Origin of the sequence: Paraburkholderia sp. CHISQ3 (assembly GCF_030464945.1) — a bacterium.
GTDB lineage: Bacteria > Pseudomonadota > Gammaproteobacteria > Burkholderiales > Burkholderiaceae > Paraburkholderia > Paraburkholderia megapolitana.
On the sequence record NZ_JALPRG010000002.1, the window covers coordinates 229,155 to 285,310 of the forward strand.

Consider the following 56,156-nt stretch of genomic DNA (forward strand, 5'->3'; position numbering starts at 1 on the left):
CGCGTCGCTCAATTCGAGCGGCATCGGCGATATCAACTTCGGGATCTACTACCAGTTCCTGAAAGAGACCAACAGCATGCCCGATGTGGTCGGCAGCCTGCGTATCAAGGCGCCGACCGGCAGCTCGCCGTTCGGCGTCAAGGTCGTCCAGCTGACACCCGACAACACCAACCTCGTCGCGCCTTCCAAGCTGCCCACGGGCACGGGCTTCTGGAACATCACGGCGGGCGTCTCGTTGCTGAAGACCTACGACCCGGTCGTGCTGTTCGGCAGCCTCTCGTACACGTACAACATCGCGCGCTCGTTCGCGGATATCTCGTCGGTGGTGGGACAGACGCAACCGGCCACGGTGAAGCTCGGCGACATCATCCAGTTCGGCGGCGGGGTTGCGCTCGCGTTCTCGGACAAGGATTCGGCAAGCATTTCGTACACGATGGCGCTCGAACCGGCCTCGAAGACGCGCGCGCCCGGCGAAAGTTACAGCAAGGTGCCGGGTAGCGAAACCACCGCGTCGGCGCTGAATTTCGGGCTAAACCACGTAGTGAACAAGCACCTGACGATCAACGGTTCGGTTTCTGTCGGCCTTACGCCCGATGCGCCGAACTTCGTGGTCGGCGTGCGCTTCCCGTACACTTTCTGACGATTCACCGATATGAGGCTGATCGTGCGCGACTCATCCCAACTAACCAGCATCATGCCGTTCGCGGGCGCGGGCAGTCGCCTGACGATCGCAAGTTCGAACGATGCCCCCACAGGGCGGCCGACGGACACCAACGACACCGACGCCGCCGCGCGTACCGACGAACGCGCCAGCGGTACGGCGAACGACACGACCCGCGACAACGCCAACGGCGCCGCCACAGCCGAGCCCGAACGCGCCCTGCTCTACCTGACACGCAAGCCCGACGAAGCGCTCGCCGCGCATCTGCGCAGCCGCGGCTGGGTCGTATCGGTGGCGCGCTCTTCGTATGAGATCGGGCGGCTGCTCAAGCCCGAAGTGGCCTGTGCCGGCATCGTCGATCTCGCGAGCTTTCCGGCTCGCGAGCTGGCCGGGCTCGAAGCGAGCCTGCAACAGCAGCAGGTCGGCTGGATCGCGCTCGCCACCGAAGAGCGGCTCATCGAACCCGACACGCGACGCCTGATCCGTCAGTACTGTTTCGACTACGTGAAGCTGCCGGTGGCCAATGCGACCGTCGACTATCTCGTCGGCCACGCGTTCGGCATGATCACGCTGTGCGATCTCGATCTTGCGGCCGGCGCCGCATGCGCCGGCGACGACGAAATGGTCGGCACCTGCGAAGCGATGCAACAGTTGTTCCGCACGATCCGCAAGGTCGCGAACACCGACGCGAGCGTCTTTATCTCCGGCGAATCGGGGACCGGCAAGGAACTGACCGCGCTCGCGATTCACGAACGCTCGCCGCGCCGCAAGGCACCGTTCGTGGCGATCAACTGCGGCGCGATTCCGCACCATCTGCTGCAGTCGGAGCTGTTCGGCTACGAGCGCGGGGCGTTCACCGGCGCGAACCAGCGCAAGATCGGCCGGGTCGAAGCGGCCGATGGCGGCACGTTGCTACTTGACGAAATCGGCGATCTGCCGATGGAAAGCCAGGCGAGCCTGCTGCGCTTCCTGCAGGAAGGCCGGATCGAACGGCTGGGCGGACATGAATCGATTGCGGTCGACGTGCGGATCATCTCGGCGACCCACATCGATCTGGAAGGCGCGATACGCGACGGCCGGTTTCGCACCGACCTGTTTCACCGGCTGTGCGTGCTGCGCGTCGACGAACCGCCGCTGCGTGCGCGCGGCAAGGACATCGAAATTCTCGCGCATCACATCCTGCATCGTTTCAAGGTGGACAGCGCGCGCAAGATTCGCGGCTTCACGCCGTCCGCCATCGAGGCGATGTACAACTACAACTGGCCCGGCAATGTGCGCGAGCTGATCAACCGCGTGCGGCGCGCCATCGTGATGGCCGAAGGCAAACTGATTTCCGCCGACGACCTCGACCTCGCGCACTTCACCGCTCAGCAAACGATGAGCCTCGCGCAGGCGCGCGAAGCCGCGGAAAAACGCGCAATCGAAACCGCTTTGCTGCGCCACCGCCACAGGCTCAACGAAGCCGCCGCCGATCTCGGCATTTCGCGGGTCACGCTATACCGGCTGATGGGTTCGCACGGTTTGCGTGAAATCAGCGAGCACGACGACAAGCCGCCGTTCGGCGCCGAAGGCGACAACGCCGATACCCATGACACACCGGGAGCACAAAGCGCGCACGACTAGCGCACGACAGACGCGCGAGACCGCTCGGGTACAATCGCCCGATGACTACTCCCGCCTTTTCGATGACAACGCTTACCCTGATCGTTGCGCGCGCACGTAACGGCGTGATCGGCCGCGATAACCAGCTGCCCTGGCGGCTGCCCGAAGATCTCGCGTTCTTCAAGCGCACCACCATGGGTGCGCCGATCATCATGGGCCGCAAGACGCACGAATCGATCGGTCGGGCGCTGCCGGGACGACGCAACATCGTCGTCACGCGCGACGCCGCGCGGCGCTTTAACGGTTGCGATACGGCAACGACGCTCGCCGACGCGCTCGCACTCGCGGCAACCGATCACGCGCCCGAAGCGTTTCTGATCGGCGGCGCGCAACTGTATGCACAGGGCCTGCAACAGGCCGACAAGCTGATCATCACCGAAATCTCCGCCGACTTCGACGGCGACGCAACGTTTCCTGCTCCCGATCCGCAAGACTGGGAAGAAGTCGCGCACGAAACGCATCGTGCACACGCACCGAACGACTTCGACTACGCGTTCGTCACTTATCGCCGCAAGGTCTGGCAATAAAAAACGCCGCGAAACCTGCGTTTCGCGGCGTTTTTGTTAGTAGCGACGCAGCCTATTGCCCAGCGATCGTCATCCGCTCGATCAGCACCGAACCGATCTGCTTGGTACCGCGCACAAGCGTATCGGAACCGATCGCGACGATGTGCCGGAACATCTCCTGCAGCGTGCTCGCCACTGTGATTTCTTCGACCGGATACTGGATCTTGCCGTTCTCGACCCAGAACCCCGACGCGCCGCGCGAGTAGTCGCCAGTCACGTAGTTGACGCCCTGCCCCATCAGTTCGGTCAGCAACAGACCCGTGCCGAGCTTTTTCAGCATCGCTTCGAAGTCGTCTTCGGGACGCGTCTGCGTGCTCGCCATCGACAGGTTGTGCGAGCCGCCTGCATTGCCGGTGGTTTGCATGCCGAGCTTGCGCGCCGAGTAGGTCGACAGGAAATAGCCTTCGACGACGCCATCCTTCACGACCGAACGCTGCTTCGTGCGCACGCCTTCTTCGTCGAACGGTGCGCTGCCCATCGCGCGCGCGACATGCGGATCTTCGACGATCTGGATGTGCGGCGCGAACACCGGTGTGCCGAGGCTGTCGACGAGAAACGAGGTCTTGCGATACAGCGCGCCGCCGCTCGTCGCCTGCACGAACGCACCGAGCAGGCCGGCCGCGAGCGGTGCTTCGAACAGCACCGGCACCTTGCGCGTATCGAGACCGCGGGCACCGATCCGCGCGAGCGCGCGTTGCGCTGCATAACGGCCGATCGCTTCGGGATCGGCGAGTTCGGACGCGCTGCGCTTCGACGTGTACCAGTCGTCGCGCTGCATGTTGCGGCCGCTACCGGCGATCGGCGCGCACGCGACGTAGTGGCGCGAAAACGGATAGCCCGACAGGAAACCGCGTGAAGTGGCGAGGACGAATTGCGAATGCTGCGCCGACACGCTCGCGCCTTCCGTGTTGCGGATCTGCGGGCTGGTAGCGAAGGCGGCATCTTCAGAGCGGCGGGCGATCTCGACAGCTTCGTCGGCAGTGAGATTCCACGGGTGATACAGGTCGAGATCGCGCGGCGCCGTTTCCAGCAGTTCGGCTTCGGCGAGACCTGCGCAGTCGTCTTCGGCAGTGAAGCGCGCGATGTTGTACGCGGCCGCGACCGTGTCCTTCAGTGCCGCCGACGAGAAGTCCGACGTGCTCGCATTGCCGCGCTTGTTACCGATGAAAACGGTCACGCCGACCATCTTGTCGCGGTTGTGTTCGATCGTCTCGACTTCGCCGCGCCGCACGGACACGGACAGGCCATCGCCTTCCGAAATTTCCGTGGCGGAGTCGCTCGCACCGAGCGACTTCGCGTGGCGAAGGATGTCGGAAGCGATCTGCTTCAATTCGTCTTGCGTATGCGGGAAAAAACGCTGTCTGGCGTCCATGTCTGCTGCCATTGTCGTTGCCGTCCTGTATTGCCGTTCGGTCAGGGACCGGCGCGGGAGCCGGTCGGTCGGGAAGTCCGTCTGCAGGCGCTGCCTCAAGTAACCGGGCCGCCGCGCTGCGCATCCCGCGATCATAGCAAGGTCCGCGCACGCGCACCTGCGATTCGTTCGGCCGCCCGGCGTACGCGGGATGCCTCCGCAGCCGGTTTGCACGGCCCGGCACGCTACAATACGGCCTATGACACGCAAAACCCGCATTCAACCGATGGAAACCGCTGTCGTCGTGGACGACAACGGCTATGATCGCCCCAGCAAATCGCAGCTGAAGCGCGACATGCACGCGCTGCAGGAACTGGGCGAAACGCTCGTCGCCCTGCCCAAAGATGCGCTCAAGCGCATGCCAATGCCCGAAAAGCTCGACGAAGCGGTCCGCGAAGCGCGCCGCATCACCGATCACGAGGGCAAGCGTCGCCAGATCCAGTATGTCGGCCGCGTGATGCGCTCGCTATTCGAAGACGAGGTCGCCGCGCTGCGCACGGCGCTGGATTCCTACAACGGCATCAACAAGGCCGAAACGGCCCGCATGCACTGGATCGAACGCACGCGCGAGAAGCTGCTTGCCGACGATGCCGCGCTCACCGAATTCATCCGCCTGCATCCAGCCGCCGATCCGCAGGAAGGCCGCATGCTGATCCGCAACGCCCGCAAGGAAGCGCAGCAGGCACGACCGCCGCGTTACTTCCGCGAGTTGTTCCGGTGGATCAAGACCGCGAGCGGCTCCGATCAGGACGAAGACGACGAAACCGCTGCCGATCGCAAGGAAGACGACCATGACGACGACCGCGCCTGACGACGACCGCGCATTGATCGTCGGGCTGGTCTCGATCAGCGACCGGGCGAGTACCGGCGTCTACGAGGACAAGGGGATCCCGTCGTTGCAGACGTGGCTGGAATCGGCACTCGCATCGCCGTGGCGCGCCGAAACGCGGCTGATCCAGGACGACGCGGCCACCATCACGGCTACGCTGATTGAACTCGTCGATGAGGCGGGTTGCGATCTCGTGCTGACCACCGGCGGTACTGGCCCGTCGCGCCGCGACGTGACACCCGAGGCGACGCTGGCAGCCGGTACGAAGGAAATGCCGGGTTTCGGCGAGCAGATGCGGCAGATCAGTCTGCATTTCGTGCCCACCGCTATTCTGTCGCGGCAGGTCGCCGTGATCCGCGAGACGCCGGGTCGCGCCGCGCTGATCGTCAACCTGCCCGGCCAGCCGAAGTCGATTCGCGAAACGCTGGAAGGTTTACGCGACGAAACCGGCGCGGTGAAAGTGCCGGGCATCTTCGCGGCGGTGCCTTACTGCATCGATCTGATCGGCGGTCCGTATGTGGAAACCCATAGCGCCGTCGTCACCGCGTTCCGGCCGAAGAGTGCCCAGCGGCCGACACGCTAACCGTTACGGCTACGGCTACGTTGCTGATGTATCGGCGATTGGTACGCTCGCCGCCGGCACCAGAAAATGCTCGCGGTAGTAGCGCAGTTCGTCGATCGATTCGTGGATGTCGGCGAGCGCCGTGTGCATCGCGCGTTTCTGGAAGCCCTTGTAGGTGGCCGGTTGCCAGCGGCGGCACAGTTCCTTCAGGGTGCTGACGTCGAGATTGCGGTAATGAAAAAACCGCTCGAGGTCCGGCATCCAGCGGGCCATGAAGCGGCGGTCCTGGCAGATCGAGTTGCCGCACATCGGCGATTTGCCCGGCGGCACATGGGCGCCGAGAAACGTGCGGATCTGCTCGACGGCGTCCGCCTCCGTCACCGTCGACGCGCGCACCCGGTCGATCAACCCTGAGCGGCCATGCGTGTTCTGGTTCCACTGGTCCATTTTGGCAAGCGTTTCGTCGCTCTGGTGAATGGCCAGCACCGGCCCCTCGATGAGCTTGTCCAGGTGCGAATTCGTCACCACGACGGCGATCTCGATGATGCGATCGGTGTCGGGTTCGAGCCCCGTCATTTCCATGTCGAGCCAGACGAGATTCATGTCGCTGCGCACGAGCGCGGGAGCGTCGGGAGCGTTGGAAGTGCCGGCAGGATCGAGGGTGTCAGTCATGAGAGGCAGCCTTGGTTGGCCGGACCGGACGGATATGACGCACGCGGCGGCCGGCGCCAGCCCGGCGCGGTTCGCCTGAACGCTCCCGCCCGGCTGGCAGGAAGAAACATATAATTCTCGCATAGTTACCACGGATCCCCCGGATGCCTACCCTGTACTTCACTGCCCTGTTCGCGATCGCCGTCCTGCTGATGGTCGGCACCAAGCTATGGCTCGCGACGCGGCAGATCCGCTTTGTCGCCGCGCACCGCGCCCAGGTGCCCGCGCAGTTCTCCACCACGATTACGCTGACCGCGCACCAGCGCGCCGCCGACTACACGGTCGAGCGCGCGCGTCTCGGCATGCTCGAGATCGTCGTAGGCGCCGCGGTACTGGTCGCATTGACGCTGCTCGGCGGCATCCAGGCGCTCGATGTGGCGCTGTCCGGCTGGCTCGGGCACGGCTATGGCGGGCAAATCGCCCTCGTGGCGGCGGTGCTCGCGATCACCGGCGTGATCGACCTGCCATTCGACTACTACCGGCAGTTCGTGATCGAAGAGCGCTTCGGCTTCAACCGGATGGGCAAAGGTCTTTTCTTATTCGATCGCATCAAGGGCGTGCTGCTCGGCGCTGCCGTCGGACTTCCGCTGCTGTTCGTCGTGCTCTGGCTCATGAACCAGGCGGGCGGCCTGTGGTGGCTCTGGGCGTGGGTGGTCTGGGTCGCGTTCCAGATGCTGGCGCTCGTGCTCTATCCGACCTTTATCGCGCCGATCTTCAACAAGTTCGAGCCGCTGAAAGACGAAGCGCTGCGCTCGCGCATCGAAGCGCTGATGAAGCGCTGCGGATTTGCCGCGAAAGGACTGTTCGTGATGGACGGCAGCCGGCGTTCGGCGCACGGCAATGCGTATTTCACCGGCTTCGGCGCGTCGAAACGGATTGTCTTCTTCGATACGCTGATCGCGCGTCTGTCGGGTAGCGAGATCGAAGCCGTGCTCGCGCACGAGCTCGGTCATTTCAAGCGGCGCCATGTGCTCAAGCGGATGATCGTCACGTTCGTCATCAGTCTCGCGATGCTGGCGCTGCTCGGCTGGTTGTCGCAGCGCCTGTGGTTCTTCGAAGGGCTTGGCGTGCGGCCATCGCTGACGAGCGGCGACAGCGGGCTCGCGCTCGTGTTGTTCTTCCTCGCTGTGCCGGTGTTTCTGTTCTTCGTGACGCCGCTCGGTAGTCTCAGTTCGCGCAAGCACGAATTCGAAGCGGATGCGTTCGCGGCGACGCAGACGGACGCGAAGGATCTCGTCAACGCGCTCGTCAAGCTGTATGAGGACAACGCATCGACGCTGACACCCGACCCGCTCTACACCGCGTTCTACTACTCGCATCCGCCGGCGTCGCAGCGTATCGATCGCCTGTTGCGGCACGCATGAAGCACCGCTCGGCGAAGCCCGCCCGGGCAGCAACCGGTGCTCGCGCACACGGCCTCGTGGTCGCCGCGCACGGGCGCCACTACCTCGTCGCCCCCGACGACGGCGGCCCCTCAATGCAGTGCTTTCCGCGCGGCAAACGCAGCGAGGTCGCGGTCGGCGATCGCGTGCTGTACGAATGGACTTCGGCGGATCAGGGCGTGATCGTCGAGATCGGCGAACGGCGCAACCTGCTCTACCGTTCGGACCAGTACAAATCGAAGCTCTTCGCCGCCAATCTCGACCAGTTGCTGATCGTCCTTGCCACCGAGCCGCATTTCAGCGAAGACCTGCTCGGTCGCGCACTGGTCGCCGCTGAGGCGCATGAACTGAAGCCGCTGATCGTTCTGAACAAGATCGATGTCGAAACCGAACTGGCCGGCGCGCGCGCACGCCTCGAACGCTACCGGGCGCTCGGCTACACGGTGCTCGAGGTATCGATCAAGGCGCAGCCGGAAGCGGCGCACGCAATCCTCACCGAGCATCTGCATGGCCATGCGACGCTGTTGCTCGGCCAGTCCGGGATGGGCAAGTCGACGCTCGTGAACCTGCTGATCCCCAACGCCGAAGTCGCCACGCGTGAGATCTCCACGGCGCTGAACAGCGGTCGCCATACGACCACGTTCACGCGGCTCTATCCGCTGCCGGAAGGCGGCGCGTTGATCGACTCGCCGGGGTTCCAGGAGTTCGGCCTGCATCATCTGACCGAGGGGCGGCTCGAGCGCGCGTTCCCCGAGTTCCGTCCGTTGCTCGCGCATTGCCGCTTCTATAACTGCCATCATCTGCAGGAACCGGGCTGCGCGATACTCGAAGCGGTCGCCGACGGCAGGATCGCGCGCACGCGGCATGCGCTGTATGCGCAGCTCGTGCACGAGGCTAGTCAGATCGTTCGTTGAGCATTGATCTGAGCAACTCCCGTTTTCTTTACGGTCCTTCCTTTCCATGCTGAAGCTGATGCGCGCACCGAATCTGCTGATCGGCCAGCACTGGGTCAATGTGCTGGCGACGGCCGGTATCGGCTGCGAGTTGCACAATCGTTATCTGAACGGGGCGCTCGGCGAGATTCCCGCGGATCAATGCGCGCCGGAACTGTGGCTCGTCGACGAACGCGATGAAATGATGGCGCGCAGATTGATCGACGTGGCGTTGCACGGACCGGCAGCGGGCACGCCGTCGTGGCGCTGTGGACAGTGCAGCGAAACGCTGGAGGCGCAGTTTACGGTGTGCTGGCAATGCGGGACGGCGCGCGATCCGCTCGGCGACTGAGCGGCAACGTTAGCGCAGTATTGAAGCCGATATCGGGCGCTGAAAAGAATCGAGGCCGGTCTGGCCGGCCTCGCTCTCACTGCTTTTTTGTGTCCGCTAGTGCGGGCACTACCCTACTACGCTACGCGAGCCATACGGCGATCGTCAGCATCAGCAGCAGGATCATCCACAGGATCACCGCGCGCCACACCAGCCCAACCGCCGATTGCAGCGTGCGCGGCGTGCAGTCGTCACCGACCGACAGCGGGCCACCATCGCCGGTTGCGAGCGCATCGAGACTGGACGGCTCCGCGAGCGGACCCGCCAGCCGTGCACCCAGCGCACCGCTGCCCGCGGCGAGCAGCACGCCGTCGTTGGGATCGGGCCACTGGCGCGCATGATTGCGCCACGCATAGATCGCATCCTCGAAATTGCCGACGATCGCAAAGCCCAGCGAGGTGAGCCGCGCCGGCACCCAGTCGATCACGAAAAACGCGCGCTGCGCGAAGGTCGAAAACGCCGCGGTGCGATCGACCGCGGGCTGCGACCAGGTGCGCGCCAGATACTCGGCGATCCGGTACAACACGGCGCCGGCCGGACCGATCGGCACGAGAAACCAGAAGAACACGCCGAACACATGCCGATGCGACGCAACGACCGCGTGGATCAGCGTGTGCCGGACGATCTCGCTGACCGGCATATCGACTGTATCCATTCCAGTCCATTCGGCGAGAATCTCCCGCGCGCGCGGGACGTCGTCGTTATTCAGCGCGAGATGAATGTCGGTGAAGTAATGGCTGAACTGCCGGAAGCCGAGCGTGAAATAGACGATCACCGCGTTCCACATGAACGCCAGCACGAAATTGATCCGGTACAGCACGTAGTAGACGAGGCCGACCGCGAGCGTCCATGGCAGGACGACCACGAGCCACGCGAGGATGCCGTGCTTCGGCTTGCCGGCATCGAATCCGCGCGCCGCCGATTCCGCGTGATATTGCAGCAGCGCCGACACCGGATTGTTCGGCGACAGCGCGCGCATCTGTTCGACGATGAGAGCGAGCAATACGGAGAAAAAAGTCATGCGATGCGCCGTGCCATTCGAGTTTTTACAGTTGTGTTGTAACGATAGCACAGGGTCGGATGCCGCTGAACGGCGGCTTTACAAACGCACAACGTCCGTCCCGGCCACGCGCGAGCTACGCCATGACATTACGCCATCAGAAAACGATAAAAATTGCGCAGCATGCCCGCCGTCGCGCCCCAGATGAAATAGTCCGCGCCCCCGTTGGGGCGCGGATACGGCATCGCGAAGAAACGGCGTTCGTTGCCTTCCCAACGGAACAGACGCACCTCGTGATGCGCGGGGTCCATCAGGAAAGCGAGCGGTACTTCGAAGATTTCGGCGACCTCGAGCGTATCGGCTTCGACGGTAAACGGCGGATGCACGAGGCCGACCACGGGCGTCACGCGAAAGCCGGTGCCGGTCATGTAATCGGGCAGCGTACCGAGAATTTCCACGCGCGCCGGATCGAGTCCGACCTCTTCCTGCGCTTCGCGCAACGCGGTCGCGGTGGCATCGGTATCGTGCGGCTCTTCGCGGCCACCGGGGAAACTGACCTGGCCTGCGTGATCGTTCAGATGATCGGCACGCTGCGTCAGCAAAACGGTCAGCCCGCCCTCGCGGACCACGAGCGGCACCAGCACGGCCGCCACACGCGGATCGGTACCTTCGACCCAGTGCACCTCGGCCTGCTCGGGGTCCCAAGCGAGCCGCTGTTCGAAACGGGCCCGCAGGGCGTCGGGCGTCAGACGCGCGGGCGCCACGGCGGGCAGATCGCCACCGGTGGCCACGACAGGCAGGGTTTCGGGTTCGAAAACTGGACGGATCAACGGGATTCTCGGCGCAGGCAAATGTGGGACATCGACGGGATAACCGACATTTTGCCTCGCCAAACAAAAAAGCACCCGTAACGGGTGCTTTTTCTTACAGCTTTTACTCCTGGGAAGCCGCGCGGTCTTTCGACACGAGCTTTTCCTTGATCCGGGCCGACTTGCCCGAACGGTCGCGCAGATAGTACAGCTTTGCACGACGCACATCGCCGCGACGCTTCACGACGATGCTCGCCAGCAGCGGCGAGTAAGTCTGGAACGTACGCTCGACGCCTTCGCCCGACGAAATCTTGCGGACGATGAACGACGAGTTGAGGCCACGATTACGCTTCGCAATGACAACGCCTTCGTAAGCCTGAACGCGCTTGCGGGTACCTTCGACCACGTTCACGCTGACGATTACCGTATCGCCGGGGGCGAATGCGGGAATGGTCTTGCCTGCGAGCGCGCGCTCGATTTCTTCCTGCTCGAGTTTTTCAATCAGATTCATCACTGACTCCTAATGCCATCTTGTCGGCGTTCGTACCTGCCTTGCGTGGGTTTGCCCAGAGGACTACCTGTTACGCGCGGCTACGGCCCCGATAGAGGATGGGTTCACATCTGGCGCCGTCCACGCATGAACGACACCGCCTGGTTCCCGCCCGGAACGCCAGGGCCTCAGGCCTTTGGCGCTTCCTTCGCGAGACTTGCAAGCCACGCCTCATCGGCACGGCTCAACAACTTGTTCTTTCTGGCCCGCTCGATCAGATCGGGCCGTTTGTGCCACGTATTGCGCAGCGATTCGCGACGACGCCACAGCATGATTTCCGCGTGATGGCCACCGAGCAGCACATCCGGCACGCGCACACCGTCATATTCTTCCGGCCGCGTGTAATGCGGACAATCGAGCAGGCCATCGACAAAACTGTCCTGCACCGCCGACTGCGCATCGTTCAGCACGCCCGGCAACTGACGCACGATCGCGTCCATCATCGCCATGGCCGGTAACTCTCCGCCCGACAGCACGAAATCGCCGAGGCTGATTTCTTCGTCGACATACCGGTCGATCAAACGCTGGTCGATGGCTTCGTAGCGACCGCACAGCACGATCAACCCCGGTTCGCCAGCGAGTCGCATCACGCCTTCGTGATTCAGCGTCGCGCCTTGCGGCGACATCATCACGACCCGCGAACCTGCAATGCCCTGCTCCGCCTGTGCGGCGCGTGCCGCGCCGAGCGAATCTTCCAGCGGCTTGGCCAGCATCACCATGCCGGGGCCGCCGCCATACGGCCGGTCGTCGATCGTACGGTAGTTGTCGGTGGTGAAATCGCGTGGATTCCAGGTCCGCAACCCGTAACGCGCCTGCTTCGCCGCACGGCTTGTAATGCCCCAGTCGGTCAGCGCGCGGAACATTTCGGGGAAGAGCGTCACGACATCGAACTGCATCGCTCTCTCCGTTTCAGCGAACGCTTGCTAATGGGTTCAGTAATCGGCTTCCCAGTCGACTGTGATCTGCTTCGCCGCCTGGTCCACATGCTTGACGTACACACCGACGAACGGAATGAGCCGTTCGCCGTTGACCGGCTTGCCATCCTTGCCGGTTGCCGGGTACTCGACACGCAGCACCGAATGGGCGCCGTTGTCGATCATGTCGGCGACCTTGCCGAGTGCAACCCCGGCAACGTTGACCACATCCAGACCGAGCAGGTCGACCCAGTAAAACTCGTCGGTTTCGAGCGAGGGAAACTCGCTGCGGCTCACATAAACACGACAGCCGCGCATGGCGGCTGCAGCGTCGCGACCATCTACACCGGCCAGATGCGCAACGATACTGTCGGAATGGATCTTCGCCTGCAGTACCGGCGTCGACTTGCGTTCCGGATTCGCATCGCGGCCCTTGAGCAGCCACCAGCGCTTCGCGCTCAGCAGCGCGTCGCCGCCGTGCCCGGCGTCCGCATGTGCGGCCACCTTGACCCAACCTTTGAGACCGTAAGCATCGACGATCGCGCCTACTTCAACGGCGTCGGCCGGCCAGCTTTCCGGCGATTCGACACGCATAGGCTGCGTATCGGGACTGGCGTTCGGTGCGGCGGGTGCAGCGGCTTTCGACGGCTTGCGGACAAACGCGCCAAACGGAGCCTCGGATGCCGATGCAGGCGCTTTCGCGCGACCGGAGCCGCTGGAATCAGGCGCTGACATGGACCGACCTCAAAAACTTATTGCGCGAAGGCAGGCGTGCCACGAAACCGTAGCCGCGCTTGCTTTCGCGCATCACCGAGTACATCGCACCGCCGGACCATGCCGCCGATGCAATTACCTGCCGCCATCACGCAGCCGGTTGTGCCTGTTGCGCTTGCTTCACGAGACGCTCGACCGTCGGCGACAGCTGGGCGCCAACGCCTTGCCAGTACGTCAGGCGATCTTGAGCGATACGCAGCGATTCGCCCTTCGTAGCGACCGGGTTGTAGAAACCAACGCGTTCGATGAAGCGGCCGTCACGACGGTTACGCGAATCGGTTGCGACGATGTTGTAGAACGGGCGCTTCTTCGAGCCGCCACGAGCCAAGCGGATGATGACCATACTGGAATCCTTGAAAACCGGGGTTCAGAACCACGAAACGCGAGATTATAGCCCGAAACCAACGCCATAACAAACACTTACGGGGATAAACTGGCGCGCCCAGTCGCACGGACCACACAGTCGCGGCATTCCGGTGCCACAAGATCTTCCGATGAAAGGTTGCCTGGACGCGAAACCCGCGTCGAACCTGGTGCCTGTGCGGCACAGCGCCGCGTGACCGCCGGTGCTCACGCAGCGTAGAATGCGCGTCGGCCCGCGCGCAAGCGCGCCGCATCTTTCCGCAGCCTGTCGCCCTTCCCATGTCCACCGCCGCTTCGACTTCCCCGCGCTTTCGCTCCAAAACGGCCACCGCCGCGCTTGCCTTCTTCTTCGGCACGATCGGTGCGCATCGCTTCTATCTGTATAGCCCGCGCGATCCGTATGGCTGGCTGCACGTGGTCGGCACGCTGCTCGGCATTCCGGGTGTCCTGCTGCTGGTGGCGACCGAGCGGGCCTCGATGCTGGGCTGGTTTCTCGCCGTACCTGGCGCGATATCGCTGCTGTCCGCGTTTCTCGCGGCGATCGTCTATGGCCTGCGCCCGGATGACAAATGGGATGCGCAGTTCAATGCAAACACCGGGCGACACAGCCGCTCAGGCTGGACGGTCATCTTCATCGTGATCTTTTCGCTGCTGATCGGCGCCTTCCTGCTGATGACCGGGCTGGCTCTATCGTTCCAGACTTACTTCGAATCGCAGGTTGAAGCGGCCAAGTCCCTCTCGCAGTAAGGCAGCGCGGCTAGAACAGATCCAGTTGCGGGCTCGCGGGTTTGTCCGGTGCGGCCCGCGGTGCCGGCTTTTGCTCGACGTGCTGGAAATGCGACATGTCGAGAATGCCGCGATCCCGCCGGTTCAACCCAAGACGACGCGCCGCGTTGTAAAAGCGCTGCCGCAGCAGATCGGCCCACAGGCCCTCGCCTTTCATCCGGCTCGCGAACGACGAGTCATAGTCCTTGCCGCCCCGCATGTCGCGCACCCGGCTCATCACACGGTCGGCTCGATCCGGAAAGTGCGCTGTCAACCAGTCCTTGAACAGCGGTGCGACCTCCCACGGCAGCCGCAGCACGATATAGCTGGCGTTCGTCGCACCTGCTTCGGCACAGGCTTCGAGCACGCGCTCCATGTCGGGCTCCGTCACGAACGGAATGACCGGCGCAACGCTCACCCCGACCGGCACCCCCGCTTCGCTCAACGTCCGGATCGTACGCAACCGACGTGCCGGCGTTGCCGCGCGCGGTTCGAGCGTGCGCGCGATATCGGCATCGAGCGTCGTGATCGTGATGGCCGCCATCACCTGCCCGCGCGCGGCCATCGGTGCGAGCAGATCGAGGTCACGTTCGATCAACGATGACTTCGTAATCGCGGCGAACGGCTGGCCGCGGTCGTGCAGCACCTGGATAATGCGACGCGTCAGTCGCAAGTCGCGTTCGACCGGTTGCCACGCGTCGGTATTGACGCCAAGCGCAATCGGCTCCGGCACATAGGACTTCTTCGACATCTCGCGCTCGAGCAGTTCGGGCGCATTGATCTTCGCGTAGATCCGGCTTTCGAAATCGAGCCCCGGCGACAGTCCGAGATAACTGTGTGTCGGCCGCGCAAAGCAGTAGATGCAGCCGTGTTCGCAGCCGCGATACGGGTTCAGCGAGACGTTGAACGGGATATCCGGCGATGCATTGCGCGTGAGGATGCTTTTCGCCTTTTCCTCGAACACCTGCGTGCGCAACGCTGACGGCTCGCCGTCTTCGTCGGGGTTTGGCGCCCAGCCGTCGTCGACGGTTTCGCGCTGGTCGACTTCGTAGCGGCCCTGCAGGTTCGTCACCGCGCCGCGGCCCTTGCGGGGCGCAGGCAGCGCGATCGGAAATTCTCGGTCGGGATTGAAATCGGCGTCGGGATCGGACATGGCAGGGCGCGGCAAACAGCATCAATACTGTACAAATATACAGTGTTTACGCGGTTTGTCGAGCGCCGATACAACGCGAAAAACGTCCCGTACCGGGCGCTATTCGCCCACTGCGATCGCCAGCGATTCCTTGATTTCTTCCATCACCACATAGCTCTTTGACTGCACCGCGCCGGGCAATTGCAGCAGGATGTCGCCGAGCAGTTTGCGGTAGTCGGCCATCTCGCCGATGCGCGCCTTGATCAGATAGTCGAAATCGCCGGAGACGAGATGGCATTCGAGCACCTCGGGGATCTTCTGCACCTCGCGGCGAAACTGGTCGAACATGTTGCCGCTCTTGTGGTCGAGCGTGATCTCGACGAACACCAGCAGCGCCGCACCGAGTTCGGCGGGATTCAGGCGCGCGTAGTAGCCGGTGATCACACCGTCGCGCTCCATCCGCTTCACGCGCTCGATGCATGGCGTGACCGACAGCCCCACCTGCTCCGCGAGGTCCTTCATCGCCATGCGGCCATCCTGCTGCAGAAGCTTGAGGATGCGGTGATCGAGCTTGTCGAGTGCGCGGATCGGTTGACGTTGTGTTCTCATCGTGTTTTTACTGAAAATCGCAAAAATACAATAACAAAACCTAGGGAACGATCAATAGTATAGCGGTTAACACTGGGCCACTCGCGCAACACCTCGTTAATCGAATGTACTGACCGATTCCACGAGCGCCAGGGCCTTTCGACCTCTCTGGAGCAGCTATGCGGGTTGTCATTTTGGGAAGCGGTGTCGTCGGGGTGACGAGCGCCTATTATCTAGCACGCGCCGGTCACGAAGTGACCGTTATCGATCGCGAAGCGGGCCCCGCGCTCGAAACCAGTTTTGCCAATGCCGGCCAGATCTCGCCGGGCTACGCGGCACCGTGGGCGGCACCTGGCGTGCCGCTGAAAGCCGTCAAGTGGATGTTCCAGAAGCATGCGCCGCTCGCCATTCGTCTGGATGGCACGCAATTCCAGCTGCAATGGATGTGGCAGATGCTGCAGAACTGCACGTCCGCACGCTATGCGGTGAACAAAGGCCGTATGGTCCGTCTCGCCGAATACAGCCGCGATTGTCTGCAGGCGCTGCGCGCCGAAACCGGTATCCAGTATGAAGGCCGTACGGGCGGCACGCTGCAGGTGTTCCGCAGCCAGCAGCAACTCGATGGCGCGGCGAAAGACATCGCCGTGCTCCAGGAAGCCAACGTGCCGTACGAGTTGCTGTCGCCGGACGAACTGGCGCGCGCCGAACCGGCGCTCGCCGCGGTTTCGCACAAGCTGACGGGTGGCCTGCGGCTGCCGGGCGATGAAACCGGCGACTGCCAGCTGTTCACCACGCGTCTTGCTGCAATGGCCGAAGAGCTCGGCGTGAAATTCCGCTACAACACACCGATCGACGCACTCGCGATGGCAGGTGGCCGCATCGCCGGCGTCCAGTGCGGCAGCGAACTGGTGCTCGCCGATTCGTTCGTCGTCGCGCTTGGCTCCTACTCAACGAAGTTCTTGTCCAGCATCGTCAAGATTCCTGTGTATCCGCTCAAGGGTTACTCAATCACCGCACCGATCGCAAACGCCGCCGCAGCACCGGTCTCGACCGTGCTCGACGAGACCTACAAGATCGCGATCACGCGCTTCGATGACCGCATCCGTGTGGGCGGCATGGCGGAGATCGTCGGCTTCGACAAGACATTGCGCCAGGCGCGTCGCGAGACGCTCGAAATGTGCGTGAACGATCTGTTCCCGGGCGGCGGCGATACGTCGAAGGCCACCTTCTGGACCGGCCTGCGCCCGATGACGCCGGACGGCACACCGATCGTCGGTCGCACTCCCGTGTCGAACCTGTTCCTGAATACCGGGCACGGTACGCTCGGCTGGACGATGTCGTGCGGTTCGGGCCAGTTGCTCGCCGATCTGATCTCCGGCAAGCAGCCGGCTATTCAATCGGGAGATCTGTCGGTGCATCGCTACCTCGGTGAAACTAGCGGTACCCACCGTCCGGCTTACGCCTGATACTTGCGGCGACGGCTTTTTTGCCGTGATTGACCTGAGAGAACAAACGGCGCCTTTGAGGCGCCGTTTGTTTTGCTACATCGGATTGCCGCCTATGCCAGCGGCAATCCGATCACACCGCAATCAGAACTGATCCTCCGACAACGCCAGCATCCCTTCACCACCCTTCGCACTGACGATCGCCGCTTCGAATGCGCTCGCCTGCGACAACACATGCTCGGCAAAGAACTGCGCCGTCGCGATCTTCGCGCCGTAGAACGAAGGATCGTCGGCCTGTTTTTGCGCGGCCACGAGCAGCGCACGCGCCATCTGCCAGCCGCCCAGCACGATACCCGCGAGCTTCAGATACGGCACGCTGCCAGCGAACACCGCATTCGGATCGCGCCGCGTGTTCTCTACGACAAAGTGCACCGCTGCCTCAAGCGAACGTTGTCCCTGCGCGAGGTGCCGCTGCATCGACGCGAACGCCGAACCCTGCTGCTGGCCAAGCTGTTCGACCGTCTGCGCAATGCCGGCCAGCAGCGTTTTCGCTACCGCGCCGCCGTCACGCACCGTCTTGCGGCCGATCAGATCGTTTGCCTGGATAGCAGTCGTACCTTCGTAGATCGGCAGGATGCGCGCATCGCGGTAATACTGCGCTGCGCCCGTCTCTTCGATGAAGCCCATGCCGCCGTGCACCTGCACGCCGAGGCTCGTCACATCGATCGACAGCTCGGTGCTCCAGCCCTTGACGATCGGCACGAGGAATTCGTAGATCGCCTGATGCTCGGCTCGCTTCGCTTCATCGGGATGCCGATGCGCGATATCGCAATGAGCAGCGGCGACATAAGCGAGCGCACGCGAAGCTTCGGTCAGGCCGCGCATCGTCGATAGCATGCGGCGCACGTCCGGATGCTGAATGATCGCCACCGACTGCTTCGCCGATCCATCGACCGGACGGCTCTGCACACGCTCCTTCGCATACGCGACCGCCTGCTGATACGCGCGATCCGATACGCTGACGCCCTGCAACCCGACCGCGAAACGCGCCGCGTTCATCATGATGAACATGTACTCGAGACCGCGATTCTCTTCGCCGATCAGATGGCCGAGCGCGCCGCCGTGATCGCCGAACTGCAGAACCGCCGTCGGACTCGCCTTGATACCGAGCTTGTGTTCGATCGACACGCAATGCACGTCGTTGCGCTCACCGAGCGAGCCGTCCGCGTTGACGAGAAACTTCGGCACGATGAAAAGCGAAATGCCCTTCACGCCTTCGGGCGCGCCGGGTGTGCGTGCCAGCACGAGATGGGCGATGTTCTTCGCCATGTCGTGCTCGCCCCACGTGATGAAGATCTTCGTGCCGAAAATCTTGTACGCGCCGTCACCGGTCGGCTCCGCGCGCGTACGCACCAGCGCGAGATCGGAGCCGGCCTGCGGCTCCGTGAGGTTCATCGTACCGGTCCACTCGCCGGAGATCAGCTTCGGTACGTAGGCCTGTTTCTGTTCTTCGGTGCCAGCGGTGAGCAGCGCTTCGATCGCGCCGTCTGTCAAGAGCGGACACAGTGCAAACGACAGGTTCGATGCGTTGAGCATCTCGACGCAAGGCGTCGCGATCAGCTTCGGCAGACCCTGCCCTTCGTAATCGATTGGGTGCTGGACACCTTGCCAGCCGCCTTCGGCAAACTGGCGAAACGCGTCGGCAAAACCCGGCGTCGCCGTGACCTTGCCGTCGCGCCAGCTACTCGGATTGCGATCGCCTTCCACATTCAGCGGCGCCAGAACTTCGCCGCAGAATCGCGCGGATTCTTCGAGTACGGCCTGAGCGGTCTCGAGGTTCGCATCTTCGAAGCCCGGCAGTGCCGCGATGTCTTCGATACCGGCCAGTTCCTTCATGACGAACAGCATGTCACGGATGGGCGCGTTGTACATGTCAGTTCTCCTCCTGCCTGAATGTTGTAGCTGAGCGATATAAAAAAGGGGCGCGGGACTTCAGGTCCTGCGCCCCTTCGGTTACTGCCGGCCGCCTGTTGCGCGGCGTTGTCTAGTGCTATTCAGCGCTAGTCGGCGTCGATCCGTGCGCACCCGCTGGGCGCGCAGTCGACACTCAAAGCTCGCCGACGAGCTCCGGAACAACCGTGAACAGATCGCCCACCAGACCGTAATCGGCCACGCTGAAAATCGGCGCTTCCGGGTCTTTGTTGATCGCCACGATGACCTTCGAGTCTTTCATCCCTGCCAGATGCTGGATCGCTCCGGAGATACCCACCGCGATATACAGCTGCGGCGCAACGATCTTGCCGGTCTGTCCGACCTGATAGTCGTTCGGCACGAAGCCAGCATCGACGGCTGCACGCGAAGCACCCAGCGCCGCGTTCAGCTTGTCCGCGAGCGGCTCGAGCACCTTCGTGTAGTTCTCGCCGCTGCCCAGCCCACGGCCGCCCGACACGATGATGCTTGCCGAAGTCAGCTCAGGACGATCCAGCTTCGTCACTTCACGGCTAACGAACTCCGAGAGACCGGAATCCGCTGCTGCGTCGATCTTCTCGACCGATGCGCTGCCGCCTTCGGCCGCAACCGGGTCGAAACCGGTCGTACGGACCGTGATGACCTTGATCGGATCGGTGGATTGGACCGTTGCGATGGCGTTGCCTGCGTAGATCGGGCGCTCGAACGTGTCGGCGCTATCTACAGCGGTGATGTCGCTGATCTGCGCAACATCGAGCTTCGCCGCGACGCGCGGAGCGATGTTCTTGCCGTAGGGGGTGGCCGGCGCGAGGATGTGCGTATAAGCCTTGGCAATGGCCACGACCGTCGCTTCGACGTTCTCTGCAAGGCCCGCTTCCAGTTGCGGCGCATCGGCCAGCAGCACCTTCGATACACCAGCGATCTTCGCCGCTGCATCGGCCGCGCCCTGCGCGTTGTGACCTGCCACCAGCACGTGAATATCGCCGCCGATCTTCTGCGCCGCTGCAATCGTGTTCAGCGTCGCGGGCTTGATCGACGCGCTGTCGTGTTCTGCAATTACAAGATTCGTCATGTTGTCGGTCTCCTCACAGCACCTTGGCTTCGGTCTTCAGCTTCTCGACCAGCGTCTTCACGTCCGGCACCTTCACACCGGCGCTGCGCTTGGCCGGCTCGACCACTTTCAGCGTCTTCAGGCGCGGCGTCACGTCGACACCGAGGTCTTCGGGCTTGACGATTTCGAGCGGCTTCTTCTTCGCCTTCATGATGTTGGGCAGCGTCACGTAGCGCGGCTCGTTCAGGCGCAGATCGGTAGTGACAACGGCCGGCAGCTTCAGCGACAGCGTTTCCGCACCGCCGTCGACTTCGCGCGACACCGTCGCCTTGCCGTCGGCAACGACGACCTTCGATGCAAACGTAGCCTGCGGCAGATTCGCCAGCGCGGCGAGCATCTGGCCGGTCTGGTTCGAGTCGTCGTCGATGGCCTGCTTGCCGAGGATCACCAGTTGCGGTTGTTCCTTGTCGACCAGCGCCTTGAGCAGCTTGGCCACGGCCAGCGGCTGCAGATCTTCATTCGATTCGATGAGGATTGCGCGGTCCGCGCCGATCGCGAGCGCCGTGCGCAGCGTTTCCTGCGCCTGCGTCACACCTGCCGACACCGCGATCACTTCGGTCGCAATACCCGCTTCCTTCAACCGTACCGCCTCTTCCACCGCGATTTCGTCGAACGGGTTCATCGACATCTTCACGTTCGCAATGTCGACTCCCGTGCCGTCCGACTTCACACGGACCTTCACGTTGTAATCGACCACTCTCTTGACTGGCACCAGGATTTTCATGCACACGCTCCAAAGTTACGAATACGTCAACCCAGCGGCCATTATAACGACTGCCTTCTTCCAGACAGTCGGTGGCGTGGGTTTGCTGCGAGGATATTGCGCCCTGACACGACACCGGCAAGGAAACGGGCAGGACGGTCGGTGGGCTTGACTGCGATAGCGAACGATCGTTCTATTTTAAACGCAAAAAAACCCGGGTGCCAACCCCGGGTTCCGACCGACGCCTCTAACTGGTGGCGAGGCCTCCGCATTTGCGTGGCGACACGCATGCTCACCAGGCAGCAACGACCGAACCGCCAAAGCGGCTTTCGATGAACTGCTTCACTTCCGCTGAGTGATAGGCGGCCACGAATTTCGCCACCCACGGCTTGTTGCGGTCCGCCGCACGGATCACGAGAATGTTGGCGTACGGACCTTGCGGATCTTCGATGGCGATCGCGTCCTGCTTCGGCTTCAGGCCCGCCTCCATCGCGAAGTTCGTGTTGATTGCAGCGGCATCGACGTCGCCGAGCGAACGCGGAATCTGCGCCGCATCGAGTTCGACGATCTTCAGTTTCTTCGGGTTATCGACGATATCGAGCGGTGTTGCCTTCAACCCCGCGTCGGCGCGCAGTTTGAGCAGACCGTTTTTCTGCAGCAGCAGCAACGCGCGACCGCCGTTGGTCGGATCGTTCGGTACCGCGATCTTCGCTCCGTTTTGCAGTTCGGCCAGCGACTTCACTTTCTTCGAATAGATGCCCATCGGGAACGTGACGGTATCCGCGATCTTGATCAGCGGATAGCCGCGGTCCTTCACCTGCGCCTGCAGATAGGGCTCGTGCTGGTAGCTGTTTGCATCGAGGTCGCCGGCGGCGAGCGCGGCGTTCGGTTGCACGTAGTCGGAGAATTCGACGATCTTGATGTTCAGGCCGTTCTTCGCGGCGACGCCTTTCACCACTTCCATCAGTTGCGCGTGCGGGCCGCCGGTGACGCCGACCTTGATGGTGTCATCGGCCTGGGCCGGCGTGGCGAAAACGGTGAACAGCGACGCGGCGCCGAGCGCGGCCGCGAGCCTGACAATGAAACGACGTTGCATGACCGACCTTTATGATTCTCGTTGAACGGGTTATCGAGCGAATCGCAACACAACCCTTGTTATTTATGGCTCAAACGACGCACGAGCCAATCCCCGAACGACTGCACCAACTGTACGAACACGATCAGGATCACGACGACCGTCAGCATCACTTCCGGCAGGAAGCGCTGATAACCGTAGCGGATACCCAGATCGCCCAACCCGCCGCCGCCGATCGCCCCGGCCATCGCCGAGTAGCCAACCAGCGAAACGAAGGTGATCGTCAGACCCGCGACGACGCCAGGCAGCGACTCCGGCAACAGCACCTTGAACACGATCTGCGAGGTTGTCGCGCCCATTGCCTGAGCGGCTTCGATGAGCCCGCGGTCCACTTCGCGCAACGCCGTCTCGACTAGCCGCGCGATAAACGGTGCGGCGGCGATCGTCAGCGGCACGACAGCAGCGGCTGTGCCGATCGACGAGCCCACGACGAGCCGCGTGAACGGAATCACCGCCACCAGCAGGATGATGAACGGCGTCGAACGCACTGCATTGACCACGATACCCATCACGCGATTCACCGCGATGTTCTGCAGCACGCCCTGGCGGTCGGTCAGATACAGCAGCACGCCAAGCGGCACACCGGCGAGCGCGCCGACCGCACCGGAAATGCCCACCATCACGAGCGTTTCCCAGAACGACTGCACGAACATATCGAACATTTCACTCAACATACGAAAGCTCCTCGACCACCACACCCTGTTCGCGCAAAAACGCTATCGCCTGCGCGACTTTCAGCGGCTCGCCGCCCGCCAGCACCGCGAGCGAGCCGAACGCCTGGCCCTGAATCTCGTCGATCTGGCCGTGCAGGATGTTGAAGTCCAGTTCGTAGCGACGGATCGTTTCCGACAGGATCGGTTGATCGACGCCCGAGCCCGTGAACGCGAGACGCAACAGATGACCGCTGCCGGTCTTGAGACGCTCGGCTACGCGCGCCTTCATCGCTGGCGGCAGTTCCTGCGCGATCACATCGCCGATCAGCGCGCGCGTCACTTCGTGGTGCGGCTGCAGGAACACATCGATGACCTTGCCTTCCTCGACGACACGCCCCGCATCGAGCACCGCGACGCGATCGCAGACCTGCTTGATCACGTCCATCTGGTGCGTGATCAGCACGACGGTCAAACCGAATTCGCGGTTGATGCGCTTGAGCAGATCGAGAATCGAGCGCGTGGTTTCCGGATCGAGCGCAGAGGTCGCTTCGTCGGAGAGCAGCACCTTCGGCTTGCTCGCCAGCGCCCGCGCGATGCCGACACGCTGCTTCTGGCCGCCGCTGATCTGCGCCGGATAGCGATCCTGCTGCGCCGAAAGACCAACCAGGTCGAGCAGCGGCAAGACGGTCGCCTTGATCTCGGCCGCCGACATGCCGGCCAGTTCGAGCGGCAACGCGACGTTGCCGTAAACCGTGCGCGACGACAGCAGGTTGAAATGCTGGAAGATCATGCCGATTTCGCGCCGCGCTTCGCGCAACTGCGCGGCGGGCAGCGTCGTCAGATCGCGGCCGTCGACGACGATATTGCCCTCGGTGGGCCGTGTCAGCAGGTTGATCGTCCGCACGAGCGTGCTTTTGCCCGCGCCACTGCGTCCGATGATGCCGAACACTTCGCCCTGCGGAATGGACAGATTGACGTTGTGCAGCGCTTCGACCCAACCGCGGGGCCCCGCGAAACGCTGCGAGATGTTGCGTATTTCGATCATTGAGAACAGGACGGCGGTCTGCCGGACGACGGATCGTCCGTCGCGATGATCGCAAAGGTCAGCCGCCGCCTTGATAGAGGATGGCTGGCGATTTTACCGCAGCGTCGACATTTCCCTTAATAATCAATTCCGATCTTTTCATAACGGGAGAGCATTAGAGGACACCCGCGGTCATCATCTGTACGCCCGCTTCGCCGCAGCCACTATGATCGGGCGAATCTCAGAACAACCACGACGGAGACCCCCGCCCCATGGAGACACCCCAGTCTGTTGCCGCCGCTGCCGTGCCTACGGCCGGTAAGGCGCCTGACGTATCGAACGTCGTGACCGGCGACGGTATCGAGCTGCCCCTGTACCGCTGGCCCGTGACGTCGCCGCGCGCGACCGTCGCGCTGGTACACGGTCTCGCGGAGCATGCGGGACGCTATACGGCGCTGGCGCAACGGCTGAACGCGGCCGGCATCGAACTGTTCGCCGTCGATCTGCGCGGTCACGGCCGCGCGCCCGGCTTGCGCGTGTGGGTCGAGCGATTCGACGATTATCTGCAGGACGCCGATGCGTTGCTCGACGCCGCGGCCCGCAGCAGCGCACCGCTCTTCCTGATGGGGCACAGCATGGGCGGCGAGATCGCGGCGCTGTACGCGATCGAACGGGCTGCGACTCGCGGCCGCCGTTTTTCCGGCTTGATCCTGTCGAGCCCGGCGCTCGCCCCGGGCCGCGACGTGCCGCGCTGGATGATCGGGCTAAGCCGGATTATCAGTCGCGTATGGCCGCGTTTTCCGGCCCTCAAGATCGACGCGGCGCTTCTGTCGCGCAACCCGGCCGTCGTCGACAACAACCGGCACGATCTGCTCGTCCATCACGGCGCGGTGCCCGCACGCACCGGCGCCGAAATCCTGCTCGCGATGACGCGCATCGAACGCGGCCGGGCCGGTTTGCGGCTACCGCTGCTCGTCTATCACGGCACGCGCGACAAGCTCACCGAACCCGATGGCAGCCGTACGTTCGGCACGCAGGCCGGCTCGCCCGACAAGACGCTCACGCTGTACGAGGGGAGCTATCACGAGACGATGAACGACCTCGATCGCACGCAGGTGATCGATGCGTTGATCGAATGGATAGTGAAGCGCGCTGTGTGAAGTTGAAGTGCGTCGGTTCAGCGCTGCCAGTCGGGCGGGCGTTTGTCGATGAACGCCTGCACGCCTTCGAGCGCGGAGGCATCCATCATGTTGCAGGCCATCGTCTGGCCAGCAAGCTGATACGCGGCATCGATGCCCATTTCGAGCTGGCGGTAAAAGAGCCCTTTCCCCGCGCGCACGGCCTCGCGCGGTTTCGCGCAGATGCTCGAGGCTAGCGCGGCGACTGCTGCGTCGAGTTCGTCGAGCGGCACGACGCGGTTGACGAGTCCTTGCTGTAGCGCGCGTTGCGCATCGATGAAGTCGCCGGTCAGCAGCATTTCGAGCGCCGCCTTGCGCGACAGGTTGCGCGACAGCGGCACCGACGGTGTCGCGCAGAACAGCCCGAGGTTGACGCCCGATACTGCGAAGCGCGCCGAATCGGCTGCGACGGCGAGATCGCACATCGCGACGAGCTGGCAACCCGCCGCGGTCGCGACGCCATGCACCCGTGCGATGACCGGCTGCGGCAGACGCTGGACAGTCAGCATCATCTTCGTGCAGCGCGCGAAGAGCGCCTCGTAGTAGCCGGCCGATGGCGCCGCCCGCATTTCCTTCAGGTCGTGCCCCGCACAAAACGCGCGACCCGCGCCGGCGATCACGACTACGCGCGCATCCGAATGTTCGAGCGAGGCGAGCTGTGTTTGCAGTTCGTCGAGCAGCGCTTCCGACAGCGCATTGAACGCATCGGGCCGGTTCAGCGTCAGGCAGACCAGATCGCGCACGCCATACGCATGGTGCTTAACGTCGACGAGTGACGCGCGACCGGTTTTGTCTGACACGGGAATCTGCGAAGTACCGCTCATCACGCGCTCCTTTGCGTAGCTGCAGTGTGACTGGGGGGCCTCTAGATTCCCGCCAGCGCTCGCACGTGCGCCACGACGCTGCGACCCAGCGCCGAGAGGTTATAGCCGCCTTCAAGACAGCTGACGATCCGGCCTTGCGCATAACGATCCGCGACCTCGCGAATCTGTCCGGTCAGCCAGGCGTAGTCGTCTTCGACGAGCCCCATGTTGCCGAGGTCGTCTTCGCGATGCGCATCGAAACCCGCCGACACGAAGATCATCTCCGGCTTGAACGCGTGTAGCCGCGGCAGCCACAACAGGTCGACGACCTCGCGCACATCCATGCCTTTCGAGCGCGCCGGCATTGGCACGTTCACCATGTTCGGCGCCTGGTTGTCCGCGCCGCTGAACGGATAGAACGGATGCTGAAAAAAGCTGCACATCAGCACGCGCGAGTCGCCGGAAAACGCAGCTTCCGTGCCGTTGCCGTGATGCACGTCGAAATCGACGACCGCGACACGCGCGAGGCCGTGCACTTCGAGCGCATGACGCGCCGCGATCGCCACGTTGTTGAAGAAGCAGAAGCCCATCGCGCGTGCGGGCTCTGCATGGTGACCCGGCGGGCGCACGCTGCAGAAAGCATTGTCGTAGCGACCTTCGATCACCGCATCGGTCGCGGCGATTGCTGCGCCGGCAGCGCGCAAGGCGGCCTGCCACGAATGCGGATTCATCGACGTGTCGGGATCGATCTCCGCGTAGCCTTCGGACGGCGCGCGGCTACGGATGTAGTCGATATGCGCCTGGGTATGTACGCGCAGCAGTGCGGCTTCGTCGGCGGGCGGCGCCGTATCGCGTTCGATCAGCGCATCGATGCGACTCGCGATCAGTTGATCTTCGATTGCCTGCAGGCGCCCGGGGCATTCGGGATGCCATTGCCCCATCTCGTGCTTCAGACAGTCGGTGTGGGAATAGAAGCCTGTGGCCATGAATCGTCGAGCCGCGCGACGCAACGCGTGCACGGCATGTCTCCGTCTGGGCGCGCAGCGGGAATGCGCGCAATTAGCGCCAAGTTACCACACGACGGCACATCGCTCTCAGCCGCGCGCGGGTTATGCGCTTTTGTTCTGCGGCCGCCACAGGCACCGGCGCGGCGGATGTCGTCGGGTATACTGGCCCGGTCCTTTTCCGCCTCTGCCCACCCCGTCCCCTATGACCGTTACGTCTGCTTTGCCCGCCTCGACATCCACGTCCACGCACGCATCGAACCGGTTCGGCACAACAGCGCTTGTTATCGCGCTGGTCGCTGCATGCGGGTTCGCCGGCAGCCGTGCGGCGAGTGCGCAGACCGTGAGTCCGAAGCCGGCGCTGCTCGCGCAAAGCCAGCCTCAAGCGACGGTGCAACAAGGACAGACATTCGAAGAAGAGATCGTTCCGCAGCGCTACGCGAACAACGCGGACGTCGAAGCGTTCATCAACGACATGGTTGCGCGCTACGACTTCGATCCGTCCATGCTGCACGCGCTGTTCGCGCGCGTCAGCTATTCGGCGACCGCGGTGAAACTCGTCACGCCCGCACCGTCGCCGTCGATCAAGAACTGGCGTGTGTACCAGGCGCGCTTTCTCGATCAGATCCGCATCAACGCAGGCGTGCGTTTCTGGCGCAACAACCAGGCGACGCTGCAGCGCGCATCTGACGAATTCGGCGTGCCGCCGGAGGTGATCGTCGGCATTATCGGTGTCGAGACGATTTATGGGCGCTTCATGGGCAACTTCCGTGTGCTCGACGCGCTCACGACGCTGACCTTCGATTACCCGGGCACACCGAATCGCGCCGACCGCCAGGCGACGTTCCGCAAGAACCTCGAAGACTACCTGGTGTGGACACGCGATTCGCAGATCGATCCGACTACCGTGCTCGGCTCCTACACGGGTGCCATCGGTATTCCGCAGTTTCTGCCGAGCAGCATCGTGCAGTACGCAGTCAACTATGACGGCAACAAGCAGATCGACCTGCGCACGAGCCAGGCCGATGCGATCGGCAGCGTGGCGAACTATCTGAAGCAGAACGGCTGGGAAAACGGCCGGCCGGTGGTGTGGAAAATTACCAGCGACCCGGGCAGCCTCGGCATCGCGCAAGCGGCCGCGGATGGTCAGCCGGAGCCTCGCTGGCCGCTCTCCCAGTTGCTGCGCGCCGGCATGCTGCTGAACGAGCCGAACCTCGACATCGCAGCCGAAGCGGGTACGCCGGTCACGGTGATCGATTTGCCGTCCCCAGGACGGCCGACCGAATACGAACTCGGCCTGAAGAACTTCTATGTGTTGACGCGCTATAACCGCAGCTTCTTCTATGCGCTCGCGGTGTATCAGCTCGGTCAGCGCATCAAGGCGCAGATGGAAGCAACCGACGATGCGACGCCGGGCGATCAGGTGCCGAACGCTCAACCGATCCCCCCGTTGAATCCGGGGATTAGTCCTGAAGTAAGCCCGGGCTCGAATTCGACGAATCAGTAGGATGCGGTGCGCTGGATAGCGCGACGCGCTACGCTCCGCAGCGTGAAACGCAAAGCGCCGGCTTCAAAACCGGCGCTTTTTGCTGGCACACCACCGCGAGAATCTCAGGCCGGAAATACACCCGTCGACAGATACCGGTCCCCGCGATCGCAAACGATAAACACGATGGTCGCATTCTCGACCTGACGCGCAATCCGCAGCGCCACCTCGCAGGCACCCGCCGACGAGATCCCGCAGAAAATCCCCTCCACCGATGCCAGTCGCCGCGCCATCGCCTCGGACGCGGCCTGGCTGACGTTCTCGGTACGATCGATACGGGTGCGATCGAAGATTTTCGGCAGATAGGCTTCGGGCCATTTGCGGATGCCGGGAATGCGCGAACCCTCTTCCGGCTGCGCACCGATAATCTCCACCGCCTGGCTCTGTTCCTTCAGATACTGCGAGACGCCCATGATCGTGCCGGTCGTACCCATCGCTGACACGAAATGCGTGATGCGTCCTTCGGTATCGCGCCAGATTTCCGGGCCCGTCGTTTCGTAGTGCGCAAGCGGATTGTCGGGATTCGCGAACTGATCGAGGATCACGCCCTTGCCGTCGCGCTGCATCTGCTCGGCGAGATCGCGTGCGTATTCCATACCGCCCGTCACCGGCGTGAGTACGATCTGCGCGCCGTAGGCGGCCATGCTCTGGCGCCGTTCGAGCGACAGGTCTTCCGGCAGGAGCAGCACCATTTTGTAGCCCCGGATCGCCGCGGCCATTGCCAGCCCGATGCCGGTATTACCGCTCGTCGCTTCGATCAGCGTATCGCCGGGTTTGATGCGTCCGCGCGCTTCGGCCTTGCTGATCATCGACAGCGCCGGACGATCCTTCACCGAACCGGCTGGGTTGTTCCCCTCGAGTTTGCCGAGAATCACGTTATTGCGGCTGCGGATTTCGTCGTCCGGCAGGCGGACGAGTTGAACGAGCGGCGTATTGCCGATCGTGTCTTCAATTGTTTTGTAAGCCATGTGCGTTTGCTTTGCCGGACGATCGATAATCCGCCGATTCTAAACCACTGTGCCCGGCCTCGCTGTCCGTCCCTCGTCGTCACGCGGGCAACTGCCTGAAATGACCACAGGTACAAGACATTGCGCCCGCCTCGCGCCATCGCTGCTGAAACGCAAAAAACCGCGGCAAATATCGCCGCGGGAGCCAGTCATCAGAAGACGGCTGAAGGAGCGACCTGAAGGAATGAGCCGACGGAAGCAATCACCTGGCACGCACCCGAAAAGAAACCTCGCAGGGCGGCGGAAGCCGCCCTCACCGCACGCGGCTATTTCTTCGCCACCGTCGCCGCACCGTTTTTCACGCCGGGGTTTGCGGGCGCGGCCTTTGCCGCAGCCTGTGTACCAGCAGCAGCGCCAGCCGGACCGATAGCGAGACCCTCCGCCTGCAGGCGCTCGACGGTATGCCCGCCCATGCCCTTGACGCGTTTGCCGAGATCGCTCGCGTCCTTGAACGGACCGTGCGCGGTACGCTCTTCGAGAATCGCTTTCGCCTTCGACGCGCCAATGCCCCTGATTCCGCGCAATGCGTCCTCGTTCGCGGTATTGACGTCGACGGCCGCATACGCGTGGCCGAACGCAGCGAGCATCGCCGCCGTAATGATGGTTTTTCGGAACATCTGGACTCTCCTTGATGCAACCGGTCGGCGCCGATCGCCGACCAGGAGAGTCCAGTTTAAGAAGCTGCCGGAGGGATTTATAGCTGGCCGAACAGCCAACGCACGTAGCGATCGACACCTTCCTGCACCGTCAGGAACGGCGCATCGTAGCCGGCTGCGCGCAGCTTGGTCGGATCGGCTTGCGTGAAGCACTGATACTTGCCGCGCAGCGCATCGGGAAACGGTATGTATTCGATCAGTCCGCGCTGAACCTGCTCGGCGAGCGACAGCGCCGGTTCGTCTTTTAGCGCGCGCAGCGTGTTGACGACCGTCGTGGCGATGTCGTTGAACGGCTGCGCGCGTCCAGTACCGAGGTTGAAAATGCCCGACTTGTCCGGATGATCGAAGAAGAACAGGTTCACCTTCGTCACGTCTTCGACGGAGACAAAGTCGCGCGTCTGTTCGCCCGCGCCGTAACCGTTGTATTCGCCGAACAGCTTGACCTTGCCTTCGGCGCGGAACTGGTTGAAGTTGTGAAACGCCACCGACGCCATGCGGCCCTTGTGCGTTTCGCGCGGACCGTACACGTTGAAATAGCGGAAGCCGGCAATCTGGCTCTTCGCCTGCGGCAACACACGGCGAATCACCTGATCGAACAAAAACTTCGAATAACCGTATACGTTCAGCGGCGCTTCCGCAGTGCGATCTTCGACGAAGCGGTCCGAGCCACCATAAGTCGCCGCCGACGACGCATACAGAAACTGCGTGCCCTGCGCGAGACACGCATCGAGTACCGCACGGCTGTAACGGAAGTTGTTGTCCATCATGTAGCGGCCGTCGGTTTCCATCGTGTCCGAACAGGCGCCTTCATGGAACACCGCACGCACCTTGCCGAAGTCGCCGCGCGCAAACCGCTCGACGAATTCAGTCTTGTCGAGATAATCGTCGATCTCGCAATCGACGAGGTTCTTGAACTTGTCGGCGCGCGTCAGGTTGTCCACTGCGATGATGCGCTGCTCGCCGCGCTCGTTGAGCGCCTTGACGATATTGCTGCCGATAAAGCCGGCTGCGCCGGTGACGATGAGAGTCATGATCGTCCTGCGTTGAGTAAGAGTAGCGGTTGCTACGCGGCGTCTTGCATCGTTCGCATGGCTGCGCGACGCAAAACGCGGCGCGGGGTCAATGGAACAGTTCGTCGTAGTCGACGGTGGCGGTACCGAGCTTGCCGACCACGATGCCCGCTGCGCGATTGGCCAGCGAGACCGCTTCGACCAGCGACAAACCCGCGCCGAGCATGGCGGCGAGCGTGGCGATCACGGTGTCGCCGGCACCCGACACATCATACACTTCGCGTGCTACCGCCGAAGCGTGCAGGATGCCTTCGGCGGCGAACAGCGTCATGCCCTCTTCGGAGCGTGTGAGCAGCAGCGCATCGAGTTCGAGATCCGCGCGCAGTTTCGCGACTCGCGCATGCAAGTCCTCTTCCGATTTCCACTGTCCGATCACTTCGCGCAGCTCCGCGCGGTTCGGCGTGATCACCGTCGCGCCGCGATAACGTTCCCAGTCGTCGCCCTTCGGATCGACCAGCACCGGTCGGCCCGCCGCACGCGCATTCGCGATCATTCGCGTGACATGCGTGAGGCCACCTTTCGCGTAATCGGACATCAGGATCACGTCGTGCTGCGGCAGCAGTGCGTCGAAGCGCGCGAGACCGGACAGCAGCACTTCGTGTGCCGGCGTATTTTCGAAATCGACGCGCAGCAACTGCTGCTGGCGCGACAGCACGCGTAACTTGATGGTGGTGAGCAGTGCCGGGTCGCGTTCGAGATGCGGCGTGACGCCGCTGTCGCCGAGCAACTGCACGATGCGCTCGCCCGGTTCGTCGTGACCGACCACGCACAGCAATCCGGCCTGCGCACCGAGCGCCGCCGCATTGCGCGCGACGTTCGCCGCGCCGCCCAGGCGGTCTTCCTGCTTCTGCACATGCACGACCGGCACCGGCGCTTCCGGCGAGATCCGGTTGACGTCGCCGAACCAGTAACGGTCGAGCATGACATCGCCCACCACGAGCACGCGTGCACGCGCGATCTGTTCGCGCGGTACGACGCGGGGCTCGGGTACCGGCGTCGACGCTTCAGGGACGGTGGGAGGGTTGTACATAGGGGCGTCCAATCGAGTGATAGTCGATGCCCAGCTCGGTCATCGCTTCCGGTTCGTACAGGTTGCGGCCATCGAAAATCAGCGGCGACTTCAGCACCGACTTCAGATACGCGAAGTCCGGGCTCTTGAACTCTTTCCATTCGGTAACGATGACGAGCGCGTCGGCGCCAGTCAAGGTTTCGTCCTGGGTGTTCACGAAGTGCAGGCGTGCACGTTGCTCGGGCTCGCCGTCGAGATCCATTGCAAAGACGCGACGTGCTTCGTCGAGCGCGACCGGATCGTAAGCGCGTACGGTCGCACCGCGCGTGAGCAGTTCCGCGATCAGCCGGCGACTCGGCGCTTCGCGCATGTCGTCGGTGTTCGGCTTGAACGCGAGCCCCCAGACTGCGAACGTGCGACCCGTCAGATCGTCGCCGAGCGCGCCGGTAATCTTGCGCACGAGGATTTCCTTCTGCGCCTGATTCACGTCCTCGACGGCTTCGAGGATGCGCAGGTTGTGGCCGCTCTCGCTCGCGGTGCGGATCAGCGCCTGCACATCCTTCGGGAAGCAAGAACCGCCGTAGCCGACGCCCGCATACAGGAAGTGGTAACCGATGCGCGGGTCGGAGCCGATGCCGCGACGCACGGCTTCGATATCGGCGCCGACGCGATCCGCGAGATTCGCCATCTCGTTCATGAACGAGATGCGTGTGGCAAGCATCGCGTTGGCCGCGTACTTCGTGAATTCGGCGGAACGCACGTCCATGTACAACGTGCGCTCGTGATTGCGGTTGAACGGCGCATACAGGCGCTTCATCTTTTCGCGCGCGATCTGGCCGGCCGCATCGTCGTCGATGCCGAGCACGATGCGATCGGGCCGCATGAAGTCGTCGACGGCGGCGCCTTCCTTCAGGAACTCGGGATTCGATACCACCGAGAAACGATGCTGCGGGCTGTCCGCGAGACCGCGCTTCGCCAGTTCTTCTGCGACAACGGCACGCACGCGTTCGGCGGTACCGACCGGCACCGTCGACTTGTCGACGATTACCTTGTAGCTGTTCATGTAGCGGCCGATGTTGCGCGCCGCTTCGAGCACGTATTGCAGATCGGCGGAACCGTCTTCATCGGGCGGCGTACCGACCGCGATGAACTGCACGTCGCCGTGTTCGACGCTCGCCTGAATATCGGTGGCGAACTCGATGCGTCCGGCCGCCCGCGTGCGCGCGATGATTTCCTTCAGACCCGGCTCGTGAATCGGCACGCCGCCGCCGTTCAGGATGCCGATCTTGCGCGGATCGACGTCGACACAGAAGACGTCGTTGCCGATTTCGGCCAGGCACGCGCCTGTGACGAGCCCGACATAGCCCGTACCGATGATGGTGATTTTCATACGCGTTCCGGTAGGTGGTTCCGGTGTGGGTTTCCGGTGAATGATTCAGCCGTTTCGCTACTGCACGGGCGCGGCGATCCTCGCACGCACCCGGCGTTGTCGTGATCAGCTCGCCGCTGCCATCGGTTCGATACGACGCGGCGCATAGGTTTCCCAACCGCTACAGCCCGGGCATTGCCAATAGAAAAGCCGGGCCCGAAAACCGCAATTCTGGCACGTGTAGCGCGGCAGATTCTTGGTCCGCTGTTTAATCAACGTGCGCATCAGATCCAGTTCGCTGCGCCGCGGTTCTTCCGCGGTTGCCTGCTGCGCTTCGAGCAGGCGCGTCATGCCCGCGAGCGTCGGTGATTTCTGCATTTGCGTGCGGGCCAGCGCATGCGCCGCATCGGGGCCGCGCAGTGCCGCGACGTGCTGATATGCGACGTCCAGCAGATCGTTGCTCGGATAGCGATCCACCCATGTCGTGAGCAGATTGGCGCCCTCTTCCTGCTGGCCGAGCGTCGCATACACCTTCATCAGCTTTTCGGCCACGAGCGGCAGGTAGGCCGGATTTTGCTCCTCGACCTTGCGCCACTGAGCGATCGCAGCTTTCTGCTCGCCCGCTGCTGCGGCTACGTCACCGGAGAGTATCGTTGCGCGGACGTTCTGCGGGTTGGCTTTTAGTGCGAGGGTAATCTGCCGGCGTGCCTCGTCAGGCTTCTGCTGTTGCAGCGCTTCCTGCGCGAGTTCGCAGTGGAACTGCGCCACTTCTTTCTCGAGCGACGCCGCGCCCATTGTTTCGAGCCGGCGTGCGGTGTCGATCGATTTGTTCCAGTCCTTTTCGATCTCGTAGATCGTCATCAGCGAACGTTGCGCGCCCAGCGCGTGATCGCCCGTTTGCAGCGAACGGAAGGTTTCCTCCGCGCGATCGAGCAGACCGGCCTTCAGAAAATCCTGGCCGAGTTCGAAGAGCGCATGGTCGCGCTCCTTCACCGGCAGGTCGGCGCGGCTCAGCAGGTTTTGATGCACGCGGATCGCGCGGTCGGTTTCACCGCGCCGGCGAAACAGATTGCCGAGTGCGAAGTGCAGTTCGATGGTTTCGGGATCGAGCTTGACGACTTCGATGAACGCATCGATCGCCTGATCGGGTTGTTCGTTGAGCAGGAAGTTCAAGCCGCGGAAATAGGACCGCGGCAGATTGGCGCTCTCGGACAACAGCGTCTTCAGGTCGTAACGCGCGGCCATCCAGCCGAGCGCGAAGGCGACCGGTATAACGAGTAGCCACCAATAGTCTAGATCCATGCGAATGGTAGTGAAGGCGAAAACAAAAGCCGCGCACACGAGGCGCGCGGCATGAGGAAACTCACATCAACGGGGGCAGCGGCGGTTGTTCGACGACCACCGGTGTTTCGCGCGCAACGCGCAGATCGCGTTTCAGGCGGCCGTTTTCGAGTCGCAGCCGGAACAGCGCGGGCAACGACGATACGAGGCCGGCCAGCAAGCCCACGACGAAGAACGCGAGGCCGATCAGGATCAACGGCGCCTGCCATTGATAGCCAGCCAGGAAATTCAACGTGACGGTTTGCGTATTGGATAGTGCGAGCACCAGCAGCAGCACGAACACCAGTACGCGGATCAACCAGACGATAAATTTCATGAGTAGATCTCTTGACGGCGATTGCGGGATGACGCCGGCCTGATGACGCATCGCGCCACGGTGCTGCCCGCGCCGAAGTGACCCGTATTGTAATTGAAGCCTCTCGCCGCTGGACAGAACCCGCCTGGACGGTCCGCGCTTGCATTGATCGGTCGCAGTTCGGCGTAGTGTGTCGTACAGGCGAAAAAAAAGCGCCCGCAGGCGCTTTTTTCTGGTCTTTTTGCCGTCTGGCATCTGTGGCATCCGCCCCTGGCGGCCGCTACAGTTTCATTGCAGGCAACGAAACTCACAGATCGTCGTCCGGCCCTTCATCTTTCAGCGGTTCACCCGCACGTCGGTCGACGCGCTCGCGCAACTCCTTGCCAGGCTTGAAATGCGGTACGAACTTCTCAGGTACCAGCACCTTTTCGCCCGATTTCGGATTGCGTCCGACACGGGAAGGACGGCGGTTAAGGCCGAAGCTGCCGAAGCCACGAATTTCGATGCGATGGCCTTTGGCAAGCGCCTCGGACATTGCATCAAGCATCGTCTTCACCGCGAAATCCGCGTCCTTGAGAACAAGTTGCGGGAATCGCGTAGCCAGCTGGGCGACCAATTCCGATTTGGTCATACTGCAGCAGACCCCTAAAGAAAACGCCTGACCGCCCCCAGGTTTTGTACACCGCAGGAAGTCCCCGTGGGGGACAGCCCCTCTTCAGGGGGCCTGGCGCGCGAGGCGCCAGGGTTGGGGGCGTTTTTCAGGCTTACTGGTTCTGGCCGTCGAGCTTGGCCTTCAGCAGCGCGCCGAGGTTCGTCGTGCCGGTTGCTGCCGCGTTGGAATCCGACGAAGCCAGGCCGCGGATCGCTTCCTGTTGCTCAGCCGAATCCTTTGCCTTGACCGACAGGTTGATGCCACGCGACTTGCGATCGATGTTGATGATCATCGCGTTGACCTTGTCGCCTTCCTTCAGCACGTTGCGCGCATCTTCCACGCGGTCTTGAGCGATTTCCGAAGCGCGCAGGTAGCCTTCGACTTCCGTCGACAGCGTGACCACTGCACCCTTCGCATCTACCGTCTTGACCACGCCGTCGACGATCGAACCCTTGTCGTTCATTGCAACGAAGTTGCTGAACGGGTCGCCTTCGAGCTGCTTGATGCCCAGCGAAATGCGTTCTTTCTCGACGTCGATGCCGAGCACGATCGCTTCCACTTCGTCGCCCTTCTTGTACTTGCGCACGGCTTCTTCGCCGGTTTCGCTCCACGACAGGTCGGAAAGGTGAACCAGACCGTCGATGCCGCCAGGCAGGCCGATGAACACGCCGAAGTCGGTGATCGACTTGATCGCGCCCTGCAGCTTGTCGCCCTTCTTGAAGTTACGGCTGAAGTCGTCCCACGGGTTCGGCTTGCATTGCTTCATGCCGAGGCTGATACGGCGGCGGTCTTCGTCGATTTCGAGAACCATGACTTCGACTTCGTCGCCGAGCTGCACAACCTTCGACGGTGCAACGTTCTTGTTCGTCCAGTCCATTTCCGACACGTGAACCAGGCCTTCGATGCCCGATTCCACTTCGACGAATGCGCCGTAGTCGGTAATGTTGGTGACCTTGCCGAACAGGCGCGTGCCCGACGGGTAACGGCGGGAAATGCCTTCCCACGGATCGTCGCCGAGTTGCTTGATGCCCAGCGAGACGCGGTTCTTCTCTTGATCGAACTTGAGGATCTTCGCGGTAACTTCCTGGCCAACCGACAGCACTTCGCTCGGGTGACGCACACGACGCCATGCGATGTCGGTGATGTGCAGCAGGCCGTCGATACCGCCGAGGTCCACGAACGCGCCGTAGTCGGTGATGTTCTTGACCACGCCTTCCACGATCGCGCCTTCCTTCAGCGTTTCGAGCAGCTTCGCGCGCTCTTCGCCTTGCGTAGCTTCGATCACGGCACGGCGCGACAGCACGACGTTGTTACGCTTGCGGTCGAGCTTGATGACGCGGAATTCGAGGGTCTTGCCTTCGTACGGGGTCGTGTCCTTGACCGGACGCGTGTCGACGAGCGAACCCGGCAGGAATGCGCGGATGCCGTTGACCATCACGGTCATGCCGCCCTTGACCTTGCCCGTGATCGTGCCGGTCACGAGTTCGTTGTTGTCGAGGGCTTTTTCCAGCGACAGCCACGAAGCGAGACGCTTCGCCTTGTCGCGCGACAGGATCGTGTCGCCGTAGCCGTTTTCGAGCGCGTCGATCGCGACGGAAACGAAGTCGCCCGCCTGCACTTCCACTTCACCCGCGTCGTTCAGGAATTCTTCCAGCGGGATGTAGGCTTCGGACTTGAGACCAGCATTGACGACCACGAAGTTGTGGTCGACGCGCACGACTTCGGCGGAGATCACTTCGCCAGCGCGCATGTCCTGCTTGGTCAGCGACTCTTCGAACAGAGCCGCAAAAGATTCGGTATTCGGGGTGGAGGTTTGCAGGTCGGACATAAAAATCGGAATTTGCCTGGTTTTCGCGCGGCCCGGATGGCCGTACAGCGGCAAGACTTCAGTCGCTGTGATTAAAGCGAATCCCACGCGGGGTTAAAGGGTTGAATTCACGCTTCGCGACGCTCGCGAAGCACCTACCTTGCCGCTCGCACGCTCTTGCGCGCGTCATGCATGCGGCGTTAGCGCCTGATACCACTGCACTACCTGGCCGACCGCCTGGTCGACTGACAGAGCTGAGGTGTCGAGCAGCTTTGCATCTGCTGCGGGCTTGAGCGGCGCGGCCGTGCGCTGACTATCGCGCGCGTCGCGTTCACGCAAATCCCGGAGCAAGTCATCTATATTAGCAGAAAAACCTTTTTGGATCAATTGCTTATACCGTCGCGCCGCACGGGCCTCGGCACTTGCGGTCAAAAACACCTTTAGCGCCGCATCCTGGAAGATCACCGTCCCCATATCGCGGCCGTCGGCGACCAGCCCCGGTTCCTTGCGAAAAGCCCGCTGACGCGCCACCAGCGCGGCCCGCACCGGTGTGTGAACGGCAATCGCCGAGGCACGTTTGCCGATTTCCTCTGCACGGATTTCGCTCGATACATCCACGCCGTCGAGCTGCGCCAGCCCCTCGCGAAACGTGATGTGCAGATCGCCGACCAGCTTGGCCAGTGCGTCGGCGTCGTCGGTGGCGACCTGGTAGCGTGCGCTGGCCAGCGCGGTAAGCCGGTAGAGCGCGCCGCTGTCGAGCAGATGGAAACCCAGCTGGGCGGCGACCAGCGCGGCCACGGTGCCCTTACCGGAGGCAGTCGGGCCATCGATCGTAATGACGGGCGTCTGGTGAAAAGGACGGGTCGGTTTCATCGGAAAAGTCGCTCGTCGGGGTAAACCGGAGTGGGAATCGGTGTCAGGGCTTCGCGAGCGCGGCAAAGCGCTCGAAATAGTCGGGGAAGGTTTTGCCAACGCACTTCGGGTCGTTGATACGCACCGGCACGCCGCCGAGGCTCACCAGCGAGAAGCACATCGCCATGCGGTGATCGTCGTAGGTATCGATGGCAGCGTTGGGCGTGAGGCGCGCGGGCGGCGTGACGACCAGATAGTCGGCGCCCTCCTCGATCGTCGCGCCGACCTTGCGCAATTCAGTCGCCATCGCGGCAATCCGGTCGGTTTCCTTGACGCGCCAGCTGCCGATATTGCGCAGCGTCGAGGTGCCGTCAGCGAACAGCGCAGCCACCGCAATCGTCATCGCGGCGTCCGGGATCAGGTTGAAGTCCATGTCGATTGGCGCGAGCCGGCCGTGATCGTGGCCGATACCGCGCACCTCGATCCAGTCCTCACCCATCGATACATTGGCGCCCATCTGGTTGAGTGCGTCGGCAAAGCCGACGTCGCCCTGGATACTCGCGCGCCCAACGCCTTCCACCCGCAGCGGTCCGCCGCCCAGCGCACCTGCCGCCAGAAAGTACGAGGCCGACGACGCATCGCCTTCGACCATGATGCGTCCCGGCGCCCGATAGCGCCGACCAGCCGGCACCGTGAAGCGCTGCCAGCCGTCGCGCTCGACGTGGATACCGAAGCGCGCCATCAACTTGATCGTGATGTCGATATAGGGCTTCGAGATCAGCTCGCCTTCTACTTCGACGACCGTCACGCCGCTGGCGGAACGCACGAGCGGCAGGGTCATCAGCAGCGCGGTCAGGAACTGGCTCGATACGTCGCCGCGCACGCGGATCGGTGCGTCGACGGCAATCTGCGCCGCGTGGATGCGCAACGGCGGGTATCCTTCGTTCGCTTCGTAATCGATCTTCGCGCCGATCTGCCGCAAACCGTCGACCAGATCGCCGATCGGTCGCTCGTGCATGCGCGGCACGCCGTGCACGCGATACTCACCGCCGTTCACCGCGAGCGCCGCTGTGAGCGGACGCACTGCCGTACCCGCATTACCGAGGAACAAATCGGCGCTCTGCGCCGTAAACGCGCCGCGTGTACCGGTGACCGTGCAGGTATCGCCGTTGCGAATCAGCTTCACGCCGAGCTGTTCGAGTGCCGCGAGCATCACGCGCGTGTCGTCGGAATCGAGCAGGTTCGTAATCGTCGTCTCGCCTTCGGCGAGCGCGGCGAGCAGCAGCACGCGATTCGAAATGCTCTTCGAACCAGGCAGGCGCACCGTGCCCGACGCACGGGAGTAGGGTCCGAGATCGAGGTAGTCCATGGTATGTCCTGTTATTTCGACGCGTCGTCGGTGCCGGCCTTGCCGCCACCGGCCTGCCAGCCGCTGCGTGCCTCGCGCGAGCGGGCGAATACGGCTTCGAGCGCCGCGCCGTCGCCCGCTTCGATCGCGGCACGTAGCCGTGCCAGCACAGCCGTGTAGTCGTCGAGCTCGTCGAGCAGCGCCGCGCGGTTGGCGACGCAGATGTCGCGCCACATCTCCGGGCTCGACGCGGCGATCCGCGTGAAATCGCGAAAGCCACCAGCCGCAAAGGAAAATTTCAGCGCTGCATCCGGTGAGCCGAGAATCTGCTCGACCAGCGCAAACGACAGCACGTGCGGCAGATGACTCACCGACGCGAGCACACGATCATGCTGCTCCGGCGACATCTCGTGCACCGCTGCGCCGCTGGCGCGCCACATCGCGGCGACCCGTTCGACGTCGCGCGGCGCATTCTCCGGCAGCGCGCACAGCACGACATTGCGATCGACATATAGATCGGCGAGCGCCGCATCGACGCCGCTCGACTCGCGGCCGGCAATCGGGTGCCCGGGCACGAACTGCGCGACCCGCGAACCGAGTGCCGCGCGCGCCGCCGCGACGACGTCGGACTTCGTGCTGCCGGCATCGGTGACGATGGTTGCAGCGTCGAGAAACGGTGCGATGCGTTCGAGCAGCGGCCGCGTCTGCGCAACCGGCGCGGCAAGCAACACGATATCCGCGCCCGCCAGCGCCGCGCGCAATGCGACCGGATCGTCGAACGTGGCGGCTGCGTCGATCACGCCGAGTTCGAGCGCCCGCGCCGTCGACGCCGCCGAACGTCCCACCCCGACCACGGTACGCGCGCCGCTCACACCATCACGCTCGCGCAACGCGCGCGCAAGCGATCCGCCGATCAGGCCGACACCGAAAATCACCAGCTTGTTGAAAGAGAATGCGGCCACAGCGAACCGGGAAAAAGCGTCCCGGCCGTCATCGGGCCGGGCACAGGGATAGTCGGCGCAAACCGCTCAGGCGGTCGCGAGCGTCTTTTCGAGCGCGGCGATGAACGCGTCGTTTTCTGCGGGCAGACCGATCGTGATGCGCAGCCACTGCGGCAAACCGTAACCGCCAACCGGCCGCACGATCACACCCTGCTTCAGCAGCGCGAGATTGACGCGGTTGCCGGCTGCATCGTCGGTGCCCACGCGCACCAGCACGAAGTTGCCCGACGACGGCACATATTCCAGGCCGAGCCGATCGAACGCTTCGGTCAGCCGACGATAGCCCTGCGCGTTGAGTTCCGCGCTCTTCGCGAGGAACGCGTTGTCGTTCAACGCGGCAATCGCCGCAGCCTGCGCAAGCGTATTGACGTTGAACGGCTGACGCAGACGGTTCATCAGATCGGTCAGCTCGGGCTGCGCGATCGCGAAACCGACTCGCAGACCGGCAAGGCCGAACGCCTTCGAGAACGTGCGCGACACGAGCAGGTTCGGATAGCGACGCACCCACGCAATCGCGTCATAGCGCTTTTCTGCCGGCAGGTATTCGGTGTAAGCCTCGTCGAGCACCACCGCGACATGGCGCGGTACCTTGTCGAGAAACGCTTCGATCTGCGCGCCTTCGAGGAACGTGCCAGTCGGATTGTTCGGATTCGCGACAAACACGAGCCGTGTGTCGTCGTCGATGGCGGCGAGCATCGCATCGAGATCGTGACCGTACTTCACGGCCGGCACGACGATCGCGCGTGCGCCGAGCCCTTGCGTAGCGAGCGCATAAACCGCAAACGAATACTGCGCGTAGACGATCGACTGGGTTTTCTCGACAAACGAGTGCGCGGCGAGTTCGAGGATGTCGTTGCTGCCGTTGCCGAGCGTGATCCATTCGGCGGGCACATCGTAGTGCGCGCTCAGCGCGGCCTTCAGTTCGAACGCGTTGGCATCCGGATAACGACCCAGCTCGCCCGCGGCCTTCGTCATCGCCTGCTGCGCCGACTCGGGCATGCCGAGCGGATTCTCGTTCGAGGCCAGCTTCACGATGCTCGCCTCGTCGAGACCGAATTCACGCGCGACTTCCGAGATCGGTTTGCCGGCGACATAAGGCGCAATGGCGCGCACATAAGAAGGACCGAAAGGCGTAGTCATGAGTATCTCCAAATCGATATTTGATGTGTTGAATTCGCAGTGGCAAGCCGGCAAGCCGACGTCAGCGGGCGCGCGGATACGAGCCGAGTATCTTGACGAAGGCGGCCTTCTGCTCAAGCTCGGCGAGCGCCGCAGCCACAGCCGCATCGTTGCGATGACCTTCGACGTCGATGTAGAAGTAATACTCCCACTTGTCGACGCGCGCGGGCCGCGACTCGAAACGCGTCATCGACACGCCGTGGCGGGCGAGCGGTTCGAGCAGCCGGAACACCGCACCAGGCTCGTTCTTCACCGAGAAGATCAGCGAGGTCCGGTCATTGCCGCTCACGCCCGCGGGCTCCTTGCCGATCATCAGGAAGCGGGTGCGATTGTGCGGATCGTCCTGGATCAGTGCGTACGCCACCTGCAAGCCGTAATGCGTCGCCGCGCGATCGCCGGCGATCGCCGCGACCGTCGGATCGGCCGCTGCCAGACGCGCCGCTTCGGCGTTGCTCGACACGGCCTCGCGCTCGAGATGCGGCGCATGCGTAGACAGCCAGCGCTGGCATTGCGCGAGTGCCTGCGCGTGGGCGCAGACACGCGTCACGCCTGTCAGGTCGCCGCTCGTCGTCAGCAGGTTGTGGTGGATCGGCAGCGCAAGTTCGCCGCCGATCAGCAACTGCGATTGCAGCAGCAAGTCGAGCGTGCGCGACACCGCGCCTTCGGTCGAGTTCTCGACCGGCACGACGCCGAATTCCGCGGCGCCGGCTTCGACGGAACGGAACACTTCGTCGATGGACGGACACGGCAGCCCTTCGATCGACTGACCGAAGTACTCGTGCATCGCCTCTTCGCTATAGGTGCCGATCGGTCCGAGATACGCGGCCCGAACCGTCTGTTCGAGCGCGCGGCTCGCGGCCATGATCTCGCGCCAGATGGCGCTGATGTGTTCGCCGGCCAGCGGCCCGGCGCTCATGTCCTGCAAACGCGCGATGACCTGCTGCTCGCGCTCCGGGCGAAACACCGGCGCGTTGAAATGCTTCTTCACCTCGCCGACTTCGAGCGCGACCGCCGCACGCTGGTTGAGAAGCGCGATGAGCTGCGCATCGAGGGCATCGATGCGCTCGCGCAGCGGTTTGAGTCGTAAATTAAGTTCGTCGTCCATGCGTAAAACCGGCCGTTAGCTGAAAGAGTGGCGCGCGCGCCGGGAATCAGGCCTCGCGCTGTTCGAATTCCTTCATGTACTCGACGAGCGCTTTGACGCCTTCGAGCGGCACCGCGTTGTAAATCGACGCCCGCATGCCTCCGACGGACTTGTGGCCCTTCAGCTGCACCAGCCTGCGCGCTTTCGCGCCGGCCAGGAAATCTTCGTTACGCGCTTCATCGGCGAGGAAGAACGGAACGTTCATCCGCGACCGCGAGCCGCGCTCGACCTTGTTCAGATAGAAGCTGCTCGCATCGATCGTGTCGTACAGCAGTGTCGACTTCTCGAGATTGCGCGCTTCGATCGCAGGCAGGCCGCCCTGCTTCTGTAACCACTTGAACACGAGCCCCGCGATGTAGATCGCGTAGGTGGGCGGCGTGTTGTACATCGAATTATTGGCGGCGACCGTCTTCCATTCGAACGCCGACGGGCAGATAGACAGCGCGCGATCGAGCATGTCTTCGCGCACGATCACGACGGTCACACCGGCCATGCCGATATTCTTCTGCGCCCCGCCGAACAGCACACCGAATTTGCCGATGTCCATCGGACGCGACAGGATGTGCGACGACGCATCGGCGACGAGCGGAATGTTGCCGAGATCAGGAATGTCGAACGTCTCTACGCCGTGGATTGTTTCGTTCGTGCACAGATGCACATACGCCGGGTCGTCGGACAGTTGCCATTCGGAACGGGCAGGCGCGCGCGTGAATCCCGCCGACGTCTCGCCGCTTGCCGCCAGATGCACCGCGCCGTATTTCTGCGCTTCCTTCAGCGATTTCTGCGACCACGATCCCGTCACGACGAAATCCGCGCGCGGCTTCGCGCCCATCAGGTTCATCGGTACGATCGCGTTCTCGCCCAGACCGCCGCCTTGCAGGAACAGAATATGGTGGCTTGCGGGTACGTGGAGCAGTTCGCGCAGATCGAGCAGCGCCGCTTCGTGAATCGACGAGAACTCTTTCCCGCGATGGCTCATCTCCATCACGCTCATACCGCTGCCTTGCCAGTCGAGCATTTCGGCAGCGGCCTGACGCAGTACCTCTTCGGGCAAAGCCGCAGGTCCGGCGGAGAAATTGAAGACGCGCATCGTAAAAACCCCGCGTGAGAAACCCGAAAAAATAATGGCCGTTTGCGCCTGTGCGCAAACGGCCATTATCGCACTGTCACTGGCAACCCGCCAACCGAAGGCGCCTTGCGGCGCGACGTCTGGCGGTGCTTGCCGGTGCAGCCGGTTCGACTGGCTTACTTAGCCGGCTTGACGGCCGCGACTTCCTTGTCGGCCTGGTCACGCGTTGCCTTGATCGATTCCGGCATGTACTTCTGCATCAGACCGTTCACCACGTCGCGGCCCACCTGGTCTTGCACCTGGATGAACTTGCGGCCCGTCGGGCTCTTGTAGAACGTCGTCAGATCCTTGATTTCCGACGTGCTGTAGTACTTCGCGTACGCGTCGTACTGAGCCTGCATCGCGTCCTGACGGAACGAATCGGTTGCGAAGACCTGGCCTGCACCGTCAACCAGCTTCGGTACAGCATTCTTTTGCAGCGTCGGCACGGAAGCCTGCTTCTGCTTGTCCGTCAGCGTCTTGTTTTCCGACAGGGCGTCCGACAGGATGGCCGGAACCAGTTGCTTCGCCTGCATCTGTGCGCTGTTGCCGATCGCACCGACCAGCTTCTGCGCATCGATTGCGTCGAGCAGATCCTTGATCGCAGCCTGCTTGGCCGGGTCGACCGGAGCTGCCGCAGCTGCGGGTGCCGTAGCCGGCGCCTGCTGCAGCGCTTGCGCCATCGCGAGAGTCGGCAGGAAAGCTGCGAGCACCATCAACTGTTTGAATCGTTTTTGCATCATTACTCCCTAAGAGAAATTAGTCGAACTGCGCGCCGCCTGGACAGCGCATCGGCCCGATGCGCTCATGTGTCCTTGCGGCTATTCACCCAGTGGCGAGAAGCGCGCCGGTACTGCTCAGGCAACACCACCTTCTTCATCGGCCTCGCCGTTTTCGGCGGGACCGTCGGCATCGCCTTCGGCATCGGCTTCCGCGACCTGTTGGAGACCTGAAAGCTTCGTACCCTCGTCAAGGCTGATGAGTGTAACACCTTGCGTTGCACGGCCCATCTCGCGAATCTCCGATACGCGCGTACGAATCAGCACGCCCGTGGTGGTGATCAGCATGATCTGCGCTTCCTGGTCGACGAGCGTTGCGGCCACCACCTTGCCGTTGCGCTCCGACGTCTGGATCGCAATCATCCCCTTCGTGCCGCGCCCGTGACGCGTGTACTCGATGATCGGCGTGCGTTTGCCGTAGCCATTTTCGGTTGCCGTCAGCACCGACTGCTGCTCGTCGCCCGCAACCAGCAACGCGATGACGTTCTGCCCGTCGTCGAGTTGCATGCCGCGCACGCCGCGCGCTTCGCGTCCCATCGGCCGCACATCGTTCTCATCGAAACGCACCGCCTTGCCCGAATCGGAGAACAGCATCACGTCGTGTTCGCCGTCGGTGATTGCGGCACCGATCAGGTAATCGCCGTCGTCGAGACCGACCGCAATAATACCCTTGCGCAGCGGCCGGCTAAAGGCTTCCAGCGGCGTCTTTTTTACCGTTCCTAACGCCGTCGCCATAAAGACGAACTTGTCCGCCGAAAATTCCTTGACCGGCAGTACGACCGTGATCTTCTCGCCGTCCTGCAGCGGGAACATATTGACGATCGGACGGCCGCGCGAGTTGCGCGAACCCTGCGGCACTTCGTAGACCTTGACCCAGTAGACGCGGCCGCGGTTCGAGAAGCACAGGATGTGGTCGTGCGTGTTCGCGATGAACAGCGTATCGATCCAGTCGTCTTCCTTCATCGACGTTGCCTGCTTGCCGCGTCCGCCGCGCTTTTGCGCACGGTACTCGGACAGCGGCTGCGACTTCACGTAGCCGGCATGCGACATCGTCACGACCATTTCCTGCGGCGTGATCAGATCTTCGGTGTTCAGTTCGGTCGCGTTGAACTCGATCTTCGAGCGGCGTGCGTCGCCGAATTCGGCTTTGATGGCCGTGAGTTCGTCGACGATGATCGCCGTAATGCGCTCCGGACGAGCCAGGATGTCGAGCAGGTCGGCAATTTGCGCCATCACTTCGCGGTACTCGCCGATGATCTTGTCCTGCTCGAGACCGGTCAGGCGTTGCAGACGCATCTGCAGGATTTCCTGCGCCTGGGTGTCGGACAGACGGTAGAGGCCGTCGCCCTGCATCCCGAACGCCGGGTTCAGACCTTCCGGCCGGTAGGCCGCGCCGCCGCCGACCGTTGCATTCTCAGTCTCGGCGCGCGCCAGCATGTCGCGCACGAGCGACGAATCCCACGGGCGCGCCATCAACTCCTGCTTCGCGATAGGCGGCGTCGGAGCAGCCTTGATGATCGCGATGAATTCGTCGATGTTGGCCAGCGCGACGGCCAGACCTTCGAGCACGTGGCCGCGTTCGCGGGCCTTGCGCAGTTCGTATACAGTGCGCCGCGTCAGCACTTCGCGGCGGTGCGACAGGAAATGCTCGAGCATTTCCTTCAGGTTCAGCAGCTTCGGCTGATTGTCGACCAGCGCGACCATGTTCATGCCGAACGTGTCCTGCAGCTGGGTCGCCTTATACAGATTGTTGAGCACGACCTCGGGCACTTCGCCGCGCTTCAACTCGATCACGAGACGCATGCCGCTCTTGTCGGATTCGTCGCGGATGTCGGAAATGCCCTCGATCTTCTTTTCGTTGACGAGCTCGGCCATCCGCTCCTGCAGCGAACGCTTGTTCACCTGGTACGGCAGTTCGTCGACGATGATCGCCATCCGCTGGCCGCGGTCGATTTCCTCGAAGTGCGTGGTCGCGCGCATGACGACGCGCCCGCGCCCGGTGCGGTAACCGTCGCGCACGCCGGCGATGCCGTAGATGATGCCGGCGGTCGGGAAATCGGGTGCGGGGATGATTTCGATCAGTTCGTCGATGGTGGCGTGCGGGTTTTTCAGCAGATGCTGACACCCATCGACAACCTCATTGAGGTTGTGCGGCGGAATGTTGGTTGCCATCCCGACCGCAATACCGGACGAACCATTGATCAGCAGATTCGGAATCCGCGCCGGCATGATGGCCGGTTCGTTTTCGCTGCCGTCGTAGTTCGGCTGGAAATCGACCGTTTCCTTGTCGATGTCGGCCAGCAGTTCGTGGCCGATCTTCGCCATGCGGATTTCGGTGTAGCGCATGGCCGCGGCATTGTCGCCGTCGACCGACCCGAAATTGCCTTGCCCGTCGACCAGCATGTAGCGCAACGAGAAAGGCTGCGCCATCCGGACAATCGTGTCGTAGACGGCCGTGTCGCCGTGCGGGTGATATTTACCGATCACGTCGCCGACAATACGTGCGGACTTCTTGTACGCCCGGTTCCAGTCGTTGTTAAGCTCATGCATCGCGTACAGCACGCGCCGGTGCACCGGCTTCAGGCCATCGCGGACATCGGGGAGTGCTCGCCCCACGATCACGCTCATCGCGTAGTCGAGATAGGAGCGGCGCATTTCCTCCTCTAGGGAGATTGGCAGAGTCTCTTTGGCGAATTGATCCATTTATCCGTGTCTTTTTCGTGCGCAAACGGCGAAGATGCCGCGCCTTACGCGTCAGCGCCGCAGGCGCGGCGCATCACGCGATTCTAGCATGCGCGACGTCCACGACCGAGGACCTGCGTATACCTATTAGAGGAACGGCGAACGAAGCCGCCTGAGGGCTTCTGCAGCGCGTGAGAGCGGGCCCGGAAAGTGCTCGCCCGGAAACGGCGCAAAACCACGGCCGGCGGGCTCTTGCGCCAGTTAACGTTCTGTTGCGCTTGCACCACAATTGGGGGGGCTGATCGGGGGAACAGGATTTTTTTATCGTTGGAAGGGAACGATATGGCAAAATGCCAACGCACAAAGAGTTAGACACGGCTCGAAGTCTACACAGCACGTTTTTTGTTCCGCACCAATGTTATACTTCGAGCAATGTATGACTTGTCTTCGTCAACAGGCTCGCAGTAAACCTGCGGTAATCTCAATTTCGAGAGGAGAAATATGAATAAACTTTCAAAGCTCGCGTTCATTGCAGCTACCGCAGTAATGGCTGCATCGGCTTCGGCACAATCAGTGCCGGCATCGCGACAAGCCGTGAACGACAACTGGGTGAACGGTACCGGCGAATACGTGTGGATGAACGGCACGAACGAGCTTTGCTGGCGCGACGCGTTCTGGACGCCGGCAACGGCTAACGCGAAGTGCGATGGCGCACTGGTCGCCCAGGCTCCGACCCCGCCGGCTAACGTGCCGCCGCCGCCGGCTCTGACCAGCCAGAAGATCACGTATCAAGCCGACGCACTGTTCGACTTCGACAAGGCAATCCTGAAGCCGGCTGGCAAGGCGAAGCTTGACGACCTGGCCTCGAAGATTCAGGGCGTGAACCTCGAAGTCGTCGTGGCAACGGGTTACACCGACCGCATCGGCTCGGACAAGTACAACGACCGTCTGTCGCTGCGCCGTGCTCAAGCTGTGAAGGCTTACCTGGTTAGCCGTGGCATCGAAGCCAACCGCATCTACACGGAAGGCAAGGGCAAGCGTAACCCGGTTACGACGGGTTGCAACCAGCGCAACCGCAAGCAACTCATCGCCTGCCTCGCACCGGATCGCCGCGTGGAAGTCGAAGTTGTCGGTACTTCGAAGCAGTAAGCGACGCAATTACCGCAGTATCAAAGCCCCGCCGAAGCGGGGCTTTTTTTATGTGCTTCTGCAGTGTGCTGCTCCGGCCCTCCGGGGCCGCCCGCTGCGACCGCGGCATTTTGCCGCCCTGATCGTCGGCCTATATACTCGGGGTTTATCCTCGATCGCCCGCCCACCCGCTCTACAGGCCGCTTCTCCCATGACCAATGCCGACCCCCACGAACTGCAGAAATTCAGCGATCTCGCGCATCGCTGGTGGGATCCGAACGCCGAATTCAAACCGCTGCATGAACTGAATCCTGTCCGGCTCAAGTGGATCGACGCGCATGCAGCACTTGCCGGTAAGCGGGTGCTCGATATCGGCTGCGGCGGGGGCATCCTCTCGGAGTCGATGGCCGGACTGGGGGCGACGGTTAAGGGCATCGACCTGTCGTCGCAGGCACTGGGCGTTGCCGATCTGCACAGCCTCGAAAGCGGCGTCACCGTCGACTACGAAGAAATCGCCGCCGAAGCCCTCGCCGCCCGCGAACCCGCCACCTACGACGTCGTGACCTGCATGGAAATGCTCGAACACGTGCCCGAGCCGGCAGCCGTCGTCGCCGCATGCGCGACACTCGTGAAGCCGGGCGGCTGGGTGTTCTTCTCGACGCTCAATCGCAACGTCAAGTCGTATCTGTTCGCGGTGATCGGCGCCGAATACCTCGCGCAGATGCTGCCGAAGGGCACCCACGACTACGCGCGCTTCATTCGCCCGTCAGAGCTGGCCGGATTCGTGCGGGCCGCTGCCCTGCATACGCAGGAGATCAAAGGTATCGCCTACCGTCCGCTCAGCAAGCACTTCGCGTTGTCCGACGACACGAGCGTCAACTACATGCTCGCGTGTCGTCGCGAAGCCTGACCCGCGCCCACACGCGATACTTTCTCCCGGAATCCCATGAGCGACCCCACGCCCCTGCCGCAACGTGAAGGCGAAGATGCGTCGATTGGCCTCTGCCAGGCTGTCCTGTTCGATCTCGACGGCACGCTCGCCGACACCGCGCCCGACCTCGCAGCCGCCGTCAACAAGATGCGCCACGAACGCGGCCTCGAGATGGTGCCGCTCGAAACGCTGCGCCCGCTTGCATCCGCAGGCGCGCGCGGTCTGATCGGTGGAGCATTTTCGATCGGCCCCGAGCATCCCGACTTCACGTCGATGCGCGAAGAGTTTCTCGCGAACTACGAAGCGGATCTGTGCATCGAGACGACGCTCTTTCCCGGCATCGATGCCGTGCTCGACGATCTCGATGCGCGCGGCGTGCGTTGGGGCATCGTGACGAACAAGGCCTCCCGGCTGACCGGTCCGCTCGTCGCGCTGCTTGGTCTCGATACGCGCGCGGCGAGTGTGGTTAGCGGCGATACGACACCGCATGCGAAACCGCATCCCGCACCGCTTCTGCATGCCGCGCGCGAGCTGCGTATCGCGCCGGAGCGGATCGTCTATGTCGGCGACGATCTGCGCGACGTGCAAGCGGGCTTCGCGGCGGGCATGGTGACCGTTGCTGCTGCCTACGGCTACTGCGGCACCGACCTGCCTCCTACACGCTGGCATGCGCAACATGTCGTCGATTCGCCCGCGGAACTGCAGCGGCTGCTGCGCGAGATCGGTTAACCCGCGGCGCGGTTGCCCTGCCCTTGCCCGACAGCCAGTGTAGAAGGGTCAGTGGCGCGAGAAGGCGCTCTCTTGTAGAATGCGCGTTGGCCCGCAGTTCTCTGTGGGTCATCCTTCTGCGGGGGCGACCTGGTTTCGACAGGGGTTGCGAAGCGGCTAGGGCATGTCGAGGACCCGTCACCTCGTTAATCAATGGGAAAAACGTAACTGCAAACGACGATACGTTCGCACTGGCAGCCTAAGGGCCGCCGTCCTCTGCCTAGTTCACTGACGGGCTAGTGTCGCAAGACCGGTAGCAATACCGACAGAGGTCATATACGTCAGTTAAGCCTTGGCGGCGTCACGACGTCCGGGTCGAAAAATTAGTGAATCGCCGTAGTGCAGCGTGTTCGTCCGCGTCGCTGCGGCTAAATCAAATGACAGAACTAAACATGTAGAACTGGTCGTAGAGTGCTTCTGGACGCGGGTTCGATTCCCGCCGCCTCCACCATAATTCCGCGCAGCGCATTCGTGTGCTGCGCGCCCGCTGAATCCTTCCCTCCGTTTGACACACGAAGCAGACGACCTGCGTCGGGAGTGTTGGCGCGCCTGGATCTCGTCGGCTCCGCCAGAACTTCCCAGTAAAAAGCCCGCTCGATGAGCGGGCTTTTTTGTCCTGACGATCCAACGGCTGCAGCAACGCGACATCATGTCGCGTTGTCGATCCAGGCTCACAACGCGGCAAGCGCTTTCGGGCCGCGCAGCACCGCCGGACAACACAAGTCTACTTGGTGCTATCGCTAGGACACTGAAGATTGCAACCATCCGGATCGCCGTCGTCGCCCTTGCGGCGCATTTTCGACGGTGCGCCCTTCTGATATTTGTTCGACGGAGCGGACGCGGCAAACGGCAACTGCGGATGTTCCTGCAAACGGAATTCGTCCTGCAGGATGCCGCCGGGTACGCCCGGCGAATTTTGTGCAAAAGCAACCGATGCCGTTGCGAGTACCGCGCCTGCGGCGGCAGCGGCGATGCATGTCTGGATGAGCAATTTCATGTCGATTCGGCGCGGCAAAAACCGCGCAACTAAAGCGGAGTGCGAAGTTTAGAGAGTATCGCAAACTATCCCGCGATGCAGCGTCGACGCGTCCCCGATTGTTACCTGAACTTACCCGTTTATCGCGGCGCACGGCGAATCACCTGAAACGGCACGCTCCATTACGCGTCGGCGCCGCGCAGCCCCGCATCCAGATCGAATACTTTTCCACATTCAACCGGATCGTAGCCTGCGAGCCGCGCGACGCTGCTCACGAACGGCTCGCCGCGCAGCAAATCGATCACGGTCGCAAGCGGCGGCCGCTGCAGTCGCGTCCGATCGCACGCGAAGTAATAGTCCTCGTCGACGACTGGAATGAAGTCGAGCCCGAAGTGATGCGCAGCCGGCTCGACACCGAAGCCGACGTCCGCCATGCCGCTCGCGACAAACGCCGCGATCGCCGAATGCGTCAGTTCCGCCGATGCATAACCGTTGACCCGATCGGGATCGATACCGATGCGGCGCAACGCGAGATCGAGCAGCAGCCGCGTGCCGGAGCCGGGCTGCCGGTTGACGAAGCGAATGTCGTCGCGCGACAGGTCGCCCAATCCGCCGATCCGCTTCGGATTGCCGCGCGCCAGAAAGAGCCCCTGTTTGCGCCGCGTCAGATGAATCAGCACGTGACGCTGCGGATCGAGCCAGCGGCGGTATGTGTCTGCACACGCCGTACGGAATTCGCCACGCGGCACATGAAACCCGGCCAGATCGCACTCGCCGCGTGCAAGCGCCGTAACGGCTTCCGCGCTGTCGCGATACTTGATGTCGACGGGTACGTCGTTAGCGACGAGCGCTGTTACCAGCGTCGCGACCGCGTAACCGTGCGATGCGTGGATCCTCACATCGTCGGCGGGCGGAGCGAGCCAGCGGTTCAGATCGCTGGCTACTTCGCTCGCGAGCGCCTGCATGTTGCCGCCAAGCCGTTCGCCGCACAGGCGCTGCGAGCGCAGCACCGCCTGTCCCAGTTCCGACAGCACCGAGCCGCGGCCCCGCTCCTTCGCGATCAGTGGACCGCCCAGGCGCTCCTCGATGCTGCGCAGCAAGCCCCACGCATGACGGTAGGACAAACCCTTGAGCGTGGCAGCCTGGGCAATGCTGCCCGCTTCATCGACAAAAGCCAGCAGCGGCACGACATCCGTCAGGCTGGCTTCGCGGCCGTCCGCATCGCGCACGACCAGTTGCGCCCGGCATTCGATCTTGATCATATATGTTGCACCGCCTCCTATTGCACAAGCGCTATTCGCCGCCTATCGTACGCTTTATCCACGCCAAATAAATGAAGCAGGGATGCGCGCATTATGAATCATGTGTGCATATTTGACTTCGGAGGAGCCCCACCTTGGACGACCCCACCGCCCTCGCACCGGAGGCGCTCGTGCAGCGCCACGCGCAGCCCGGCATGTCGCTGCTCGCCGTGCTGCACGCAATCCAGGACGAAACCGGTTTCGTGCCGCCGGCCGCGGTCGGACTGCTTGCCCGCGCGATGAACCTGTCGCGCGCCGAAGTGCATGGCGTCATCACCTACTACCACCATTTCCGTACCACGCTGCCCGCGCCGGTCACGGTGCAACTGTGTCGCGCCGAAGCGTGCCGCAGCATGGGCACCGAAGCACTTGCGCAACACATCGAAGCGCGCACCGGTTGCCACTTCAACGATGCGCACGGCGAACACAACAAGCACAGCGCGGTGGGACTCGAGTCCGTGTATTGCCTCGGCCAGTGCGCACTGTCGCCGGCGATGACGATCAACGGTACGTTGCACGCCAAAGTCACGCCGCAAAAATTCGATGCCCTCTTCGAGGCCGCCATGAGTACGGTCGCCGCCAGCACGAATGACCACATGGAGCAAACGGCATGACGCGCGTGTTTATTCCATGCGATTCGTCGGCGCTCGCGCTCGGCGCCGACGCACTTGCTGCGTCGATCGCGCAGGAAGCCGCCCGTCGTGGCATTGCACTCGACATCGTCCGCAACGGTTCGCGCGGACTGTTGTGGCTCGAGCCGCTCGTCGAAGTGGACACACCGCAAGGTCGTGTCGGTTATGCGAATGTCGACGTCGCCGATGTTGCGTCATTGTTCGACGCGGGCTTTATCGAAGGCCGTGTGCATGCGCGCCATGTCGGCCTTGTCGACGAGATTCCGTATCTGAAGAAACAGCAGCGTCTTACTTTCGCGCGCATCGGCATCACCGACCCGCTCTCCACCGACGACTACGTCGCCCACGGCGGCCTCGAAGGTCTGCGTAACGCGCTCACTACCGATGGCGACGCTGCCTGCGCCGCGCTAATCGAATCGGGCTTGCGCGGCCGCGGCGGCGCGGCGTTCCCGGCCGGTATCAAATGGCGTACGGTGCGCGGTGCGCAGGCGGACCAGAAGTACATCGTCTGCAACGCCGACGAAGGCGATTCGGGCACGTTCTCCGACCGACTCGTGATGGAAAGCGATCCGTTCGTGCTGATCGAAGGCATGACGATCGCGGGCATCGTGACCGGCGCGACCGCGGGCTATATCTACGTGCGCAGCGAATACCCGCATGCAATCGCAACGCTCGAAGCCGCCATCGCCAAAGCACGTGCCACCGGTTGGCTCGGCGACAGCGTGCTCGGCTCCGCGCATCGCTTCGAGCTGTTCGTCGCAAAAGGCGCCGGCGCCTACGTGTGCGGCGAAGAAACGGCGCTCCTCGAATCGCTTGAGGGCAAGCGCGGCATCGTCCGTGCAAAGCCGCCGCTGCCCGCACTCTCCGGACTGTTCGGCAAGCCGACCGTGATCAACAACGTGATCACGCTCGCCACCGTGCCGATCATCTTTGCGAAGGGCGCAGCGTTCTACAAGGACTTCGGCATGGGCCGCTCGCGCGGCACGTTACCGTTCCAGCTCGCGGGCAATGTGAAGCAAGGCGGTCTTGTCGAACTCGCATTCGGTGTCACGCTGCGCGAACTGCTGTTCGACTATGGCGGCGGCACTGCAAGCGGCCGGCCCGCACGCGCGGTCCAGGTGGGTGGCCCACTCGGTACGTATCTGCCCGAGAGCCAGTGGGACATCCCCATGGATTACGAAGCGTACGCGGCGGTCGGCGCGGTGGTTGGTCACGGCGGCCTTGTCGTACACGACGACACATCGAATCTCGCCGAACTCGCGCAATACGCGATGCACTTCTGCGCGCTCGAATCGTGCGGCAAATGCACGCCGTGCCGGATCGGTTCGACACGTGGCGTCGAAGTCATCCAGCGCATTCGCAACGGCGACACGTCGACGCGCCAGGTGCAGTTGCTGCGCGATCTGTGCGACACGATGGTGTCCGGCTCGCTGTGCGCAATGGGCGGTATGACGCCGTTCCCGGTGATGTCCGCACTCGATCATTTCCCCGAAGACTTCGGTCTCGATAGTGTCCAGGCAGCCGCTAACGCGGCGGCGGCCTGAAGAGAGAGCTCCTTATGTCCGATACGCTCAATTCTCCTTCCAGCGGCTGCGGCTCAGGTAACTGCAGCTGTAAATCGCAGGCACAGCAACGCGCCATCCGCTCGCCGCTCGACGAGACCGACTACGGCACGCCGCTGCGTTACGCGGATGTCGACGTCACGCTCGAAATCGACGGCGAGGCCGTGACCGTGCCGGCCGGCACATCGGTGATGCGCGCCGCAATCGAAGCGGGCGTCAACGTACCGAAGCTCTGCGCCACCGATTCGCTCGAACCGTTCGGCTCGTGCCGTCTATGCCTCGTCGAGATCGAAGGCCGGCGCGGCTATCCGGCATCGTGCACGACACCGGTCGAAGCGGGCATGAAGGTGCGCACACAGACCGATCGATTGCAGTCGCTACGCCGTAACGTGATGGAGCTGTACATCTCCGATCACCCGCTCGACTGCCTGACCTGTCCCGCGAACGGCGATTGCGAGCTGCAGGACATGGCCGGGGTAACGGGTTTGCGCGAAGTGCGCTACGGCTTCGACGGCGCGAACCATCTGAAGGACAAGAAAGACGAGTCGAACCCGTACTTCACCTACGATCCGTCGAAGTGCATCGTCTGCAATCGCTGCGTACGTGCCTGCGAAGAAACGCAAGGCACGTTCGCGCTGACCATCGCTGGCCGCGGCTTCGAATCACGCGTGGCCGCAAGCGAGAACCAGCCGTTCATGGATTCGGAGTGTGTGTCGTGCGGTGCGTGTGTCGCCGCCTGCCCGACTGCGACGCTGCAGGAAAAAAGCGTCGTCATGCTCGGCCAGGCCGAACACTCGGTTGTGACGACGTGCGCGTATTGCGGCGTCGGTTGCTCGTTCAAGGCCGAGATGAAGGGCAGCCAGGTCGTGCGCATGGTGCCGAACAAGAACGGCGCGGCAAACGAAGGCCATGCATGCGTGAAGGGCCGCTTCGCGTGGGGCTACGCGACGCACAAGGACCGCATCACGAAGCCGATGATCCGTGCGA

The 56,156-nt window shown here is 62.9% G+C and carries 55 protein-coding genes and 1 other RNA gene (2 of these 56 cut by a window edge); 19 read left to right on the top strand and 37 right to left on the bottom strand.

All coding sequences use genetic code 11. The annotated features are described in order from the left end of the window. The 3 genes from M0D65_RS04740 to M0D65_RS04750 all read left to right on the top strand — a co-directional run. Positions 1–640, top strand: partial view of a hypothetical protein gene (locus tag M0D65_RS04740; protein ID WP_091011531.1) — the 3' end only. Its footprint begins 839 nt before the window's first position; 640 of the gene's 1,479 nt are visible here — the last part of the coding sequence; the start codon falls outside the window, past its left edge; it ends in the stop codon at positions 638–640. A gap of 24 nt (positions 641–664) precedes the next feature. Next, the gene (locus tag M0D65_RS04745) at positions 665–2,284 is read left to right on the top strand and encodes a sigma-54 dependent transcriptional regulator (RefSeq protein ID WP_266251524.1); all 1,620 of its coding nucleotides are present in this window, start codon (positions 665–667) and stop codon (positions 2,282–2,284) included. Positions 2,285–2,346: 62 nt separating this feature from the next. Continuing rightward, complete coding sequence (locus M0D65_RS04750; protein WP_266251525.1) at positions 2,347–2,850, top strand: dihydrofolate reductase; 504 nt, start codon at positions 2,347–2,349, stop codon at positions 2,848–2,850. Positions 2,851–2,902: 52 nt separating this feature from the next. Here the strand turns inward: M0D65_RS04750 and pmbA are convergent, their stop codons facing one another. After that, positions 2,903–4,273, bottom strand: coding sequence for a metalloprotease PmbA (gene pmbA / locus M0D65_RS04755; RefSeq protein ID WP_091011529.1), 1,371 nt, complete (start codon positions 4,271–4,273; stop codon positions 2,903–2,905). A gap of 226 nt (positions 4,274–4,499) precedes the next feature. Here pmbA and yjgA point away from each other — a divergent pair, with 226 nt between their 5' ends. Together yjgA and mog are read left to right on the top strand one after the other, a co-directional pair. Then, a complete protein-coding gene (yjgA, locus tag M0D65_RS04760) occupies positions 4,500–5,111 on the top strand; it encodes a ribosome biogenesis factor YjgA (protein ID WP_091011528.1) in 612 nt (203 codons plus the stop codon). Next, on the top strand, positions 5,092–5,712 hold the full coding sequence (gene mog, locus M0D65_RS04765) for a molybdopterin adenylyltransferase (protein WP_266251528.1): 621 nt from the start codon (positions 5,092–5,094) through the stop codon (positions 5,710–5,712). The genes yjgA and mog overlap by 20 nt, the downstream gene beginning before the upstream one ends. A gap of 15 nt (positions 5,713–5,727) precedes the next feature. On the opposite strand, the gene orn is transcribed toward mog, so the two are convergent. Next, positions 5,728–6,363 carry an oligoribonuclease gene (gene orn, locus M0D65_RS04770; protein WP_266251529.1) on the bottom strand — a complete coding sequence of 212 codons (636 nt, stop codon included), beginning with the start codon at positions 6,361–6,363 and terminating at the stop codon, positions 5,728–5,730. 143 nt (positions 6,364–6,506) lie between these two features. Here orn and M0D65_RS04775 point away from each other — a divergent pair, with 143 nt between their 5' ends. The 3 genes from M0D65_RS04775 to M0D65_RS04785 are packed head-to-tail and all read left to right on the top strand — an operon-like array spanning position 6,507 to position 9,068. Further along, entirely contained in the window at positions 6,507–7,766 is a 1,260-nt protein-coding gene (locus M0D65_RS04775; protein ID WP_266251530.1) for a M48 family metallopeptidase, read from the top strand. Continuing rightward, positions 7,763–8,698, top strand: coding sequence for a ribosome small subunit-dependent GTPase A (rsgA, locus tag M0D65_RS04780; RefSeq protein ID WP_266251531.1), 936 nt, complete (start codon positions 7,763–7,765; stop codon positions 8,696–8,698). The genes M0D65_RS04775 and rsgA overlap by 4 nt, the downstream gene beginning before the upstream one ends. 49 nt (positions 8,699–8,747) lie before the next feature. Beyond that, positions 8,748–9,068 carry a DUF2007 domain-containing protein gene (locus M0D65_RS04785; RefSeq protein WP_266252026.1) on the top strand — a complete coding sequence of 107 codons (321 nt, stop codon included), beginning with the start codon at positions 8,748–8,750 and terminating at the stop codon, positions 9,066–9,068. A gap of 121 nt (positions 9,069–9,189) precedes the next feature. On the opposite strand, the gene M0D65_RS04790 is transcribed toward M0D65_RS04785, so the two are convergent. The 6 genes from M0D65_RS04790 to rpsP all read right to left on the bottom strand — a co-directional run bounded on the left by M0D65_RS04790 (position 9,190) and on the right by rpsP (position 13,497). Beyond that, positions 9,190–10,128 carry a CobD/CbiB family protein gene (locus M0D65_RS04790; protein ID WP_266251533.1) on the bottom strand — a complete coding sequence of 313 codons (939 nt, stop codon included), beginning with the start codon at positions 10,126–10,128 and terminating at the stop codon, positions 9,190–9,192. A 128-nt stretch (positions 10,129–10,256) separates the two neighbouring features. Then, on the bottom strand, positions 10,257–10,937 hold the full coding sequence (locus M0D65_RS04795) for a CoA pyrophosphatase (RefSeq protein WP_266251534.1): 681 nt from the start codon (positions 10,935–10,937) through the stop codon (positions 10,257–10,259). A 103-nt stretch (positions 10,938–11,040) separates the two neighbouring features. Then, positions 11,041–11,427: a 50S ribosomal protein L19 gene (gene rplS / locus M0D65_RS04800; RefSeq protein ID WP_091011521.1), complete on the bottom strand. Its 387-nt coding sequence runs from the start codon at positions 11,425–11,427 to the stop codon at positions 11,041–11,043. A 167-nt stretch (positions 11,428–11,594) separates the two neighbouring features. Beyond that, the gene (gene trmD, locus M0D65_RS04805) at positions 11,595–12,362 is read right to left on the bottom strand and encodes a tRNA (guanosine(37)-N1)-methyltransferase TrmD (protein ID WP_266251536.1); all 768 of its coding nucleotides are present in this window, start codon (positions 12,360–12,362) and stop codon (positions 11,595–11,597) included. Between the two features lie 36 nt (positions 12,363–12,398). Continuing rightward, complete coding sequence (rimM, locus tag M0D65_RS04810) at positions 12,399–13,115, bottom strand: ribosome maturation factor RimM (RefSeq protein WP_266251538.1); 717 nt, start codon at positions 13,113–13,115, stop codon at positions 12,399–12,401. 127 nt (positions 13,116–13,242) lie between these two features. Further along, positions 13,243–13,497, bottom strand: coding sequence for a 30S ribosomal protein S16 (gene rpsP / locus M0D65_RS04815; RefSeq protein ID WP_091011518.1), 255 nt, complete (start codon positions 13,495–13,497; stop codon positions 13,243–13,245). A gap of 299 nt (positions 13,498–13,796) precedes the next feature. On the opposite strand from rpsP, the gene M0D65_RS04820 reads away from it, so the two are divergent. Next, on the top strand, positions 13,797–14,264 hold the full coding sequence (locus tag M0D65_RS04820; RefSeq protein ID WP_266251540.1) for a TM2 domain-containing protein: 468 nt from the start codon (positions 13,797–13,799) through the stop codon (positions 14,262–14,264). A gap of 10 nt (positions 14,265–14,274) precedes the next feature. Here the strand turns inward: M0D65_RS04820 and M0D65_RS04825 are convergent, their stop codons facing one another. After that, entirely contained in the window at positions 14,275–15,435 is a 1,161-nt protein-coding gene (locus M0D65_RS04825; protein ID WP_266251542.1) for a PA0069 family radical SAM protein, read from the bottom strand. A 99-nt stretch (positions 15,436–15,534) separates the two neighbouring features. Continuing rightward, positions 15,535–16,023, bottom strand: a complete 489-nt coding sequence (locus M0D65_RS04830) for an Lrp/AsnC ligand binding domain-containing protein (RefSeq protein WP_091011515.1) — start codon at positions 16,021–16,023, stop codon at positions 15,535–15,537. 158 nt (positions 16,024–16,181) lie between these two features. Between M0D65_RS04830 and M0D65_RS04835 the strand changes: the two genes are divergently transcribed. Beyond that, the gene (locus M0D65_RS04835) at positions 16,182–17,468 is read left to right on the top strand and encodes a D-amino acid dehydrogenase (RefSeq protein ID WP_266251544.1); all 1,287 of its coding nucleotides are present in this window, start codon (positions 16,182–16,184) and stop codon (positions 17,466–17,468) included. A gap of 123 nt (positions 17,469–17,591) precedes the next feature. On the opposite strand, the gene M0D65_RS04840 is transcribed toward M0D65_RS04835, so the two are convergent. The 6 genes from M0D65_RS04840 to M0D65_RS04865 all read right to left on the bottom strand — a co-directional run bounded on the left by M0D65_RS04840 (position 17,592) and on the right by M0D65_RS04865 (position 24,062). Further along, positions 17,592–19,379 (bottom strand): acyl-CoA dehydrogenase, encoded by a 1,788-nt coding sequence (locus M0D65_RS04840; RefSeq protein ID WP_266251546.1) that lies wholly within the window; start codon positions 19,377–19,379, stop codon positions 17,592–17,594. Positions 19,380–19,554: 175 nt separating this feature from the next. Further along, positions 19,555–20,487 carry an electron transfer flavoprotein subunit alpha/FixB family protein gene (locus tag M0D65_RS04845; RefSeq protein ID WP_266251548.1) on the bottom strand — a complete coding sequence of 311 codons (933 nt, stop codon included), beginning with the start codon at positions 20,485–20,487 and terminating at the stop codon, positions 19,555–19,557. A gap of 13 nt (positions 20,488–20,500) precedes the next feature. Continuing rightward, on the bottom strand, positions 20,501–21,250 hold the full coding sequence (locus tag M0D65_RS04850; RefSeq protein WP_266251550.1) for an electron transfer flavoprotein subunit beta/FixA family protein: 750 nt from the start codon (positions 21,248–21,250) through the stop codon (positions 20,501–20,503). Between the two features lie 271 nt (positions 21,251–21,521). Then, positions 21,522–22,325 carry a MetQ/NlpA family ABC transporter substrate-binding protein gene (locus M0D65_RS04855; protein ID WP_091011510.1) on the bottom strand — a complete coding sequence of 268 codons (804 nt, stop codon included), beginning with the start codon at positions 22,323–22,325 and terminating at the stop codon, positions 21,522–21,524. Positions 22,326–22,384: 59 nt separating this feature from the next. Then, complete coding sequence (locus M0D65_RS04860; protein WP_091011650.1) at positions 22,385–23,038, bottom strand: methionine ABC transporter permease; 654 nt, start codon at positions 23,036–23,038, stop codon at positions 22,385–22,387. Then, on the bottom strand, positions 23,028–24,062 hold the full coding sequence (locus M0D65_RS04865; protein WP_091011509.1) for a methionine ABC transporter ATP-binding protein: 1,035 nt from the start codon (positions 24,060–24,062) through the stop codon (positions 23,028–23,030). The genes M0D65_RS04860 and M0D65_RS04865 overlap by 11 nt, the downstream gene beginning before the upstream one ends. Positions 24,063–24,313: 251 nt before the next feature. Between M0D65_RS04865 and M0D65_RS04870 the strand changes: the two genes are divergently transcribed. After that, complete coding sequence (locus tag M0D65_RS04870) at positions 24,314–25,201, top strand: alpha/beta hydrolase (RefSeq protein ID WP_091011508.1); 888 nt, start codon at positions 24,314–24,316, stop codon at positions 25,199–25,201. A gap of 17 nt (positions 25,202–25,218) precedes the next feature. Here the strand turns inward: M0D65_RS04870 and M0D65_RS04875 are convergent, their stop codons facing one another. Together M0D65_RS04875 and M0D65_RS04880 are read right to left on the bottom strand one after the other, a co-directional pair. Then, entirely contained in the window at positions 25,219–26,043 is an 825-nt protein-coding gene (locus M0D65_RS04875) for an enoyl-CoA hydratase (RefSeq protein WP_091011507.1), read from the bottom strand. Positions 26,044–26,084: 41 nt separating this feature from the next. Continuing rightward, positions 26,085–27,008, bottom strand: coding sequence for a histone deacetylase family protein (locus tag M0D65_RS04880; protein ID WP_091011506.1), 924 nt, complete (start codon positions 27,006–27,008; stop codon positions 26,085–26,087). A 223-nt stretch (positions 27,009–27,231) separates the two neighbouring features. Here M0D65_RS04880 and mltB point away from each other — a divergent pair, with 223 nt between their 5' ends. Next, positions 27,232–28,533 carry a lytic murein transglycosylase B gene (gene mltB, locus M0D65_RS04885; protein WP_091011505.1) on the top strand — a complete coding sequence of 434 codons (1,302 nt, stop codon included), beginning with the start codon at positions 27,232–27,234 and terminating at the stop codon, positions 28,531–28,533. Positions 28,534–28,637: 104 nt separating this feature from the next. Here mltB and cysM read toward each other — a convergent pair whose 3' ends face one another. From cysM to gyrA, 17 genes are all read right to left on the bottom strand, one after another. Then, positions 28,638–29,540: a cysteine synthase CysM gene (cysM, locus tag M0D65_RS04890; protein WP_091011504.1), complete on the bottom strand. Its 903-nt coding sequence runs from the start codon at positions 29,538–29,540 to the stop codon at positions 28,638–28,640. Between the two features lie 305 nt (positions 29,541–29,845). Continuing rightward, positions 29,846–30,196 (bottom strand): helix-hairpin-helix domain-containing protein, encoded by a 351-nt coding sequence (locus M0D65_RS04895; RefSeq protein WP_091011503.1) that lies wholly within the window; start codon positions 30,194–30,196, stop codon positions 29,846–29,848. 77 nt (positions 30,197–30,273) lie between these two features. Then, positions 30,274–31,266, bottom strand: coding sequence for an ADP-glyceromanno-heptose 6-epimerase (gene rfaD / locus M0D65_RS04900; protein ID WP_091011502.1), 993 nt, complete (start codon positions 31,264–31,266; stop codon positions 30,274–30,276). A gap of 88 nt (positions 31,267–31,354) precedes the next feature. After that, the gene (rfaE1, locus tag M0D65_RS04905) at positions 31,355–32,335 is read right to left on the bottom strand and encodes a D-glycero-beta-D-manno-heptose-7-phosphate kinase (protein WP_091011501.1); all 981 of its coding nucleotides are present in this window, start codon (positions 32,333–32,335) and stop codon (positions 31,355–31,357) included. Beyond that, positions 32,310–33,704 carry a UDP-glucose/GDP-mannose dehydrogenase family protein gene (locus tag M0D65_RS04910; RefSeq protein WP_091011500.1) on the bottom strand — a complete coding sequence of 465 codons (1,395 nt, stop codon included), beginning with the start codon at positions 33,702–33,704 and terminating at the stop codon, positions 32,310–32,312. The genes rfaE1 and M0D65_RS04910 overlap by 26 nt, the downstream gene beginning before the upstream one ends. A 105-nt stretch (positions 33,705–33,809) precedes the next feature. Beyond that, positions 33,810–34,985, bottom strand: coding sequence for a lipopolysaccharide assembly protein LapB (gene lapB, locus M0D65_RS04915; RefSeq protein ID WP_266251560.1), 1,176 nt, complete (start codon positions 34,983–34,985; stop codon positions 33,810–33,812). A gap of 61 nt (positions 34,986–35,046) precedes the next feature. Continuing rightward, entirely contained in the window at positions 35,047–35,340 is a 294-nt protein-coding gene (locus M0D65_RS04920) for a lipopolysaccharide assembly LapA domain-containing protein (RefSeq protein WP_091011498.1), read from the bottom strand. 286 nt (positions 35,341–35,626) lie between these two features. After that, positions 35,627–35,950 carry an integration host factor subunit beta gene (locus tag M0D65_RS04925; RefSeq protein WP_091011497.1) on the bottom strand — a complete coding sequence of 108 codons (324 nt, stop codon included), beginning with the start codon at positions 35,948–35,950 and terminating at the stop codon, positions 35,627–35,629. Positions 35,951–36,083: 133 nt separating this feature from the next. Then, positions 36,084–37,799, bottom strand: coding sequence for a 30S ribosomal protein S1 (gene rpsA, locus M0D65_RS04930; RefSeq protein ID WP_091011496.1), 1,716 nt, complete (start codon positions 37,797–37,799; stop codon positions 36,084–36,086). A gap of 165 nt (positions 37,800–37,964) precedes the next feature. After that, positions 37,965–38,651 carry a (d)CMP kinase gene (cmk, locus tag M0D65_RS04935; RefSeq protein ID WP_266251561.1) on the bottom strand — a complete coding sequence of 229 codons (687 nt, stop codon included), beginning with the start codon at positions 38,649–38,651 and terminating at the stop codon, positions 37,965–37,967. Between the two features lie 43 nt (positions 38,652–38,694). Then, positions 38,695–39,999: a 3-phosphoshikimate 1-carboxyvinyltransferase gene (aroA, locus tag M0D65_RS04940; RefSeq protein WP_266251563.1), complete on the bottom strand. Its 1,305-nt coding sequence runs from the start codon at positions 39,997–39,999 to the stop codon at positions 38,695–38,697. A gap of 11 nt (positions 40,000–40,010) precedes the next feature. Beyond that, complete coding sequence (locus tag M0D65_RS04945) at positions 40,011–40,940, bottom strand: prephenate dehydrogenase/arogenate dehydrogenase family protein (protein ID WP_266251564.1); 930 nt, start codon at positions 40,938–40,940, stop codon at positions 40,011–40,013. Positions 40,941–41,006: 66 nt separating this feature from the next. Next, entirely contained in the window at positions 41,007–42,119 is a 1,113-nt protein-coding gene (hisC, locus tag M0D65_RS04950; protein WP_091011492.1) for a histidinol-phosphate transaminase, read from the bottom strand. 61 nt (positions 42,120–42,180) lie between these two features. Then, positions 42,181–43,263, bottom strand: a complete 1,083-nt coding sequence (pheA, locus tag M0D65_RS04955; protein ID WP_266251567.1) for a prephenate dehydratase — start codon at positions 43,261–43,263, stop codon at positions 42,181–42,183. 46 nt (positions 43,264–43,309) lie between these two features. After that, entirely contained in the window at positions 43,310–44,392 is a 1,083-nt protein-coding gene (serC, locus tag M0D65_RS04960) for a 3-phosphoserine/phosphohydroxythreonine transaminase (protein WP_266251568.1), read from the bottom strand. A gap of 155 nt (positions 44,393–44,547) precedes the next feature. Further along, positions 44,548–45,150, bottom strand: a complete 603-nt coding sequence (locus M0D65_RS04965; protein WP_091011649.1) for a DUF2059 domain-containing protein — start codon at positions 45,148–45,150, stop codon at positions 44,548–44,550. A gap of 117 nt (positions 45,151–45,267) precedes the next feature. Further along, positions 45,268–47,844, bottom strand: a complete 2,577-nt coding sequence (gene gyrA / locus M0D65_RS04970) for a DNA gyrase subunit A (protein WP_245811460.1) — start codon at positions 47,842–47,844, stop codon at positions 45,268–45,270. Positions 47,845–48,372: 528 nt separating this feature from the next. Here gyrA and ompA point away from each other — a divergent pair. The 4 genes from ompA to ssrA all read left to right on the top strand — a co-directional run bounded on the left by ompA (position 48,373) and on the right by ssrA (position 51,149). Continuing rightward, positions 48,373–49,020 carry an outer membrane protein OmpA gene (gene ompA / locus M0D65_RS04975; RefSeq protein ID WP_091011488.1) on the top strand — a complete coding sequence of 216 codons (648 nt, stop codon included), beginning with the start codon at positions 48,373–48,375 and terminating at the stop codon, positions 49,018–49,020. A gap of 190 nt (positions 49,021–49,210) precedes the next feature. Then, positions 49,211–49,909, top strand: coding sequence for a bifunctional 2-polyprenyl-6-hydroxyphenol methylase/3-demethylubiquinol 3-O-methyltransferase UbiG (ubiG, locus tag M0D65_RS04980; RefSeq protein WP_091011487.1), 699 nt, complete (start codon positions 49,211–49,213; stop codon positions 49,907–49,909). 36 nt (positions 49,910–49,945) lie between these two features. Beyond that, positions 49,946–50,659: a phosphoglycolate phosphatase gene (gph, locus tag M0D65_RS04985; protein ID WP_266251569.1), complete on the top strand. Its 714-nt coding sequence runs from the start codon at positions 49,946–49,948 to the stop codon at positions 50,657–50,659. 120 nt (positions 50,660–50,779) lie between these two features. Next, positions 50,780–51,149, top strand: a transfer-messenger RNA (tmRNA) gene (gene ssrA / locus M0D65_RS04990). Between the two features lie 273 nt (positions 51,150–51,422). On the opposite strand, the gene M0D65_RS04995 is transcribed toward ssrA, so the two are convergent. Together M0D65_RS04995 and M0D65_RS05000 are read right to left on the bottom strand one after the other, a co-directional pair. Next, the gene (locus M0D65_RS04995) at positions 51,423–51,695 is read right to left on the bottom strand and encodes a hypothetical protein (RefSeq protein WP_091011485.1); all 273 of its coding nucleotides are present in this window, start codon (positions 51,693–51,695) and stop codon (positions 51,423–51,425) included. A 161-nt stretch (positions 51,696–51,856) separates the two neighbouring features. After that, positions 51,857–52,936, bottom strand: coding sequence for a substrate-binding domain-containing protein (locus M0D65_RS05000; RefSeq protein WP_266251570.1), 1,080 nt, complete (start codon positions 52,934–52,936; stop codon positions 51,857–51,859). Positions 52,937–53,070: 134 nt separating this feature from the next. Here M0D65_RS05000 and M0D65_RS05005 point away from each other — a divergent pair, with 134 nt between their 5' ends. The 3 genes in view from M0D65_RS05005 to fdhF are tightly spaced (at most 14 nt apart) and all read left to right on the top strand, a layout consistent with a single transcriptional unit that may run on beyond the window. Next, positions 53,071–53,589 (top strand): NAD(P)H-dependent oxidoreductase subunit E, encoded by a 519-nt coding sequence (locus M0D65_RS05005; protein ID WP_266251571.1) that lies wholly within the window; start codon positions 53,071–53,073, stop codon positions 53,587–53,589. Beyond that, complete coding sequence (locus M0D65_RS05010; RefSeq protein WP_266251572.1) at positions 53,586–55,151, top strand: NADH-quinone oxidoreductase subunit NuoF; 1,566 nt, start codon at positions 53,586–53,588, stop codon at positions 55,149–55,151. The genes M0D65_RS05005 and M0D65_RS05010 overlap by 4 nt, the downstream gene beginning before the upstream one ends. Before the next feature lie 14 nt (positions 55,152–55,165). Then, positions 55,166–56,156: the 5' end (the start) of a formate dehydrogenase subunit alpha gene (gene fdhF, locus M0D65_RS05015; protein WP_266251573.1), read on the top strand. 1,955 nt of this gene lie beyond the right edge of the window; 991 of the gene's 2,946 nt are visible here — the first part of the coding sequence; it begins with the start codon at positions 55,166–55,168; its stop codon lies beyond the right edge, outside the window.

Excerpts from the sequence above, each read along its gene's own strand:
- M0D65_RS04750 (WP_266251525.1), top strand. The coding sequence starts at position 2,347 with ATGACAACGCTTACCCTGATCGTTGCGCGCGCACGTAACGGCGTGATC.
- pmbA (WP_091011529.1), bottom strand. The coding sequence starts at position 4,273 with ATGGCAGCAGACATGGACGCCAGACAGCGTTTTTTCCCGCATACGCAA.
- yjgA (WP_091011528.1), top strand. The coding sequence starts at position 4,500 with ATGACACGCAAAACCCGCATTCAACCGATGGAAACCGCTGTCGTCGTG.
- mog (WP_266251528.1), top strand. The coding sequence starts at position 5,092 with ATGACGACGACCGCGCCTGACGACGACCGCGCATTGATCGTCGGGCTG.
- orn (WP_266251529.1), bottom strand. The coding sequence starts at position 6,363 with ATGACTGACACCCTCGATCCTGCCGGCACTTCCAACGCTCCCGACGCT.
- M0D65_RS04775 (WP_266251530.1), top strand. The coding sequence starts at position 6,507 with ATGCCTACCCTGTACTTCACTGCCCTGTTCGCGATCGCCGTCCTGCTG.
- rsgA (WP_266251531.1), top strand. The coding sequence starts at position 7,763 with ATGAAGCACCGCTCGGCGAAGCCCGCCCGGGCAGCAACCGGTGCTCGC.
- M0D65_RS04790 (WP_266251533.1), bottom strand. The coding sequence starts at position 10,128 with ATGACTTTTTTCTCCGTATTGCTCGCTCTCATCGTCGAACAGATGCGC.
- rplS (WP_091011521.1), bottom strand. The coding sequence starts at position 11,427 with ATGAATCTGATTGAAAAACTCGAGCAGGAAGAAATCGAGCGCGCGCTC.
- trmD (WP_266251536.1), bottom strand. The coding sequence starts at position 12,362 with ATGCAGTTCGATGTCGTGACGCTCTTCCCCGAAATGTTCCGCGCGCTG.
- rimM (WP_266251538.1), bottom strand. The coding sequence starts at position 13,115 with ATGTCAGCGCCTGATTCCAGCGGCTCCGGTCGCGCGAAAGCGCCTGCA.
- rpsP (WP_091011518.1), bottom strand. The coding sequence starts at position 13,497 with ATGGTCATCATCCGCTTGGCTCGTGGCGGCTCGAAGAAGCGCCCGTTC.
- M0D65_RS04820 (WP_266251540.1), top strand. The coding sequence starts at position 13,797 with ATGTCCACCGCCGCTTCGACTTCCCCGCGCTTTCGCTCCAAAACGGCC.
- M0D65_RS04825 (WP_266251542.1), bottom strand. The coding sequence starts at position 15,435 with ATGTCCGATCCCGACGCCGATTTCAATCCCGACCGAGAATTTCCGATC.
- M0D65_RS04830 (WP_091011515.1), bottom strand. The coding sequence starts at position 16,023 with ATGAGAACACAACGTCAACCGATCCGCGCACTCGACAAGCTCGATCAC.
- M0D65_RS04835 (WP_266251544.1), top strand. The coding sequence starts at position 16,182 with ATGCGGGTTGTCATTTTGGGAAGCGGTGTCGTCGGGGTGACGAGCGCC.
- M0D65_RS04840 (WP_266251546.1), bottom strand. The coding sequence starts at position 19,379 with ATGTACAACGCGCCCATCCGTGACATGCTGTTCGTCATGAAGGAACTG.
- M0D65_RS04845 (WP_266251548.1), bottom strand. The coding sequence starts at position 20,487 with ATGACGAATCTTGTAATTGCAGAACACGACAGCGCGTCGATCAAGCCC.
- M0D65_RS04850 (WP_266251550.1), bottom strand. The coding sequence starts at position 21,250 with ATGAAAATCCTGGTGCCAGTCAAGAGAGTGGTCGATTACAACGTGAAG.
- M0D65_RS04855 (WP_091011510.1), bottom strand. The coding sequence starts at position 22,325 with ATGCAACGTCGTTTCATTGTCAGGCTCGCGGCCGCGCTCGGCGCCGCG.
- M0D65_RS04860 (WP_091011650.1), bottom strand. The coding sequence starts at position 23,038 with ATGTTGAGTGAAATGTTCGATATGTTCGTGCAGTCGTTCTGGGAAACG.
- M0D65_RS04865 (WP_091011509.1), bottom strand. The coding sequence starts at position 24,062 with ATGATCGAAATACGCAACATCTCGCAGCGTTTCGCGGGGCCCCGCGGT.
- M0D65_RS04870 (WP_091011508.1), top strand. The coding sequence starts at position 24,314 with ATGGAGACACCCCAGTCTGTTGCCGCCGCTGCCGTGCCTACGGCCGGT.
- M0D65_RS04875 (WP_091011507.1), bottom strand. The coding sequence starts at position 26,043 with ATGAGCGGTACTTCGCAGATTCCCGTGTCAGACAAAACCGGTCGCGCG.
- M0D65_RS04880 (WP_091011506.1), bottom strand. The coding sequence starts at position 27,008 with ATGGCCACAGGCTTCTATTCCCACACCGACTGTCTGAAGCACGAGATG.
- mltB (WP_091011505.1), top strand. The coding sequence starts at position 27,232 with ATGACCGTTACGTCTGCTTTGCCCGCCTCGACATCCACGTCCACGCAC.
- cysM (WP_091011504.1), bottom strand. The coding sequence starts at position 29,540 with ATGGCTTACAAAACAATTGAAGACACGATCGGCAATACGCCGCTCGTT.
- M0D65_RS04895 (WP_091011503.1), bottom strand. The coding sequence starts at position 30,196 with ATGTTCCGAAAAACCATCATTACGGCGGCGATGCTCGCTGCGTTCGGC.
- rfaD (WP_091011502.1), bottom strand. The coding sequence starts at position 31,266 with ATGACTCTCATCGTCACCGGCGCAGCCGGCTTTATCGGCAGCAATATC.
- rfaE1 (WP_091011501.1), bottom strand. The coding sequence starts at position 32,335 with ATGTACAACCCTCCCACCGTCCCTGAAGCGTCGACGCCGGTACCCGAG.
- M0D65_RS04910 (WP_091011500.1), bottom strand. The coding sequence starts at position 33,704 with ATGAAAATCACCATCATCGGTACGGGCTATGTCGGGCTCGTCACAGGC.
- lapB (WP_266251560.1), bottom strand. The coding sequence starts at position 34,985 with ATGGATCTAGACTATTGGTGGCTACTCGTTATACCGGTCGCCTTCGCG.
- M0D65_RS04920 (WP_091011498.1), bottom strand. The coding sequence starts at position 35,340 with ATGAAATTTATCGTCTGGTTGATCCGCGTACTGGTGTTCGTGCTGCTG.
- M0D65_RS04925 (WP_091011497.1), bottom strand. The coding sequence starts at position 35,950 with ATGACCAAATCGGAATTGGTCGCCCAGCTGGCTACGCGATTCCCGCAA.
- rpsA (WP_091011496.1), bottom strand. The coding sequence starts at position 37,799 with ATGTCCGACCTGCAAACCTCCACCCCGAATACCGAATCTTTTGCGGCT.
- cmk (WP_266251561.1), bottom strand. The coding sequence starts at position 38,651 with ATGAAACCGACCCGTCCTTTTCACCAGACGCCCGTCATTACGATCGAT.
- aroA (WP_266251563.1), bottom strand. The coding sequence starts at position 39,999 with ATGGACTACCTCGATCTCGGACCCTACTCCCGTGCGTCGGGCACGGTG.
- hisC (WP_091011492.1), bottom strand. The coding sequence starts at position 42,119 with ATGACTACGCCTTTCGGTCCTTCTTATGTGCGCGCCATTGCGCCTTAT.
- pheA (WP_266251567.1), bottom strand. The coding sequence starts at position 43,263 with ATGGACGACGAACTTAATTTACGACTCAAACCGCTGCGCGAGCGCATC.
- serC (WP_266251568.1), bottom strand. The coding sequence starts at position 44,392 with ATGCGCGTCTTCAATTTCTCCGCCGGACCTGCGGCTTTGCCCGAAGAG.
- M0D65_RS04965 (WP_091011649.1), bottom strand. The coding sequence starts at position 45,150 with ATGCAAAAACGATTCAAACAGTTGATGGTGCTCGCAGCTTTCCTGCCG.
- gyrA (WP_245811460.1), bottom strand. The coding sequence starts at position 47,844 with ATGCGCCGCTCCTATCTCGACTACGCGATGAGCGTGATCGTGGGGCGA.
- ompA (WP_091011488.1), top strand. The coding sequence starts at position 48,373 with ATGAATAAACTTTCAAAGCTCGCGTTCATTGCAGCTACCGCAGTAATG.
- ubiG (WP_091011487.1), top strand. The coding sequence starts at position 49,211 with ATGACCAATGCCGACCCCCACGAACTGCAGAAATTCAGCGATCTCGCG.
- gph (WP_266251569.1), top strand. The coding sequence starts at position 49,946 with ATGAGCGACCCCACGCCCCTGCCGCAACGTGAAGGCGAAGATGCGTCG.
- M0D65_RS04995 (WP_091011485.1), bottom strand. The coding sequence starts at position 51,695 with ATGAAATTGCTCATCCAGACATGCATCGCCGCTGCCGCCGCAGGCGCG.
- M0D65_RS05000 (WP_266251570.1), bottom strand. The coding sequence starts at position 52,936 with ATGATCAAGATCGAATGCCGGGCGCAACTGGTCGTGCGCGATGCGGAC.
- M0D65_RS05010 (WP_266251572.1), top strand. The coding sequence starts at position 53,586 with ATGACGCGCGTGTTTATTCCATGCGATTCGTCGGCGCTCGCGCTCGGC.